Below are 57671 nucleotides of genomic sequence, written 5' to 3'. Positions count from 1 at the left end.
GTGGTGCCGCTCCTGCGCAGCTCCTTGATGCGGGCCGCGATCTGTTGCACGATCACCGGGGCCAGGCCCTCGCTCGGCTCATCCAGCAGCAACAGGCGCGGGTTGCCCATCAGCGCGCGGCCAATCACCAGCATCTGTTGTTCGCCACCCGACAGCTGGCGCCCGAGACGGGTCTTGAGCGGCGCCAGCAGCGGAAACGCTTCGTAGATGCGCGCCAGCGTCCAGTCGTTGCCCTGGCCACCTGACTTGGCTGCCAGCAGCAGGTTGTCTTCCACCGTGTGCTCGGGGAACACTTGCCGGTCTTCCGGCACGAAGGCGAGGCCGGCGCGCGCGATCTTGTACGATTTCTCGCCGCGGATTTCGCGTCCTTCCAGCTTCACCGAACCGGCGCCGCTGGGAATGACCCCGGCAATCGCCTTCATCGTGGTTGACTTGCCGGCGCCGTTGCGGCCCAGCAACGCCATGCATTGCCCGGGCTTGACCTCGAAGTCGACCCCGAACAGCACCTGGCTGGTGCCATAAAAAGCGGTCAGCCCGGCAACCGAAAGCACTTGTTCGCTCATGCCGTCACCTCGTCATCGGCGAAGCCATGTCCGAGATAAGCATCGATCACTTTCTGGTTCGTGCGGATCTGGTCCGGCGTTCCCTCGGCCAGCAGCGCGCCGTAATAGAGGACGCGAATCATCTGCGCCCGCGCAAAAACGATGTCCATGTCATGCTCGATGAAAATGATGGTGATTTTTTCGCGCTGCCACAGGAAGTGCACCCGCTCTATCATTTGCAGGCGTTCCTCCGGCCCCATGCCGGCAGTCGGCTCGTCCAGCAGTAGCAGGCGCGGCTCCAGCGCCAGCGCCAGGCCGATATCGAGCAGCTTCTGGTCGCCATGCGACAAGTGGCTGGACAAGGTGCCGGCACGGGAAGTCATGCCCAGCATCTCCATCAACTCTTCGGCCCGCTGGCGCGACGACGGCTGGGAGAATGGCCGTAGCAGGTCGGACATCTTGCTGCGATGGGCCAGCACCGCGCCTTCCAGCGCCTGGGCCACGGTGAAGGTCGGGAAAATGCTGGCGACCTGGAAGGCACGGCCGATTCCGCGCTTGACGATAGCGCGCGGCGACAGCCCGGCGATTTCCTCGCCGTTGAACATGATGCTGCCTGAGTCGGGCTTCAGCTTGCCGGTGATCAGGTTGAACAAGGTGGTCTTGCCGGCGCCGTTGGGGCCGATGATGGCCGACAGGCTGCCTGGCTCGAAATCGGCCGAGAAATCGTTGGTGGCCACCACGCCGCCGAAGGCCTTGGTGACGTTGATCATTTTCAGCATCGCGCGCTCCGCTGTTTCTGGTTGGCGTGGTTCATTGGTTCGTGTGCGGCAGTCCGCCGTACATGTCCCAGGTAGTTCCGGACAGCCAGCCGCAGTCGATCGGCACGTTGATGCCGGTGATTGCGCTGGCGCGGTCCGACAGCAGGAAGGCAACGCCGTTGGCAATCTCGGTCGGTTGCACCAGCCTTGGCAGCGGCGAGTTGGCCAGCGCGCCGTCGACCTGACGCTCGCCGCGGGCGATCGCGCCCTCCAGCGCTGGCGTCAGCGTGTAGCCGGGAGCAACCGCATTCACCCGCACCCAGTTGGCGCCCCACTCCGCCGCCAGGCATTGCGTCATGTTGATCACGGCCGCCTTGGCCGGCGAATATGAATGCAGCCGCATCGAGCGCGACCCGGCCACGGAAGAAATATTGACGATGCTGCCGGCCTTGCGCGCCAGCATGGCGCGGGCAAACTCGCGGCATGCGACATAGGTGCCGCGGAAATCGATCTGCTGCACGCGGTCGAATGCATCCATGCCCAGTTCATGCGGCGGCAGCGGCTGCTGGATGATGCCGGCGCTGTTGACCAGGCCATACACAGGCCCTACTTCGGACTCGATGCCGGCCGCTGCCTGCGCCACGCTGGCGTCGCTGGCGACGTCGATCTCCCAGGCCACCCCACCAATGCGCTGCGCAACTTGCTGCGCCTGCGCCAGGTTGATGTCGGCCACCACCACTTTCCAGCCATCCTGCGCCAGTACTTCGGCGCAGGCCGCCCCGATACCCGAAGCGCCGCCGGTAACCACCACGATACGTTGCTGTTGTGCCATGTTTGTCTCCTTTGTTTTAATGTGGCGCGCGCTGTCCGCGATCGCGCAGGCGCTCCAGCACCAGGTCGAGCAAGCCCTTGCGCAGTGCCATTACGTAGAACAGGATGATGATGCCCAGCACCAGGCCGTAGTACTTGGTATGGGCGGTGACGAAATGGTTGAGCAAGGACATGATGGTCGCGCCCACCATCGGACCGAGGAAAGTGTTCAGGCCGCCGAGCATGATCACGAACATCGCTTCGCCGGACATGGTCCAGTAACCGAAATTCGGGTAGGCGCCGGACACGTACAGTGCCATCAGCGATCCGGCCACGGCAGCCATGGAGGCCGCGATCACGAATGCCGCCAACCGATATCCACGCACGTCCATGCCGAGGAATTCAACCCGCGCGGCGTTGTCGCGGACCATGCGCAGCGCATAACCGAACGGCGACTTGGTGATATGCCAGAGGATCAGCAGCGACACCAGGGTGACGCCGACGATGAACCAGTAGCTGTGGTCGGGATTGGTCAGGTCGATGCCGAGGAAGACCGGCTTCTTGAAGCCGCCCATCAGCCCCTGGTCGCCGCCGGTGAGCTGCTGCCAGCTGATGATGGTGCTGTAGAACATCATCTGGATGGCCAGCGTCAGGAACGCAAAATAGATTTCGCGCGTCTTGGTGCACACCAGTCCCACCACCAGCGAAATCGCGGCTGTGCCGACGATGGCAATGCCCATCGCTGTCGGCACCGAGTACTGGCCGGTCTGCATCAGCAGGCCGAAGCCGTAGGCTCCCGAGGCGTAGAACATTGCATGACCGAAGGACACCAGCCCGGTGTAGCCGATCAGCAGGTTCAGCGAAGTCGAGAACAGGCCCAGGATTGCGATATGGATGATAAGGTCCAGCACCAGCCTCGATGGAATTACCAGCGGCAGCGCCGCCAGCACCACGAGTGCGATCGCGACAAGCGTCCAGACGGTACGGGTAGAAAAGTTTTTCATGCGTGCTCCGCCTTGCCGAACAGGCCATTGGGGCGCAGTATCAGCACCAGCGCCATGATCAGGAATACCAGTATCTCGGTGAAAAATGGCAGGCCGACGCTGCCGAACGAGCGGCACAGTCCGATCAGCACGGCTGCCACCAGCGCACCGCCGATCGAACCCATGCCGCCGATCACGGTGACGATGAAGGATTCGATCAGGATCGAGAATCCCATGCCTGGCACCAGCGAGCGTACCGGCGCCGCCAGCGCACCGGCCAGGCCGGCCAGCCCCGCGCCCAGCGCAAACACCGCGACGTACAGCAAGGTGGTGTTGATGCCGAGCGCCGCCGTCATTTCGGTATTGACTGCCGCGGCCCGCACCTTGCTGCCGAACGAGGTCTTCACGATCAACAGCCATACCACCAGCGCTATCACGAAGGAGATCGAGATCAGGAAAATATAGAACAGCGGAATGGGCGCGCCCAGCACCATCATCGGCGGCCGCGCGAACGCTGCAGGCATGCCCATGGACTGGAATTCGGAGCCGAACACCAGCAACATCAGGTCGTCCAGCACCAGGATCCAGCCGTAGCACATCAACAGCTGCATCAGGAAATTGGACTTGTACAGGCGGCTGAAAAATACCCGCTCCAGCAGCACGCCGAACAGGGCGACCCCGGCCGCGCCGCCGACCACCGCCAGCGCATAGCTGTCAGTAGCGCGATAGATGGCAAAGGAAATGTAGGCGCCGATCATGTAGAGCGCGCCGTGGGTGAAGTTGACCACCTTCAGGACGCCGAAAATCAGCGTCAGGCCGGATGCCACCAGAAACAGCAGCATGCCGATGATCATCGCGTTGAAACCTTGCGTCAGCAGGCACGAAGCCGAGCCCATGCATTGGGCGAGCGCATCCAGATCCACTCGAATTCTCCGTGAATTTCGTCAGGAAGGGCCGCAAGCCTGCGGCCCTGATGGGGAAAAAAAGCGCCGGCCGTCAGCGGCCGGCGCCAGCCAGGATCAGGCCCAGCCCATCTCTTTCTTCCACTTGTTTTCGAGATCGGTGATCTGGGACCAGTCGGCGGTCCAGGCCTTCTCGATGAAGGGCAGCTTCTTGCTGATGCGGCCCCATCCGGTCGCATAGTCGACCAGCGTATGGTCACCGGCACGCATGGTGACCGCACCTTTGGTGCCGAACGGCGACTTGACCTGCATGCCGCGCAGCGCATCGGCCATCTTCTTGCCGTCGGTGGAGTTGGTCTTTTTCATTGCCTCGTGCAGCATTTGCACGGCAACGGCATTCTGCCACGACCAGTTGGTCGGGAAATCGCGGAACTTCTCGGTATAGTCGGCGGACCACTTCGCGTTTTCTTTCGTGCCCGGGAAGGCAGACAGGTAGCGGGTGCCGGAGTGCACGCTCGGCGGCATGGTCTTGACTTGGTTGATGGTCGTGAAATCCGCCAGCGCGATCGAGAACAGGTCGATGTCCTTGAACAGGCCGTACAGGTTGCCCTGGTCGATGAAGGCCACCAGGTCGCCGCCCCACAGACAGGTAAACAGCGCCTGCGGCTTCTGGTTCAGGATCTTGGTGATGAATTCGGTGTAGTCCGGCTGGAACAGCTTGGGCCAGGCGTCGGCAACGATCTGTGTCTGCGGCGCAAAATGCTTGAGGTAGCGCACGAACTGCTGGGTGGTGTCGCGGCCATAGGCATAGTCCGGGCCGATGGTCATCCAGCGCGTGTACTTGCGCTCCTTGGCCACCAATGCCGCGTACTGGCCGGCGACGATGCCGTCGTGGGCACCTTGGCGGCAGGCACGGAAAGCGTTCGGGATCTTGAGCTTGGGGTCGGCAGTCAGCGACGATGTTTCGGAGTTGGTATGCAGGCACAGGATGCCGGCGTCGCGCACCACTTCATGCACCGCAAATGCACCGTTGGACGCTTCGGCATCCAGGATGAAATCGCACTTGTCGCTGTTGATCAGGTCGCGCGTCAGGCGCGACGACTCTTCCGGCCGGCCCTTGGAATCGCGCGCGACCAGTTCCAGCTGGCGACCATTGAAACCGCCGGCGGCATTGATCCGGTCGATTTCCATCTGCGCCGCGTTGCGCGACGAAATGCCGAGCTGGGCCACACGCCCGGTCATGATGGTCGGCATGCCGATGCGAATTTTCTGACTGGTCTGGGCGTTCGCGAGCGCCGGGAATCCCAGCACCGAACCTGCCGCCAGCGCAGCGCCGCCCTGCAATGCCCGACGGCGCGGCAGCGATGCCGGTGCGGAAAAATTGCTCTCTTTTGTCATTGTCTCCACCTCTTGTTTTGAGTGACCGAACGGAATTACAATCGACCGGCCTGATTGTGAACGGGGATTCGTGATTCATGAATCACGATGAGAATATAGGCAAGTCCCCAAGTCCTGTCAACAGCTTGCGTCCGGCTTCCAAAAGGTCTGGCGCCTTGATACCCGACAGTGCCCGACAGTGCCCGACAGTGCCCGACAGTGCCCGACAGTGCCCGACAGTGCCCGACAGTGCCCGACAGTGCCCGACAGTGCCCGACAGTGCCCGACAGCGAAGACGAGGATATTCATGCAAGCCAGCAGTTCCGCTCCGCCCCACGAACAATGCGTGCTGCGCTATGCACTGGAACGCCATGCGCGGGAGCGGCCGGACGCCGTGTACGCGGCGTTCGAGGATGAAGCCGACTGGACTTTCCGCAGCACGCTGGACAAGGTACGCAGCACCGCCAATGGCTTGGCCGCGCTCGGCGTAGGGCGCGGCGACACAGTGCTGCTGATGCTTGGCAACGGCGGTTTTGCCTTGCGGGTGATGTTCGCACTGCACTACCTCGGCGCCATCGCGGTGCCCGTCAATACCGCCTACCTGGGCAGCCTGTTGCGGCATGTGGTCGACAATGCCGGCGCCCGGCTGGCAGTGGTTGAGCCGGAACTGCTGCCGCGGCTGGAAGAAGCCGCCGGCCCGGCACTGGCGACTATCGTGGTGAACGGGACCGATGTGCAGGCACAAGCGGCGGCACATGCAGTGACACCAACAGCGGCACCGTCGGCGAGCCGGGCAATATATCCGGCCAGCGTGCTGACCACGCCGGCGCCGACGGCGCTGCCCGACCCGCTGCTGGCGCCTTGGGACACCCAGTTCATCATCTACACCTCGGGCACCACCGGCACCTCAAAGGGCGTGCTGGCGTCCTATCGCCACAGCTACACCGCGGTCGGTCCGGTCGGCTGGCCCTGCGTGCAGCAACAGGATCGCCAGCTGCTCCACCTGCCGATCTTCCATATCGGCGGCGCCTTCATCGCCTCGGCTGCACTATGCCGTGGCGGCTCGATCGGCGTCACCGCCAACTTTTCCACCGAGCGCTTCTGGGATTCGGTCCGGCGGCTGCAGGTGACATCCGTATTCCTGCTCGGCGTGATGGCCAGCTTCCTGCTCAAGCAAGCGCCACGGCCGGATGACCGCACTCATCCGCTGCGCATGGTGTTCATCGTGCCGCTGGGAGCGATCGGCCCCGAATTCGCTGAACGATTCGGGGTCGAAGTCCACACCTTGTTCAACATGACCGAGATCAGCACGCCGCTGATCTGCGGACCGAACCCGACCAAGCCGCATGTGTGCGGCCGTCCGCGTCCCGGTGTGCAATTGCGGCTGGTCGACGAGAACGATATCGAGGTGCCGCCCGGCGAAGTTGGCGAACTGGTGATCCGGACCGACCAGCCCTGGGCCATGAACCATGGCTATAACCGCGACGATGCCGCCACTGCCCGCGCCTGGCGCAACGGCTGGTTTCATACCGGGGACTGTTTCACGGTCGATGCAGACGGCGACTATCTGTTCAAGGACCGTATCAAGGATTGCATCCGTCGCCGCGGCGAGAACATTTCCTCGCACGAAGTCGAGGCCGAGGTGCTGGCCTTCCCCGCAATACGCGAAGTTGCCGCGATCCCGGCGCCGTCCGAATTCAGCGAAGACGAGGTGATGCTGGTGGTGGCAACTACCGATGGCAAGCAGGTCGACCCGGCCGCGCTGTTCGCCCACCTGCAAGCGCGACTGCCCCACTTCATGCTGCCACGCTACCTGCGGGTAGTGCCCGCCCTGCCCAAGACGCCGACCGCGAAAGTGCAGAAGCATGTGCTGCGTGAGCAGGGAGTCACCCCCGATACGCTGGACTTGCATCAACTCGGCCTGCGCGCCAGGCGTCCCGCCAGCTGACACCAATTGATACGAACCTGTTCCGACCTATACCAACCGACACCACCGACAAGAGAACGTATGCAAAAGAAAACCCCGGTACGCGTCTACACCGACTACAAGAGCCCGTATGCCTTCGTCGCCAAGGATCGCACCTATGCGCTGGCCGAGGAGTACCAGCTGGAGCTGGACTGGTATCCATACACGCTGCGGATACAGGACTATCTCGGCACATTGGATACCCGCAACGCCCATCAGTGGCGGCGGGTGCGCTACAGCTACATGGATGCGCGTCGCCTGGCCAACGCCCAGGGCCTGGTGCTGAAGGGCCCGGAGCGGGTCTATAACGGCTACTACGCCAATGCCGGCTTGCTGTTCGCCAAGCAGAACGGCCTGTTTCGCATCTACAACGACACCGTGTTCGAGCGCTTCTGGAAGCGCGAGCTGGACATCGATTCGCTGGCGGCGATGAAGGCGCTGATTGCCGACATAGGCGGCGATCCTGCGGCCTATGAAGCCTGGGCCGAAGGGCCGGGCCGCAGCGAGCATGAGCGCGTGATCGACGAAGCCGAGGCGATGGGCGTGTTCGGCGTGCCGATGTTCGTGCTCGACGGCGAATTGTTCTGGGGTGGCGACCGCATCGGCATGCTGATCGAAAGGCTCATCGAGCGCCGTGCGGCGCAGGAGAAGCAAGCATGAGCGCCGCAGTAGCAGGAGTAGCAGCAGCAGTCGACAAAGAAGCCGAAAATGCAGCCGACAAGCCAGTGCTGTACAGCATGGCCGTATGCCCGTTCGCCCAGCGCACCGAGATCGTGCTGCGGCACAAGGGCGTCGCCTACCAGGCCACGCAAATCGACATATCGCAGCCGCGGCCGCCCGAGCTGCTGACCCTGAACCCGCTGGGCAAGGTGCCGGTGCTGCTGCATCGCGGCCGCGCCCTGAACGAGTCAAGCATCATCAATGAATATCTGGAGGAAGAGTTTCCGCAGCCGCCGCTGTTCCCGGCCGATCATTGGGAAAAGGCGCAGACCCGGCTGCTGATCGATTTTTGCAACAATCGTTTCGTGCCGAACCAGTACCGCTTGCTGATGGAGCAGGATGCAGGACGCCGGCCGCGTGTGGAAAAAGCGGTGCTGGACGACTGGGCCTGGGTGGACAACTTCCTGCGCCGCATCGCCCCGGAGCGCGACTTCCTGTGGCCCGGATTTTCGATGGCCGAGGTCAGCTTCGCGCCCTTCTTCCAGCGCTTCGTGCTGGCCGAGTACTTCTGGGATTTCCGCCTGCCGGCCCGGCCGGAACTGGAACGGGTTCAACGCTGGCGCAGCGCCCTGCGAGACCATCCCGTGGTACGTGCCACCAGCCTGCCGGACGAGGACTACATCAAGCTGTATGCCGACTATGCGCTGGGCTATGGAAACGGCGCGGTGCCGGCCGGGCGCGAGCGCAGTTCGTTCGACCTTGGCATACCGCTGGCAGCGCGGCCGATGCCGGAAAAACGCAGCGCCGCCGGCGCAGCATCGACGCAGGCTTGAACATGGCACAAGACAATCTCAGTAGCAGCAGCAAGAAAGTCAGGAAGGAGGTCGAGATGTACTGGGACCTCGGCAGCACCAATGCCTATTTCGCGCTGAAGCTGATCCGGCCGGTGCTGGCACGGCACGATGCCGGACTGGTGCTGCATCCGTTCAACCTCGGCCACGTGTTCCGCTTGCACAATTATGTATTGATGGAGGAGCCGCCGGCCAAGATCGCCAACCGCAAGCGCGACCTCGCGCGCTGGGCTGAAAAATACCAGCTGCCGTTCCGCTTCCCGACCCGCTTTCCGATCAAGACCAGCCGGGCGCTGCGCGGTTCGCTGGTGATGCGCCGCCATGGCCTGGAGCTGGCCTATGTGGACGCCATCATGTCAGCTTACTGGGAACGTGACGACCACTCGGTCGCGGATTACGCGGGACTGCGGACGGTGGCGGCGGGGCTGGGCGTGGATCCGGATGCCTTTGAAGCTGAATGCGAAAGCGCCGAGATCAGGGAGCAGCTCGCCCGCAGCACGGACGGCGGACTGGCCAGGGGTGTGTTTGGCGTGCCGGCGATGTTTGTTGGCGACGAACTGTTCTGGGGCAAGGACCGGATGGAGTTCATCGAGGACGAGTTGGGCAGGCGCTAACAAGCAGGAGCTAAAAAGCAGGAACTGAAAAGCGACAAGCCAGGGTGCTAGCGCCGCGCCCTGGCCAGGAATATTGCAAAATCGTCCAGCACCGGGACGCCAGCCAGCGTCACCAGCAGGAACGCAAGCGGCACGGTCGCCAGGTAACCAATGGCCTGGAAACCCACTGCCCCGACATAGCCCCCCAGGAAAAAGGCAAATGCAAGGGCGCACAGGACGGCTAGCCGTTCCCGGCTCGCGAATACTGGCGAACGCCTTTCAGCCCGGTTCCAGTACACCAGCTTGCCCAGTTCGATCCCGATATCGGTCACGATGCCCGTGATGTGGGTAGTACGGATCTCGGCCTTTGAAATCTTGGTGATGACGGCATTCTGCAAACCCATCAGGAAGGTCAGCAACATGACGGTGACGGGCAGCACGACGACCACGTCGACTGCGGAAAGCCGTACCCCCAGGATGCCAAATGCGAGCAACAACACCGCCTCGAAAAGCAAGGGAAGCGCGAACTCGGAGCGCAGGCGATGCCGCCGCGCGTAGTTGACCAGGATCGAGGACGTCGCCGCGCCCAGCAAGAATGAAAGCAATGCGCCGCCGGCGCTCAGGACCAGTCCATATTCCCCAAGGGCGAGGTTGTCCGCCATGGACGAAACAATGCCCGACATATGTGAGGTGTACTGATGCACCGCAAGGAAGCCGCCGGCATTGATCGCTCCCGCAACAAACGCGAGAGCGATTCCCAGATGACGGTTGGCGCCGGGCGTGCGGTGGCGCCCGGTGAGCTTGCGCGCATAGTCGATAGGCATTGTGTCTCTGTGCTGACTGAAGATCCGGATACCTGAACCAGATGCTGCCGCTCCTGCAATTCGCAAGACCGGCATGCTGACCAAAAGCATCATCATAAATGCGGAACACCGCCGTCGGCGCTTTACCAGATCAAATGGTCGATTTTCGAACCAAAACCTCGCCCGCAGCAGCAGTCATGCATGTCGAGCAGACACAACTGTCGCGCGGGACGTACAAATTACCTGAAAAGAATTAACATAAAAATACAATGCCTTTACAAAAGAAATGCTGCCGGGCATCATCAATCGGGTCTTCCAAGGTCCCCTGACCCTCATTCCGAGCACCTATATGGCGGCCGTGCACCAACCTTCCGCTTCAGCCACCCCGATGCCGCCGCTTGCCCGCGCCTTGCTGCAGGCAGGCCGCATCAGCATGCAAGATGCCGACACGCTCTCCAGGAAGGCCGCCGCTGAGAAATCGCCCTTCATCGACGTCGCGCTGCAAGCCGGCGTGATCGAGGCGCGCACGCTGGCGGTGTTCTGTTCCGAGACCTTTGGCTATCCCTTGCTCGACTTCACGGCGTTCAACCTGCAATCCCTGCCGGACAAGGTGATCGACCCCAAGCTGATGCAGAGCCAGCGCGCGATCGCGCTGGCCAAACGCGGCAACAAGCTGTCGGTCGGCATCTCCGACCCGACCAACACCCACGCAATCGAGCAGATCAAGTTCCAGACCGAACTGAGCGTCGAGCCGGTCATCATCGAGCATACGGCTCTGATGCAACTGATCGAGCGACTGTCGCAAAGCGCCGAGCAGAACCTGAACGAACTGATTGGCGACGATTTCGAAAACATCGATCTCGGCAGCGACGAGCTCGCACAGGCAGCCGCGGATGGCGCGGCCAGCACCGACATCGACGATGCGCCGGTGGTCCGCTTCCTGCAAAAAATCCTGATCGATGCGATCAACATGGGCGCGTCCGACCTGCATTTCGAACCCTTCGAAAAGTTTTACCGGATCCGTTTCCGGGTCGACGGCATACTGAGGGAAATCGCCCAGCCGCCGCTGGCGATCAAGGAAAAGCTCGCCTCCCGCATCAAGGTGATTTCCAAGCTCGACATTTCCGAAAAGCGGGTGCCGCAGGACGGACGCATGAAGCTGGCAGTGTCCAAGACCAAGGCCATCGATTTCCGCGTCAGCACACTGCCTACGCTGTTCGGCGAAAAGATCGTGATGCGTATCCTGGACGCCACGCAGGCGCAGATGGGGATCGACGCGCTCGGCTACGATCCGGACCAGAAAGAATTGCTGATGGAGGCGATCCAGCGGCCCTACGGCATGGTGCTGGTGACCGGCCCGACCGGCTCCGGCAAGACCGTGTCGCTGTACACCTGCCTGAACATCCTGAACAAACCGGGCATCAACATCTCGACCGCGGAAGATCCGGCCGAGATCAACCTGCCCGGCGTCAACCAGGTCAACATCAACGACCGCGCCGGCCTGTCGTTCCCGGTCGCGCTGAAATCGTTCCTGCGCCAGGATCCGGACATCATCATGGTTGGCGAGATCCGCGACCTGGAAACAGCCGATATCGCCATCAAGGCTGCGCAGACCGGCCACATGGTGTTCTCGACCCTGCACACCAACGATGCACCGGCAACGATCACGCGGATGATGAACATGGGCGTGGCGCCATTCAACATCGCCTCGGCGGTCATCATGATCACCGCCCAGCGGTTGGCGCGCCGCCTGTGCCACTGCAAGCAGCCCACAACCATACCGGACGAAGCCCTGCTGGCCGCCGGCTTCCGCGACGATGAACTCGACGGCAGCTGGACGCCATACAAGGCGGTCGGTTGCGAACGCTGCAGCGGCAGCGGCTACAAGGGGCGGGTCGGCATCTACCAGATCATGCCGATCTCCGAAGCGATCGAGAGCATCATCCTGGCCCAGGGAACGGCGCTGGAAATAGAAGCTCAGGCAAGAAAAGACGGCGTCAAGACGCTGCGCGAGGCAGGCCTGGTGAAAGTCAGGCAAGGCATGACCAGCCTGGAAGAAGTCCTCGGTTGCACCAACGAATAGGGAGATGACGGATGGCTACTGCAGCCCGCGCCGGCCAGTCGGCTGAACAGATGTTTGCCTGGGAGGGCAAGGACAAGGCCGGCAAGGTGGTCCGCGGCGAGTTGCGCGCCAGCGGCTCGTCCGTGGTCAGCGCCACGCTGCGCCGCCAGGGCATCCTGGTTACCAAGGTCAAGAAGAAAAGCCTGCGCAGCGGGAAGAAGGTCAGCGACAAGGACATCACGCTGTTCACACGGCAACTCGCCACGATGATGAAGGCGGGCGTGCCGCTGCTGCAGTCGTTCGACATCGTTTCCAAGGGAAATTCAAACGCATCGGTCTCCAAGCTGATCCAGGACATCCGTGCCGACGTCGAGACCGGTACCAGCCTGAACCAGGCCTTCCGCAAATACCCGCTCTACTTCGACCCGTTGTTCTGCAACCTGGTTTCCGCCGGCGAACAAGCCGGCATCCTGGAAGACTTGCTCGACCGCCTTGCCGTGTACAAGGAAAAAACACAGGCGATCAAGGGCAAGATCAAGTCCGCCCTGTTCTACCCGGTTTCCATCATGGGCGTTGCCGTCATCGTCACCGCGGTCATCATGATCTGGGTGGTGCCGGCGTTCAAGAAAGTGTTCGAGAGCTTTGGCGCAGACCTGCCAGCGCCGACGCTGTTCGTCATGACCCTGTCGGATTTCACGGTCAAGTACTGGTACATCATCTTCGGCACCATGTTTGCGACGTTCTACCTGTTCTTCCAGGCCTGGCGGCGCTCGATCCCGGTGCAACGCGCGATGGACAGGATCCTGCTGAGACTGCCGATTTTTGGCGCAGTCATCCGCAAGGCAACGATCGCGCGCTGGACCCGCACGCTGGCAACCATGTTCGCCGCCGGCGTGCCACTGGTGGAGTCGCTCGATTCGGTCGGTGGCGCCTCCGGCAATGCCGTGTACGTCGACGCCACCAAGAAGATCCAGACCGATGTGGCAACCGGCACCAGCCTGACCGCGTCGATGCAAGCCACCGGCGTGTTCCCCAACATGGTCATCCAGATGGTATCGATCGGCGAGGAATCCGGCGCGCTCGACTCGATGCTCGGCAAGGTCGCGGACTTCTACGAGAATGAAGTGGACGATGCGGTCGAATCACTGTCGAGCCTGATGGAACCGATCATCATGGTGATCCTGGGCGTGCTGATCGGCGGCCTGGTGGTGGCGATGTACCTGCCTATCTTCAAGCTGGGATCGGTGGTGTAAGCGATCCCCGGCAGCACCGCTGCCGAGGCAAATGGGTAAATGGGGCCATGGAAATGGGGTCAGACTCGATTTCCGAAGGAAATCGAGTCTGACCCCATTTACCTGCCTCGACGCAACCGCAATGCGTTCGTGATGACCGAGACCGAACTCAGGCTCATGGCCAGCGCCGCAATCATCGGCGACAGCAGATGTCCCGTGAACGGGTACAAAAGGCCGGCGGCCAGCGGAATGCCCAAGGCATTGTAGAAAAATGCGAAAGCAAGGTTTTGCCGCATGTTGCGCACCGTCTCGTCAGACAGGATGCGGGCGCGCGCAATGCCGCGCAAATCCCCTTTTACCAGCGTGATGTGAGCACTGTTGATAGCCACGTCGGTGCCGGTTCCCATCGCAATACCGACGTCAGCTGCAGCCAGCGCCGGAGAATCGTTGATACCGTCACCGGCCATCGCAACCTTCTTGCCCTGGGCTTTGAGCTGGTTCACCAGCACCAGCTTGTCCTGCGGCTTGACCTCGCCATGGACCTCGGCGATGCCCAGCCTGGCAGCGACCGACTTCGCCGTCGTCACGCCATCGCCGGTCGCCATTACCACTGTCATGCCTGCATCGCGCAAGGTCTGAAGTGCTTCCGCCGTGGTGGATTTGACGGGATCCGAGACGGCGATCAGCCCGGCCAATTTCCCCTCCGCCGCCAGGTACATGACGCTTGCGCCTTCGCCACGCAACTGCTCTGCCTGCTGCGAAAGCGCCTTCCACTCCACCTTGTCGATGTCCATCAGCGCCGTATTGCCCAAAGCGATATGCTGCCCCCTGACGACACCACGCACCCCAATGCCACTGGAAGACTCGAAGGACTCGGGCTTGTCCAGGGCCAGGCCCTCCTTCACGGCCCGGGCGACGATGGCCTGGGCCAGCGGGTGCTCGCTTCCCTGGTCGATGCTGGCAGCAAGCTGAAGAACGTCCCGTTCAGTGCGCCCAGCCGCGGGCACCGCCCGGTCGAAGGCCGGCCGGCCTTCGGTCAGCGTCCCCGTCTTGTCAACAATCAGGGTGTCGATGGTACGCATCGCCTCGATTGCCGCAGCGTCACGAAACAGAATGCCTTGGGTCGCACCACGACCGGTAGCGGCCATGATGGACATCGGGGTCGCCAGCCCCAGTGCGCAAGGACAGGCAATGATCAGTACCGATACGGCGTTCACAAAGCCAAAGACCCAACTGCGCTCACCGCCGAAAAAGCCCCATCCCAACAAGGTCAGGATCGCGATGCCCACCACGATCACCACAAAGTAGCCGGCAACCACATCGGCCAGGCGCTGCATGGGCGCGCGTGAACGCTGCGCCTGCGCGACCATCTGCACGATCTGGGACAACACTGTCTGCGATCCAACCTTCTCCGACCGGATCACCAGGCTGCCGCTGGAATTCATGGTAGCCCCGATGACCTTGTCGCCGGCTCGCTTCGTCACGGGGACGGGCTCGCCGGTGAGCATTGATTCGTCGACTGCGCTCTCACCTTCCATCACCACGCCATCCACCGGCACCTTTTCGCCGGGGCGCACGCGCAACACATCGCCAACATGAACGTGGGTGAGCGGGACATCCTCCTCGCCACCATCGGAACGAATCCGGCGCGCCGTCTTCGGCGCCAGGCCCAGCAGGGATTTGATTGCAGCCGAGGTTTGCGAGCGCGCTTTCAGCTCAAGGATCTGCCCCAGCAGCGTGAGCGAAATAATGACCGCTGCCGCCTCGAAGTACACGCCGATCCGCCCGTGTTCGATGAAGCTTGGCGGGAACACCTGCGGCGCCACTGTGCCGACGACGCTGTAAGCGTACGCAGCAGAGGTTCCAATCCCGATCAGGGTCCACATGTTGGGACTGCGACTGGCCAGCGACTGCACGCAGCGCTTGAAGAAGGGCCAGCCGGCGTAGAGAACGACCGGCGATCCGAGCGCGAACTCGATCCAGCTCTGGTTGGGCAAGCCTGCCGGGAATATCCGTTGCCCGAACATCGCAATGGCCGTCACCACCACTGTAAATGGAAGCGTCCACCAGAAGCGATGCCGGAAGTCCACCAGTTCCGGATTCTCTTCCTCTTCGAGCGAAGGCATCACCGGCTCAAGCGTCATGCCGCAGATGGGGCAATTACCCGGCTGCGCTAGCCGGATCTCCGGGTGCATGGGACAAGTGTAGACGGAGCCCTGCTGGGGGGAAATCGAGTCTGACCCCATTTCCGCCATTTCCCTCGGGCGGCCCCCATTCCCCCTTACCGCCGCAGCTTCTCGCGCTGCTGCGCAGTGAGCACGCCGTCCATGCGCTTGCGCGCCTCGAGCGAGTTCTCGAACATCTGCTTGTGGAAAGCGGCGGCCGTGTCGTACGCCTTGCGCGCGGCCTGCTCATCGAATTTTCCGTCTTTATACAAATTTTGAGACTGCGGCTGTTCGTGCATCTTGTCCATCAGGGTCCACTGCTTCTGGCGCAGATCTTTCTGGATTTCCGTTATCTTGTTGCGCTGCTCGGTCGTGAGGTCGGGAATATTCCGGCCCATCCATCCCGGACCCATTCCGAAGCCGCCCATCATCCCCGATCCATAGCCGTCCATCATCCAGGGTCCGCCGCCGTAACCGCCCATCATTCCCGGGCCCATGCCGTAGCCACCCATCATCCCGGGTCCGTGACCACCCATCATTCCCGGTCCGTACCCGCCTCCCCCCGGGCCGCTTGCAGGCTGGGACCACGCCGCTGCGGTGAAAAAAAGGCTTGCAGCCAATGTGGCCAGCGCACGCTTGTTCATGTTCCCGCCTTCCCGATCTGGTTGGATTCGATTTTTCTTCCGCCCTGCTTCCAGGCAGCATTGTCATGCTAGGCATGCAAATGCGACGGCCGCTTGAGCCAGGTCAACGTTCACGGGGAATTGCCGGGCCCCATTGCCCTAAATGCTTACCGTTCCGATGGCTATTTGCCGCACTTGGCCGCCAACGCATATCTTTCTGTCGGTGGTGACATCAAGTGCCAGGCGGCAGGGACGCAATACCGCTTCCCCTTGGCTGACCTGGATGCGTGCCGGCAGGCTGTGGCCAGTATGAAGCAGCCAGCCTCCCAGGTTGGCGCAAGCCGAGCCGGTGCCCGGGTCTTCGCCCACGCCGCCGTTTTGCATTGCGAAGAAGTAGCGCGCAAGTACCGTGGTCGGCGTGTCGAACGCGAACAGGTACGCGGTTTTCCGGCCAATGATGCTGGCTGGCCACTGGTCCAGCAATGCAGCGTCGGGCGCGGCCCGGCGTACCGCGTCGACGGTCTTCACTGGAATCAGCAACTGGTCGACTCCGGTATTCACCCATAGCGGATCGCTGGCCAGGTCCTGCTGCTCCAGGCCAACCAGTCGAGCAATCAATCCAGGCGATGCGCCCGGCTGACCGATATCCGGCTGCGCCGATGCCGGAGCGACGAAGGTCCATTGATTGCCGATGGCGCTGACCGGGACGATCCCGGCCTTGAACTCGATACTCAGCGTATCGCCGGTTCCCCGCAATTCCCGCAGGACGTGTGCAGTCCCCAGCGTTGGATGGCCGGCGAACGGCAACTCGTTGCCGGGCGTGAATATCCGCACCCTTGCAGTCGCCGCTGCAGACGGCAGGATGAAGGTCGTTTCGGAAAGATTGAATTGCCGGGCCAACGACTGCATTTCGTCGTCGCCCAGCCCTGTCGCGTCCTCGAAAACGCAGAGCGCATTGCCGCCGAAGGTCGATTCGGCAAACACATTCATGATCCGGAATTTGTAATTTCTCGTCATGGAATTCCTCCGCGTTCCGATGCCTGGGTGCGCGTTATTGACTGCGCGTCTTTAACTGCCCGCTTTACCTGCGCGCCTCTAACGCCGCGCCTTGGCAGCGTTCCTGTAGGCCTGGATGCGAGCCACCAGGCCAGGCCGTGCCGCCGACAGTACCAGCTCCTGCAAATCCTGCGCGCCCGCATGCAGGTCGTTGCCGAGCGACGCGCGACGGATCGCGTCCTGTACCGAGGGTTCGAGCCGCTTGGCGCCGACCGTCAAGGCCGCCAATGCCTCCGGCAAGTCGGTAAGCGCGAGCGCCCTGGTCGCCAGGCCCGATTCCAGCGCTTGTGCGGCGCTGAGCTCGCGCCCTTCTCGTATCCAGGCACGGGTCCGGTCCACGCCCACCCTGCGCGCCAGCCGGGCCGTGCCCAGCACCAGGCCGAACGCAGCGCCGGGAAAGGCAAAGCTCGCACTGTCCAGTATCCATCGCTCCTCGCAGGCGGCGAACAAGTCGGCGCCCGCGCCGAACACCCTGCCATGCGCCAGCGCAAGGGTCAGGAAAGGCGCGTAATGCACGCTCTGCAGCAACAGCTCCACCCGCACGAAGCGGGACAGCAGTGAATCGTCGGTCTCGCTGTCCAGTCCGGACAGGTCGAAGCCGGTGCAGAAGTGATTGCCGCTGCCCTCGATCACCAGCATGCGCGTGCCGTCGGTGTAGCAGGCAGCGACCGCCTCCGCCAGGCTGGCGACCAGGCTGTTGGTCAGGCTGTTGCCGGTCTTGGCGCGCGTCAGCACGATCCGGGTAACTCCCGGCTCTGTCTGGTCCCGGTGGATTTCCAGTTCGGCATCGGGGACGGTGTTCTCGCTCATTTGCTGTTCCAGAGATTGGGAGCCAGGGTATTCGAATAGCCGGACACAAAGGGCCGGGTGCCGCCGCTTGCGTCAAACACGTGGCGCGCTATCCGGCCGATATTGCCGCCGTAGACGTGGATGCTGATCGCACTGGAATCGCGCGACGCATTTCGCACCCGGTGGATGTCGCCGATCGTCGGGGACACCAGTTCGACCTGCCCCGGCTGGAGCGTCGCCTCCTCGCCGTCCTCGACCAGTTCCGATCCCTGCACCCGATAGCGCTGTCCGCATTCCGCGCCGCGCAACATGCCGATCGCGCCCCACACGGTGTGATTGTGGATCGGCGTGCCCTGACCCGGCCCCCAGACGAAACTGACCACCGAGAAGCGGTCGAGCGGGTCGCCGTAGAGCAGATGCTGCTGGTAATGCTTCGGGTCGGAGCGCGTCATTTCGACCGGTAACCAATCATCGACCGCAACCAGTTCGCGCATGCGGCTGTCGACTTCTGCCAGTACCGCAGCTTCATCCAGCCCTTGCCGCTCAACCAGGCGCGTCATGGCAGCGACGAAATCCAGCAAACGGGAATTGGTACTCATGAGGCGCTCCCGGATTCGGCCTGGACACCATAGCGCTCGCGCATTTCGGCCGTATGCTCGCCCAGCGCCGGCGGCTGCCGGTAAATCGGGAAGCCCTGGCCATCGACGCGGATCGGTGAAGCGAAGGTACGGGTCTGCGTGCCGCCGGGCAGCGACAGTGGCTGCAACCAGTCCATGTGTTCGACCTGCGGGTCGGCCAGCGCCGACGAATAATCGTTGATGCGCGCATGCGGAACACCCGCCGCCTCGAAGGCCGTGATCCAGTGCGAAACCCCTTGCTGGCCGAACTTCACCTCCAGCAGGTCCTTCAGCACGCGCTGGTTTGCGGCGCGGTCCTTGGTCGTGCCGAAGCGCGCATCGGCGGCCAGTTCCGGCATGCCGACCACCTCGCATACCGACAGCCACAATTTCTGGTTGCCGGCTGCGATCGTGAAATATCCGTCGCTGGCGCGAAACGCCTGGTAGGGCGCGTTGCGCGGGTGGGCCGAACCGAGTTTCACCGGGTTGTTTCCGGTGCCGAAATACTCGCTGGTCTGCAGGGCGGCAATGCCCAGCGTGCAGCCGAACATCGGGATGTCGATGTGCCCGCCCTCGCCACCGGCGCGAACCCGGGTCAGCATGGCGGCGATCGAATAAGCCGCATACAGGCCCGAAGCAAAGTCGGAAACCGGCACGCCGCATTTGACCGGCGCCCCGTCCTGCTCTCCGGTGACGCTCATCACGCCGCTGGCCGCCTGTATGGTCAGGTCGAAGCCGCCTTCGCGCGAACGCGGACCGCTCTGGCCGTAGGCCGAGATGGAACAGTAGACCAGTTGCGGCCTGTCCTTTGCGAAGCGGTCAGCCCCGAGTCCGAGCCGGTCCATCACGCCCGGGCGGTTGTTCTCGACCACCACGTCGGCATCGGCAATCATGCGGCGCGCGACTTCCAGGTCGGCACTGTCCTTCAGGTTCAGCACCACGGATTTCTTGTTGCGATTCAAGGAGGCGAAATTTTCGCTGTAGCCGTTGCTGATCGGCGGCCACTGGCGCAGGGTGTCACCCTCGGGCGGCTCGATCTTGATCACCTCGGCGCCCATGTCGGCCAGCAGCATTCCGCAGAACGGGCCAGAGGCCACGGCACAAAATTCGATGACCTTGACGCCGGCCAGCGGCAGGCTCTGTTGGGGGAGTGTTTGCGTCATGATTTGCCTTTCACTATGTCATCCGTTCGAACCCGGTTTCTGACGGGCAACCGGCCGCGAAGTATAATCTTTTTCCATATACAGAATCCGATGTTCCATTATATGGAACGATGAAATCGACTTCGCATCATCAATGACAAACCCCGGCAACAGTGGTCTGGCGGCTTTTCGCCCTGCAAACCTTACATTATCCGCTCGCCGCCTCTGGCCGGGCATCGCACTATCACTGGTGGTCGCGCTGGCGGCATCCTTTGTCTCGGCCACCTATGGCGGCCCGCTGCTCTTGTACGCATTGTGCCTGGGCATGGCCTTTCACTTCCTGCATGAGCACGCGAGCTGCAATCCGGGCATCGATTTCTGCAGCAAGGCTGTACTGCGGTTTGGCGTTGCACTGCTCGGCGCGCGCATCACCTTCTCCGAGGTTGCATCGCTCGGCATTGCGCCGGTTGCGATTGCCGTCGGCGGCCTGCTGACCACGCTGCTGATGGGATGGGCGCTGTCGCGCTGGTTGCGCCGGCCTGCGGCGGAGGGCGTGCTGTCCGGGGGCGCCGTGGCAATTTGCGGCGCCTCGGCCGCGCTGGCGATTTCGGCGGTCCTGCCGCAAACCCGCGAGAATGAAAAATTCACGCTGATGACCGTGGTCGGCGTCACCGGCCTTTCCACTATCGCCATGCTGGCGTATCCGGTAATTGCAAGACTGCTCGGACTCGACGATACCGCGGCCGGCATTTTCATCGGCGCTACCATCCACGACGTGGCCCAGGTGGTCGGTGCCGGCTACCTGATTTCCCCCCATGCCGGCGACGTCGCGACCTTCGTCAAGCTGACCCGCGTCGCCTGCCTGGTGCCGGTCGTGATCGCGCTGACGATCATGTTCCAGACGCGCCCGAAGGAAGGCACCACCACCTGGCAGCGCATGCCGCGCCTGCCGTGGTTCCTGGTGGCCTTTGTCTGGCTGATGATTGCCAACAGCCTGGGTTACATTCCCGCAGAGGCGACCGGCGCCATCAGCAACGCCTCGCGGGCCTGCCTGGTATGCGCGATTGCCGCGCTCGGCATCAAGAGTTCGTTCCAGTCCTTTGCTGCGCTCGGCTGGCGTCCGGTGATCATGCTGGTCGCGGAAACCGTATGGATCGCGCTGTTCGTGCTGGCCGCGCTCACCCTGACTTCCTGACGCAGCAACCAGGCTGCCAGCCTGCTACGGCGCGCCGGACAGGCTGGCGGACACGGCCCGCGCGGCAGCCACCACCAGACCGGCAAATATCCGGCGCTGCGCCTGTTTGAAGCGGTCGGCCGGCCCCGACAAGCCGATCGCAGCAATGACATTCCCCGTTGCATCGCGCACAGGCGCGGCGACGCCATGCACCGAATCCCGCCATTCACCGCAATTGACTGCATATCCGCACTCCCGGACATGCAGCATCTCCTTCATGAATTTCGCAGGGTCAGTGATGGTGGCCGGTGTCACTCTCGCCAGATGGGTGGCACGCCGCTCCAGATCCTCATCCGGCTGGAACGCCAGCATGGCCTTGCCGGTCGCCACGCAGTGCGCCAGCGCGCGGCCACCGATTTCCGTATACGCCCGGATCGGATTGTCGCTGTCGAGCTTGTGCACGTACACCACTTCGTCGCCATCCAGCACCGACAGGTGCACCGTTTCACCGGCCTGTTCCAGCAAGCGTTGCATGGCAGGTTGCGCATGCTGCTTCAGGTCCAGCCGCGACAGGACCGCCGAGCCCAGTTCCCATAGCTTGATCGACGGGCTGTAGGTGCGCGCAGTCTCATCGCGTATGACATAGCGCATCGCGACCAGCGCCTGCAGCACGCGGTGCACATTGCTCTTGGCCAGCCCGGTCTGCCCGGCAATTTCGGTAATGCCCAGCGGGCGCGGATGATAGGCCAGCAGTTCGAGTACTTCGAGGCCTTTGAGCAGGGTGTTGTTCATCCGGGGGTGGGCCTTGTTGTTCTGGAATATGGAACAATTGTACCTTCGTCCTTGCGTATCCATGACCCGCACCGGGCTATTTGTCTGGCGAAGTCGCCAACGCTGCCTATACTGGAATAACGACTTGCTCCCCTGATGGAGGCATCATGCGACATCGTCTCTTCTATGTATTTCCGGACATCGCCAGCGCCCGCCGTGCGCTGGATGAACTGCTGCTCGGCCGGATAGAAATTCGCCACATCCGCTTCATGACTGGCGGCACGCCATTGCCCGACGACATGCCGGAGGCGAGCATCCTGCAAAAGACCGACATCGTCAGCGGCGCGGAACAAGGCATGGCTGTCGGCGCGGCATTGGGTCTGGTGCTTGGCGCTGTGATCGTCTGGTATTTCGATCTCGGCACTACCTCCGCACGCGCAACTGCCATGGTACTGGCGGGATTTGCGGGACTGTTGTTCGGCGGATGGGCAGCAAGCTTGGCTGCCGCTGCCTTGCCCAATTCACGTCTGAAGTCTTTCCACGCAGACCTGGAGCAAGGGAAAATCCTGATGATGGTCGACGTGCCTGCCCGTGAGATAACGCGAATCGAAGCGATGCTCGCCGAGCGGCATCCGGAAATGCGCTTCGGTGGGGAGGACTCGCATATTCCCGTGTTTCCGTAACCTTCGGGACAGCGGGCCGCCCCGCCTTTCGCGGCCATACGAAGCGGACATGAGCGTGCGCAAACCTGTCCACGCACAAGCTACTACTGTGCGTTGATGGATTGCGCATTCACTCGATGAAAATTGACCACCACACGCGCGGCGGCAACAGTTTTGCCGACCGCATCGATGCCGGCGAGCAGCTGGCCGACGAGTTGCTGGAGTATCGCGGCCGCAACCCGCTGATCCTCGCCATTCCCCGTGGCGCGCTGCCGATCGGCAAGGTCTTGGCCGATCGTCTCGACGGCGACCTCGATGTGGTGCTGGTGCACAAGCTCAGCCTGCCGTTCGACCCGGAATATGCAATCGGCGCGATCGACGAATCCGGGTGGTCGACCATCTCGTCCGGGTACGAAGACATGGACAAGAAAGGCGGGCCGCTCGAGAAAGTGAAAGCGACGCAGCTGGCGGCGCTGCACAAGCGACGCCAGCAATACACCCCGCTCGGCACGGCGCAGGATCCGCGCGGGCGAATTGCGATAGTGGTTGACGATGGACTGGCCACTGGCGCGACGATGATCGCAGCACTGCATGCGGTGCGCGCCCGGCATCCGGCAGAACTGATCTGCGCCGTACCGGTCGCCGCACCCGACAGCCTGGAGCGGGTGGGGCCGTTGGCCGACAAGGTGGTCTGCCTGCGCACGCCCTACGGCTTCAGCGCAGTCAGCCAGTTCTACCGGAACTTCCAGGCAGTGGAGGATGACGAGGCGGCGGCAATCCTGAAGGATGCGGTTGCGGCGCGTCAGTCACGGCCGCATCCGGAGGGCTGATCATTGCGCATGTCGTTGGGCTTGGTGGTTTGGTAGTTTGGTAGTTTGGTAGTTTGGTAGTTTGGTAGTTTGGTGGTCTTGGGGCTTTCTGGCTTGCGGGTCGTGTGGGTGGGTTTGATGGCTGTGGTTGTGAAGCCGGGAGACACCCCGGCGGGTGTGTCCCTTTCTTTTCAAAAAGAAAGGAACCAAAGAAAACACCGTCAAAACCCACTTGGCCAACGCTCGCCTCGATAGCCAACCAGACGTGGACGCCTGGGCCGAACCATTGCGGCGTTCGCGAGGAAGGTCCTGCCACACGTTCGCTTCTGACCGGGATCAGTCAACCCGCTTCAATGCCGCCGACCGCACACCACCGCTCGTTGACTCTCAATTATTTTCGAAGCCGCTAATTGGCACTTGAGGTCGGGTTGCCAGTGGGGCGCGGCATCCCTGGAATTTTCTGCTGCAATTTGCCTTTCCTTGCCCTTCTTTGAACAGCCCCGTCGCTTGTTTGAAGCTTCGAAAAACATTAAGAGTCAACGGTGCGCTGGGCATCGGTATAAGACACTTCATGGGGTTGGCTGATTAGGTAAGCGGCACACAGCCGAGGGATCATCTCTCGCGAGCGTCGCACTGGATTAGCCCAGACATCCACGTCTGGTTGGCTATCGAGGCGGGCGTTGGCCAAGTGGGTTTTGACGGTGTTTTCTTTGGTTCCTTTCTTTTTAAAAAGAAAGGAACACACCCGCCGGGGTGTCTCCCGGCTTCACAACCACAACCACCAAACCCAGCCACACCAACCGCAAGCCAAAAGCCACCAAACCACAAAACCACCAAACCACTCACCCACGGACATGGGCAATGATCAGATCCGGCCTCCGGCGCCGCCGCTACCCCCTGCCGATCGGCCGCTGCTCAAGCACCATCCGCCAGATCTTCCTCCAGGTCCGCCAGTCATGTCCCCCTGGAATGGCAAATACCCGATCGGGTGGCAAGCTCGCAGCCAGCAAGGAATTTTCCTTGGCAAACTTGTCGCCGGTGCCATATCCCAGATAGATCGAAGGCCTGGATTCGTTGTGCGCCAGATGCTGCTTGAGCCATTGCCAGAGCACACGGGGAAAGTCGTGGCTGGCCGCCGGGTCGGCATTCCAGCCCGTCATGCCTCCGGCCTCCTCTATCTCGCGCGCCAGCGACTTCTCCCCGAGGTAGGGGGCCATCAACACCAGGCCGCTGATGCGGGCATGGTGGTGCGCGGCGTAGCAGGCGGCGCCGAAGCCGCCGAGAGAAACACCGACCAGCCAGATGTCGTGATACCCCGCTTCGTGCGCCGCCGCCAGCACGTCTTCAGTGATGCGTTCAAACAGCGCCCGCGTGGCGTAATAGCCGAAATGCGCGTCGACCGCGATCGCATCCGCCGGTACGCCATGTTGATGCAAATCCCTGATGAATCCGCGCCTCTCGAAATCCTCGGCAAGATCGCCAATGCCGGGCAGGAACACTATCAACGCCTTGCTGCCGACGCGGCCGCGATACTCGACCTTCAGCAGCGGCCCGGCATCGCCGAGCAAGGGATCGCGTCCGGGACGCAGCAGCGACAGCCTTGCGCGCAGGCCCCGGTTCAGTCTTCGGAGACGATAGGAAAGCTCGGGAATCATGATTGCTGGATGTAATTTTTCTGCTGGCGCTACGCTCGATGCTGGTGCTTGCGCCAATCGGACGACAGCGTCATGGTTGCGCCTGCGAGGCTGCGAACGCCTTGAGATCAGTCAACGAGCCTGATCGTCAATGGAGTCTAGTGAAACAAGAACATCAGGCCGCGGTCACGCCGGAAAGATAAAAAGCAACAGTGCCGACATCTCCAGACACCAGGCAGGCGCAGTCCCCCGGTGCAACATCGCCCCCGGGAAAGACCGGACACGTCCTTTATGGATGCTACGCATGGGTCGCGTTCGTCGCGTTCGTTCTCATCTTCCTGGTTCTCGCCGCACCATTCCCGCGGCCCCGGATGGCGCGGCGGATTGCCAAGCGCATAAGCCGGCTGCTATTCCGGCTGTCCGGGATCCGCATCAGCGCACTCGGGCTGGACCGGCTGCCGCAATCGCCGCACATACTGGTGCTCAATCATTCGAGCTTCCTGGACGGCATCGTGCTCTCCGCATTGCTGCCCGCATCGCCCGGGTACACATTCACGGCGCGGCGGGAATTGCGCAGGCAGCGCCTTCTGTGCCCGCTGGTGAACAAGGTGAATACACTGATGCTGCTACCGCCGGGCTCGCCCCCCAGCGCCAATATCGAACTGATGAAGGGCGCGCTGCGCCGGGGCGAGAGCCTGATCCTGTTTCCCGAAGGCAGATACAAGCGCGAACCGGGCTTGCTGCGCTTCCACTCCGGCGCCTTCGTGCTCGCCGCGGCAACTGGCGTACCGGTGGTGTGCGCCGGCCTGCGCGGCACGCGAACTGCATTGCCGCTCGGCAGCTGGCTGCTGCGCCGGGCGCCGCTGACACTGGAGATCGGGCCGGCACTCCGGGCCTCGGAAAAAGATCCGGACCCCGCACTCACGCTGCGCCAGGCTGCGCGCGCGGCCATACTGTCGCTGTGCGGCGAGGGCGAGGGCGAGGTCGACCTTCGGCCCGACCCGGTGCAGCAAGGCGAAGTCCGTAACCATGACTCCGAGGGTGGCGCGCCGAATGCGCCGCCGCCAGCGCCAGGTAGTCCAGGGCACGCAAGCGCCAGCGCTTCTGATACCGATATCGCGCTTCATCCAGATGCGCGAGCGCCAGGCGGGCGCGGGTGCAGGCACGGCATGCCTGGTAAAAGTTGAGCAGTTGCTGCGATATCGCGTCATGCCGCGCTCGCAAGTAGCCATGCAGCAAGCGCCGTGCAGCCGAACGAGCGCCGAATCGCTCGCACTCGAGCGCCAGGAAGCCGGCCTCATCGGCGCCGTCCTGGGTTCTCAGTACCTGCGAAAAATCCAGGCAATCGATGATCTCGATCGGCTCCGTCAGATAGACATGCTCGGCCCGCAGGTCGCCGTGACCTTCGATCACATGCCCGTCCCGCACGCGCCCGGCAAGCTGCGGCGACAGCCGCCGTGCCTCCCCGTGCAGCAAGCAGAACAGATGCTCGACCGCTGCCCGCGGCAACCGGTAGTGCAAGTGCAGCAGCGCCTTGCGATCGGCCTTGATCGATCGCAGCAAGCGCGACCGGTACACCGCCGGCGCCAGCGCGATCGGCTGGCATCTCGCGTGAAAATCGGCGATCGTGCGACCCAAGCCATCCATTTCGCGCGGCGACACTCCGGTACTGCGCAACAGGGCTTCCAGGCTGCGTTCATCAGGCAGGCGCCGCATGTGCAACAGCCAGTCCGCAGGCTCGCCCTCCGGTGCCAGCTGCAGCTCGCCATGCGGTGAACGAAAAAGCGGCACCACACCCAGATACACCGACGGCGAAAGCCGCTGGTTCAGGCGCAGTTCCTCTTCGCACAGGCGCCGCCCTGGATCTTGCGCGATCTCGCTCGGCAATGCCAGCGGCGGAATCTTCTTCCGTTTCCATGCGCTGCGGGCAGTCAGGAACACCCAGGAAGCATGCGTCTCGACCATCCGGACGTCCAGGCTCCCGTCATGCAGGGCCAGCAACTGGCCCAAGCCAGCAACCTCCCCTTGTCGCTGGCGTTTTTCTCTCAATCGACCTCTGCAAGAGTGGCGCTCAGCGCGCCCAGCCCGGTCATTTCCCTGATGGCCGCCGGCCCTTGCACGGACGGATCCACCGCCCGCACCGCATCCACCAGCAACACCGTCGCGAATCCGTGCGACAAGGCATCCCTGACCGTATTCAGGACGCAATAGTCCGTCGCCAGTCCGCCCACAAACACCCGACTTATCCCTTCGGCCTGCAGCTTCGGCCCGAGGCCGGTGCCGGCAAACGCGGAGTAAGCATCAAGCCCGCTTTGCGCCGCCTTATGCTCCACCAGCGCCGTCGGCGGCAGCGCCAGGCCCGCAGCAAAACCGGCTCCGGCACTGCCGGCAATGCAATGCGGCGGCCACGGGCCGCCCTGGGCGACGAAGGAGCAATGATCGGGCGGGTGCCAGTCTGCCGATGCAATCACCGGGCGGCCCTTTTCCGTAAAGCGCCGGATGTATTGGTTGAGCACAGGAATGATCTCGTCCCCGCCGGCAACCGCAAGCGCGCCGCCGGGAAGGAAGTCGTTCTGCACATCGACCAGCAGCAAGGCATCGCCGGCGGCGATAGTGAAACGCAGCATGAACAGGTACCGCCAATGTGAACGTGACGCTGTGAAGCGTGAGCCGTTGAACGTGAAGGTGGCGCATCAACTTCCGCCATCCATCACATTCCATAGCATCGGAAAAGCCGGCGCGTGATCCATGTCAAATGCCCGTTCGGCTCTTGGCCGATGATTGTTGCAACAGGCACTTGGGGCAGCATGCAATGCATTTCATGTCCCGCAATCCTGCAAACAAGCCGGCTGGCGCCGCTCAGTTGGAAGCGGTGCAATACACCATCGACGGACTTGCACTCCGGACACGCCACCGCGCCAAACGCGATCCCCATGCAAAAACCGACCATCGCCACCGCATACGACCAGGCCACCGGCCCGGCCCTGTTCGCGCTTTCGCACGGCCGGGCCTACGGCGAACGGGTAGCTGACCGGCTTGGGATGGACCTGCTTCCTGTCGAGGAGCGGGAGTTCGAAGATGGCGAGCACAAATCCCGTCCCCTCGTCAGCGTGCGCGGCCGCGATGTCTACGTGCTGCAATCCCTGCATGCCGAGTTCGAACACAGTGTCAACGACAAACTGTGCCGGCTGCTGTTTTTCATTGGCGCACTCAAGGATGCCGCAGCGGCCAGGGTAACAGCGGTCATTCCTTATCTTGCCTACGCGCGCAAGGACCAGAAGAGCAAGTCACGCGACCCGGTCACGACCCGCTATGTGGCAGCCCTGCTGGAATCGGTCGGCACCGACGTCGTGCTGACCATCGACGTGCATAACCTGGCCGCCTACCAGAATGCGTTTCGCTGCCGCACGGAACATCTTTCCGCAGCACCGCTGCTGGTCGCCGCGCTGGCGCCGCTGTTGACGCAACGGGAGGTGATGGTGCTCGCGCCCGACACCGGCGCAGTAAAGCGCGTGGACCGCTTCCGCCAACTCCTTTCTGCCGCCATCGGCCGCGAAGCCGGCATCGGATTCATGGAGAAGTACCGGAGTGAAGGCCGGCTCGGCGGCGGCCAACTGGTCGGCGACGCCGAAGGGCGGGACGTGATCGTGCTGGACGACCTGATCAGCACCGGCAGCACCATCGCACGCGCAGCAAGCGCTGCCAGCAAACACGGCGCTGCCAGGGTAATTGCCGCCGCCACCCACGGCGTATTCCAGAGCGCGGCATCCCATGTGCTGGATCTGCCCGGACTGGAGCGCATCCTGGTCTGCGACACCGTGCCGCCGCTGAGGCTGGACCAGGGCGCGGTGCGGCACATGCTGATGGTGGTCGATTCGACGCAACTGGTCGCCGAAGCAATTGGCCGGATGCACGGTGGTGGCTCGCTGGTGGAATTGAACGAACTGGCGTGGCCCGTGCCGGACAACAGCGGCTCCGGGGATGACGACAGGTACAAGGACAGTCAGGACCAGGTGCCCTGAGCAGCAATCAAATGAGCAGTAATCATTTGGGCAGGAACACAGGACAACAATTACACAGGAGGAATTGTCATGCCAATCAGCGAATGCTGCAGCCGCAACGTGGTGTCCTGCAACAGCGATACGACCCTGGAGCAAGCGGCGGCCCTGATGCGCAAGCATCACATAGGGGATCTGGTGGTGCTGGACCGCAGCAGCAAGCCCGAGCAGCCCGTCGGCATGCTGACCGACCGCGACATCGTGATTGAAACGGTCGCCGTCGGCCTGGACGCTGCCACCTTTACCGCAGGGGATGTGATGAGCACGCCGCTGACCACGGTGACGGAGAACACCGGCTTCGTCGAGGCCCTTCGGGTCATGCGCTCGCGCGGGGTGCGACGCTTGCCCGTGGTGAATGCAGGCGGATCCTTGGTCGGCGTGGTCTCGGCGGACGACATACTGCTGATCCTGGCGACTGAAATTTCACTGCTGGCGCGTGCTGCCAGCGAGCAACGCGATCACGAAAAACAAACTCGGAAATAAGCGCGAGGAAGGCGCTTTCTTGACGCCGGTCAAGCGCATTGCCAAGCTGCCACCTGGCATGGAACGCTGTTGAATGCGAGGACTCAATGGAACAAAAGGATCAAGGGCAGGACCAACTGCAGGCTCGGCTGGCGCAGGCAGAAGCCTTGTTGAAAGCCAGCCGGATGCAGGGCCAGCATCCGGCGATCCTGCAGAAGCTGGAAAAAATACGCAACTACTTCGAAGATGAATTGTGCGCATGTGCCGGGCATGTGAAAAGCGCCGGAATCGTTCATGGTCATGAAAGGGATACGTCACCCCGCAGTTGACGAAACGTAATCGCAATCGCAAGAGAGGAAACAGCATGTCAAATTTAACTCGCTTCAATCCATTCAGCGACATCATGCGCGCCGCGCCATTTGGCCGGCTGGACGAGTTTTTCGAAGACCTTGACCGGTTTCCGATGCTCAAGTCGCTGGAGGCGGCGCCACGCATAAAAATGGACGTGGTCGAGGGCGAAAACGCTTACACCGTGCACGCCGAAATCCCGGGCGCGAAGAAGGAAGATATCAAGGTGTCGATCGAAGGGCACATGGTGACGATCTCGGCCGAGGTCAAGAAGGTGAAGGAACACAAGGAGGGCGACCGGGTAGTGCAGTCCGAACGTTATTACGGTCGTGAATCGCGGTCCTTCTCGCTGGGACAGGATATCGACGAGGACAAGGCAAACGCGCATTACGACAATGGCGTGCTGGAACTGACCCTGCCGGTGCGCGCCGGCTCGCGTGCGGGCAAGACGCTGGCCATCCAGTAAAGCGGCAATCCCGGGGCATCAGCTGCGCAGCACCGCCAGGCACTGATCGGCAGCAAGGGGCCGGGCAAAGTAGTAGCCCTGCCCCTGGTCGCAATGGTTTTCCATCAGGAAGGCCCGCTCGGCGCTCCCTTCAATTCCCTCGGCAATTATTTTCATCCCCAGCGAGTGCCCCATCGCAATGATCGCGCTGGTGATTGCGGCATTGTCCTTGTCGTCCGGAATGCCGTGGACAAAGCTGCGGTCGATCTTCAGGGTATCGACCGGAAGGTGCTTGAGGGAACTGAGCGACGAGTAGCCAGTGCCAAAGTCATCCACGGCAATCCTGATGCCGCGCTCGTGGAAGACTTCCAGCGCCTTAACGATCTCGGGCGCGACCTGCAAGGCAGTCTCGGTCACTTCGAGTTCAAGGCCGAAACCGTCCGCGCGGGGAAGCATATCGAACTCGCGGCACACCTTGTCGACGAAGCCGTCGTGCCGCAACTGGCGCACCGACAGGTTCAATGCCATGTTGATGCCACCCAGGCCCAGTGATTGCCATTGCCGCAGCACCCGGCAAGCTTCCTTCAGCACCCATTCTCCGATGCCATTGATAAGCCCGGTCTCTTCGGCCACTTGAATGAATTCGGACGGCAGCCACGCAGCATCTCCTTCGCGCTTCCAGCGAATCAGCGCTTCAACCCCGACGGCGCGTCCGCTCTCCAGGTGAAACTGGGGTTGATACACCAACTCGAAGTCGCCCTGCTCCAGCGCCCTCCTGAGACCGTTTTCCGTGCCGAAAAACTGGTTGGCCTTTTCCGTCATCCCCGCCGTATAGAAGCGCGACAGGTTGCGCCCGCCTTCCTTGGCATCGTACATCGCCATGTCGGCAGCCTTGATCAGCGCTTCCGGTTCCACTGCGTCGTCCGGACAGACGGCAACGCCGATGCTGGTGGAGATCGTCAACAGGTGGCCGGCAACGGTCACAGGCCGCGACACGCTCGCCACCAGCTTTTGCGCCAGCCGCGTCAGGTCCCATAAGTCCGGCACATCCACGACCAGGATGGCGAATTCGTCACCGCCCAGCCGTGCCACCGTATCCTCGCTGCGCACCGATTGCTGCAAGCGAGCTGCAATTGCGCGCAGCAGTTCGTCCCCCGCCGGGTGCCCGAGCGTGTCGTTGATGACCTTGAACCGGTCCAGGTCCAGCATCATCAGGCCGAGCTGGCTACCGTGCCTGAGCGAGTGTTCGACCGCCTGTTTCACCCGATCGGCGAACAAGCTGCGGTTCGGCAAGCCGGTGAGCGCGTCCCGATAGGCCAGGCGCACCAATTCGTCCTGTGTCTGCTTGAGGCTGCTGATGTCCGAAAACACGGCAATGTATTCGCTCACCTTCCCGGTCTGGTCGCGCACCACGCTGATGCTCTGCCACAACGGGATCATCTTGCCATCCATGGTCCGGTCCCATACCTCGCCCTGCCAGCTTCCTTTGCGCATCAGGCCGTCCCACATATCCTGGTAAAAACTGCGGCCGTGGCGGCCGGAACTGAACATGCGGGGCGTCTTGCCGATGACATCTTCCGGCTGGTAGCCGGTGATGTGGACGAAGGCCTTGTTAACCGCCGTGATATGTCCGGTGCTGTCGGCAATGATGATGCCGTCACTGGTATGCTCGAAGACCTCGGCAGAACGGCGCAATTGCTGCTGCGCGGCACGCAATTCGGTCATGTCGAACATCGATGAACGGCTCATCACGAAGCGGCCGTGGCCGTCAAATACCGCGCTTGCATTGACCAGGGCATACAGCACCGAACCATCTTTTCGGAGAAACTCCATCTCCAGGTCGCGCAAGCTGCCGGATTGCATGAAGGAGTCGTAGTTCCTGGCGAACACGTCCTTGCCGGAAAGGGAAAGAAATTCCGAGATATGCCGCCCCAGCAATTCCTTCTCTTCATACCCCAGCCAAGCCAGCTCGGTCCGGTTCACCCGCACGAAGCACCCCCCGGCATCGAGCGAGTGGTAACCGCAAGGCGCATTGTCGAACAGGTCCTGCACTTCGCGGGCATATTGCTCCAGCGCCCGCTGGGCGCGCTTGCGGCCGGTGATGTCGCGCACGATTGCCATCCAGCGGCCATCAGGCAGAATGCTGATCCTGACCTCGACCGGCAGGCTGGCGCGGGTACTGGTATGCAGGCCACCTTCCCAAGCAAACGGCGTTCCCGGCCGCGCGTTGGCAGGCATGCCACCTCCAGTGCGCTCATCACGCAGGAACTCGGTGTAGGAGCGGCCGAGCAGCGCCGAGCGCTCCTCGCCCAGCAAGGAGCAGGCCGCGGCGTTGACATCGGTGATATTGCCCTTGCCGTCGGTGATCACAATCGGATCGGCGGCGTTGGTGAAAAGTTGTTGCAGGCGGCTCTCGCTTTCAGTCAGCGCTTGCACCGTCACATGGTACCCGGTCAGATCCTGCACCATGCCCAGCACGACCGATGGCGATCCATCCTCCTGCCACGCATACACTTCACCGCGTCCTGCGAGCGTACGTGGACGGTCCCGGGGGCCGGTATGAAAACTGGCCTCATAAACGTCCGTTTCACCCCTTGCAACCCGGTCCAGCTGGATCCGGACCCTGGCGGCATCCTCGGGATGAATGGCTGAAACAAAACGCTCCATCGGCACCCGCCCAGCCTGCGGCTGCAGGTCGAACATCCGGTACACCTCTTCTCCGGCTTCCACCTCGCCGGTCGCCACATACCAGTTCCAGGCGCCCATCAGCGGCGTCAACTCGCTGCTGGCAAGCGAGGCCGCAATCCGGCCCAGCGTTTCCTGCAAGCGCCAGCGCTCGTCAAGAAGTTCGCTCTCGCGAATCTTCAACTGCGCCAGTTCTTTCTGCAGCCGGACAACGTCGCTGTCCCCGTTGGAAGAAGTTTTCGGTGCATTCGTTTTCTGCGGATGACTACGGGCTCTGGATCGGGGCATGAAGGATGGGCCCTCAGTGGCACATCCGCTATCGTGACGCGAACAGGCCGGATTCACTTGATCCATGTCAGGTGCTTCCCACCCGGCCCTGAAGCGACAGTATTTTTTTCCGGCGCGCACCGTCCTTGGGAGCGTCGCCACTCCCGGCCCCGAAGATTCAGCCGGCCTTGATCCAGTGCAAAAAGAAAAAGTCGTTCGAGGCTAATCTGGCGGCACCTGCACGGAGGCCGCCATGCAACCTGATCGTCAGGATGCCCTGCTCACCGACCTGTACGAACTGACCATGATGCAGGCCTGCTTCCGCAGCGGCATGGACGGCACGGCGGCCTTCGAATTCTTTGTCCGAAAGCTCCCGCCCAAGCGCAACTTCCTGGTCGCGGCCGGGCTGGAGCCGGTGCTGGACTATTTGCGCGACTTGCACTTTTCCGAAACTGACCTGGAATGGCTGTCGTCCACCGGTTTGTTCAGCCGCGAGTTCATTGCTTCGCTGCGCGAGCTGCGTTTCACCGGCGAGGTGTGGGCAGTGCCGGAAGGAACGCTCATCTTTCCCGACCAGCCGCTGCTGCGCATCGTCGCCCCGCTGCGCCAGGCGCAACTGGTGGAAAGCAGGGTGATCAACCTGCTGCACTACAGCACATTGTGCGCATCAAAGGCCGCGCGTTGCGTGCTCGCGGCAGGGTGCAAGCATCTGGTCGACTTCGGGCTGCGGCGCGCCCATGGCGCGGAAGCAGGCATGTTGTCGGCGCGCGCAAGTTACCTGGCCGGCTTTGCCGCCACTGCCACCACGCTTGCCGGGCGCCGCTACGGCATCCCGGTCTCGGGCACGATGGCACATTCATTCGTGCAAGCGCATGAGCACGAGGCCGAGGCCTTCCTGTCGATGGTGGAATCGAGCCCGGCCGGCACCACTCTCCTGATCGACACCTATGACACAGCCAATGGCGCGCGCCAGGTGGTGGAACTGGCCCGCTGGCTGCAAAGGAGCGGACGCGGCGGCATCAACGCGGTACGCATAGACAGCGGCGACCTGGCGGCACAGGCACGCATGGTGCGCGAGCTGCTGGACAGCGGCGGCTGCAGCAACGTGAAGATCGTGGTCAGCGGCAATCTTGATGAATACCAGCTGCAGAACCTGGTGGAAAGCGGGGCGCCGATCGACAGTTTCGGCGTCGGTACCCGCATGAACACCTCGGCCGATGCGCCCTACCTGGACTGCGCCTACAAGCTGGTCGAATATGCTGGCCAGGCCCGCCGCAAGACCTCGGCCGGCAAGGCACTGCTGCCGGGCCGGAAACAGGTATGGCGCCAGTTCGACCAGCACCATGCGATGCGCGAGGACATCCTGGCACTGCACGACGAACCCGGCGTCGGCACACCGCTGCTGGAAATGGTGATGCATGATGGCGCGGCGCTACTACCCAACCCGCCGCTCACGCAGATACAGGCCTATGTCCGCGGTCAGTTGCAGTCCTTGCCGGCCGCCTTGCGCAGCCTGGCCCCCAGCGCGCCTTATCCCGTCAGTGTGTCAGCAAAACTGGACGCGCTGACCGCCGAGGTCGACCGGCGGCTGCAGGCACGCGCCCAGGAAGACCAGGCGCGCTGGAGCCAGCCTGAGCCGTTCGGCCCTGTACGTGCGCCGGGCGAATGAACCTGCATCAGCGTATTGGCCTGCCTTAGCCTGCCTTTCGCTCCGGAACGCCATCGCGCTCGAACGCAGCCTGGTAGAGCGCGGCGACCATGTCGGCCTGCGCCACCAGGCCGACCAGGCGCTGGTTACGATCGAGGATCGGCACCTGGTGCACCCCGGCGTCGCACATCATCGGGATCAACTCGGCGATCGGCTGGTCGTCGAAGGCGACCGGGGGGTTGGCGACCATGATCTGCCCCACCACTTCGGCCTTGTTGGACTCCAGTCCTGGCGTCCGTTGCAGCGCGCCGCGCACCTTGTCCCAGAAGCCGCCATGCAACTCCTTGTCCGCTGCAGCAAGGATGTCGTGCTGGTTGACCAGGCCGACCAGGCGATTGAAGCGGTTCACCACCGGCAGCGCCTGCAATTCGTGGTCGCGCAGCAGCGCCCAGGCTTGGTGGATCTCGGTCCCGAACTCGACCGTCACGAGCTGGCGCGACATGATGTCGGCGCAGGAAATCGCTCCCACCTGGCGGTGATATGCCCGCATCTCCGCCTTTTGCAGGATATCTTCCAGATCGCCGCGGCTGATATCGAGCAGGTCATTGTGTTGCCGCAGTACCGCATCGAGGTCTTCCGGGGTCACGCCGACGGCAGGATGCGGCCGGTGCGGGGCAACATGCTTGTCGCCCTGGTCGCCCGCGATGTGCGGATACTGCCGTCCGCACAAGCGGTTGTAGCCAATGGCAACCGCAACCAGGATCAGGGAATTGAGCGCGACCGGGGTCAGGGCAAACCAGAAACCGGCGCCCGCCACCGCCGGCCCGCCGAGCGCCGCCAGCAGCGCGGCGGCACCTCCTGGCGGATGCAGGCAGCGCAGCCAGAACATGGTAATGACCGCAACGCCCACTGCCACCATGCCGGCGACCAGCGGGTCCGCGAAATACTGGCCGCATGCAATCCCGATCAATGCCGAGATGGTGTTCCCGCCGAACACCGGCCACGGCTGCGCCAGCGGACTGGCGGGCAGCGCGAACAGGATGAGGGCAGAAGCGCCCAGTGGAGCGACGATGAAGGGCAAGCCCGAAGTGTCACCGATCAGCAGGCGAGTGATGAGCGCCGTGACGCCGATCCCGATCAGCGCGCCGAGCGCGGAACGCGCTTTCTCCCGTGAGGAGATGTTCTGGGCGGCGACGGCGTACTGGCGAAAGCGGACGAACAGGCGTTGCATTCTGGGCTTGCTCTGCGATGGGGAATGGTTCGGGATTATTGCAGAGTTTGGCGGCCATGAGCCGCATCGTGAGGCACAGCGTGCACTGGTCACCCCGCCAGCAGCCTCGCATACCGCACCCGCTGCTGCACCTCCCCGCCCAGCCGTGCTGCCAGCACCATCGCCTTCTTCAGGTACAAGCCGATGTTGTGCTCGTCCGCAAATCCGATAGCGCCATGGAACTGCACGCATTCCTTGGTGACCCGCAAGCCCGCCGCTGAAGCCCTGGCTTTTGCGGTAACCGCTGCGCGCGCGCGGGACGCCGCCCCGGTGGCCTTGCATGCCTCATACACCATGGCGCGCGCCGCCTGTATGTCGACGTGACAGCTCGCAGCGCGATGCTGCAACGCCTGGAACGCACCGATCGGCGAGCCGAATTGCTGGCGCACCTTCAGGTAGTCGATGGTCTGCTGCAAGGCCTCGTCCATGACGCCGACCAGCGCCGCAGCATAGCTGATCAGCAAGCTGTCATGGGCAAGGGCGAATGCGGCGCGGGCGGCCGCTCCATCCGCAACCACGGGCGCAAGCTGCCAGGCTGCCGCGCCAATTTCCACTTCCGACAGCACGCTGCCGTCCACACAAGCAGCCGATGTCAGCTTGACGCCCGGCGCGTCGATCGCGACCGCCCGGATGCAGAAACGCCCGCTGCTATCGCTGGCAATCAACAGGGTCGTGCCCGGATAGCAGTCCGGCACGTGCTGCAGCAACAGCGGCGCCTTGCCAGCAAGCGCCGGAAAAACCGGCACCGCCAGCCGCTGCCCCTGCACCAGTCCTGCCAGGATTTCCTGACCCGCACTGCTATCGCATGCGGATAGCAAGGCAGCCCCCACCACATTGGTAAGCAAGGGTTCCGGCAGCAGCATGCGTGAGGTGCCTTCAGCCAGCGCCGCCATAGCGTCCAGCCCCAGGTTCAGGCCGCCATGCTCCTCCGCGACCGCGACCAGCGGCCAGCCGAGACCCACGATCTGTTGCCAGGTCCGTTGATCCAGCTGGGCGAACTTGTCCCGCATCGCCCGCGCGCGCATTGCACCGCCGGAGCCCTCTGCGAATTCGAGCGCGCTGTCCAGGATCATCCGCGCGCTTTCGCCTAATGCCGCATGGGTCATTCACGTCTCCTTGCCGGTGCGCCGGCCATGGGTGGCAGGCCGAGAACCTTGGCGGCGATCAGGTTGCGCTGCACTTCGTTGGTGCCGCCGTAAATACTGAGGCGGCGCGATTGCAGGAACATTTCCGAATAGTCCAGCAAGCCGTGCTCCGAGGGCGCCGCTGCGCGCAGCGGCGCCGCTTCGCCGGCCACCTGCTGCAACAGGTCGAGTATCGATTGCACAGTTTCGGTGGCCAGGATCTTCAGGTAGGAACTGTCAGCCGTGCCGCCCTTGTGCTCCGCTTCGGCCAGCGCGAGGAAGGAGGCGGTCAGCGTCTCGGCGTCCATCTCCGCCTGCGCCAGTGCTTCGTCGTTGCGCGGATCGGGTGGCAATGCCCGCACCATTCGCCGCAAGCGTTCCAGTGCCTTCAGCGCCAGCGCCGGTGAGCCGATGCGCAAGCGCTCTTCGCTGAGCAGCGCGGTCGCCACTGCCCAGCCGCGATCGATCTCGCCAATCACGTTGTGCATCGGCACCCGCACCGAATCCAGGAACACTTCGCAAAACTCGTCGTCGCCGGCAATCGTGCGGATCGGTCGGCGGCTGATGCCCGGCGTCTTCAGGTCGATCAGCACAAAAGTGATGCCATGCTGGCGGGCGGCACCATCCGAGGTGCGCACCAGCGCGAACATCCAGTCCGCGTGATGACCCCAGGTGGTCCAGATCTTGTGGCCGCTGATCACCAGGTCGTCGTCGTCGATGACAGCGCGGGTGCGCAAGCTGGCTAGGTCGGAGCCGGAGCCGGGCTCCGAATACCCCTGGCACCAGACGGCCTCGCCGGAGAGGATGGCGGGCAAGTGGCGTGCCTGCTGGGCCGGCGTGCCGCATTTGATCAGGATCGGGCCGATGTGATTAAGCCCCTGGCCCGGGATGTCCGGTGCGCCGGCGCGCGCCATTTCTTCCATCATGATCACCTCCTGCACCGGGGTCGCCGCCATGCCGCCGAAGGCGCGCGGCCAGTGCGGCGCGATCCAGCCGCGCTGGTACAACTGCCGGAACCATGGCATGCAATCCTGCGGCAGCGGGCGGAAGGTCGTATGCCGCAAATGCGGCGGCACATTGGCCTGCATCCAGCCAGCCACCTCCAACCGGAATTGTTGCTCGTCCTCGGTGAGTTCCCTGAGCATCGCGATCCTCGCTGGGCCGGCAACGAAGCCGGCCACTGTCCTGGTCTGTACTGATCAATGTGTAGGCCTGCGGGAAGTCGCCAGTCCAGCGGCCTGGCGCAACGGACTCAAGCCGCCTTTACGGCGCAATCACGCGGCGCCGTGCTCCACCGACTTTGCTGCGCTCTCCCGCAACTGCGCCTTCAATACCTTGCCCAGTGCATTGCGCGGCAAGTTGTCGACGAAAAACACATGCTTGGGCTTCTTGTAGCCGGCGATGCGCTCGCGGCAATGCTCGATCAGCGTGGCGGCGTCGAGCCTGCTGCCTGCGCGCAATTCGATGAAAGCGGCAACTGCCTCGCCAAAGATCGCATCCGGTACGCCCACCACCGCAGCGTCCAGCACGTCCGCATGCTCCAGCAACACCTGCTCCACTTCCTTGGTGTAGATGTTGAAGCCGCCGGACAGCACCATGTCCTTCTTGCGGTCGACGATATACATGTAGCCGTCCTCGTCCAGACGCGCCATGTCGCCGGTATGCACCCAGCCGTCGACGATCGCCTTTGCGGTCTCTTCCGGCCGCCGGTAATAGCCGCGCATGGTCAGGAAATTACCGGGCGCGCCAGTTCGCACCAGCAGTTCGCCCGCCTCGCCAACCGGCACGCGCTTGCCGCTGTCGTCCACCAGCTTGACTTCAACGCCCGGCGTCACGCGCCCGACCGATGCCGCATGGGTGAACTGTTCGTCGTGATTGAGGCAGGTCACAGCACCCACTTCGGTCATGGCGAAGAAAGAATGAAGGGCTACCTGCGGCAGCAGGTCGATCAACGCCTTCTTCACCTCGACCGGGAAGGCTTCGCCGGTGACGATGATGTGGCGCAGGCTGGAACAGCGTTCGGCGGTCTCCCTCAGATGGGGCAGCAGCATGCGCGCCACCGTCGGCACCATGCCCAGCGCGCTCACCTTCTCCTGCTCGATCAGCTTCACTGCCTGCACCGGATCGAAGCGCTCCATCACCACCAGCGTCGCCCCCACGCACAGTGCATTCATCATGCGCGCCATGCCGGTCCGATGGGCCAGCGGCGTGGTGACCAGGAACACGTCGTCTGCCCGCAAGCCCCAGTCCAGCGCATTCAGGTGGTGATGCATGATGATGAAGTTGGCCATCGTGATGACGGCGCCCTTCGGCCTGCCGGTGGTTCCGGAGGTATAGATCACCATGCAGTCTTCGCAATTGGCCAGCGGTATTTCGGGCAGTTCCTCGATTGCGTGCGCGGCCAGCGTACCGAACGGCACCTGGCCAGGCCGGGGGGTACCCGTGACGACCCAGTGCATGCCCTTGAACGCGTCGGCAACCGGGTCCAGCGCCGCCAGGCTGCTGCTGTCGACGCACAGCACGCCGGCTTCGCTGTCGGCAGTGAAATAGGTCAGCTCCTTGGCCGTGAGCCGGGTGTTGACCGGAACCAGTATGGCGCCCAGGTGAAAGGTGGCGAACATCAGCTGGACGAATGCGATGTCGTTCGGCAGATATCCGACCACCCGGTCCCCGGGACGCACGCCCAGCCCGCGCAAGCCGGCGGCGACCCGCAAGGAACTCTCGTGCAGTTCGGCATAGCTGATGCGCTTGCCGTGCACGACGACGGCAGTCTTGCCGGGCGTACGGCGGGCGTGCCCTGCGAGAATCAGTTCAAGTCGCATGCGCCCTCCTAGGCCAGCTTGAAGGCAGGATAGCGGTCCTCGCCCGACAGCGGATCCCAGGCCAGCGTGACCCGGGCACCGATCTTGAGCTGCTCCGGCGTGCAGTCGAGGATATTGGCGATCATGCGCACCCCTTCATCGAGTTCGACGGTTGCCACGCACAGCGGCAGGCGCCCATCGAGCCCGGGGCCGGGAATGCGGACCACGGTGGTCGCGTAGATCGTCCCCTTGCCCGAGACTTCGCGCCACTCCAGCGTGCGGCGGCCGGTATAGATGCTCACCGGACGCGGATAGTGCTGGAACTTCTTCGCCTCGGTGCAGTACTGCAGCACCAGCTTGCCTGCGCGCGCGCCCTCCCAGAACGGACGGGTATCGACGTAGACGTTCTGGCGCGGCACCGGACGGCCTGCCTTTTCCTGTTGCTCGCTCATGTTCAAGCCTCCAGAACCATTGCGGAGCTCACGCCCCAGTTTCTTGCGTAGGGAATCACGCCGATGCCGGTAACGACAGCATTGCGCGGATCTTCCACCTGCCGGGTGCCGCCCTCGCCGAACATCTGGCGTACCGCCTCGGCCAGGTTGAGGCCGCCGCTGGCCAGCCCGGGCTGGCCGGCCGATATCTGCCCTCCGCCGGTGTTGAGCGGCAGCTCGCCCTTGAAGGAGAGATCGGTCCGGAGCGTGAAGTCGGAGCCTTCGCCGCGCTTGCAGAATCCGAACGCCTCGAACTTCATCATCACGGCGATGGTGAAATCGTCATACGGCTGGAACATGCGCACGTCGCCCGGCTTCATCCCGGCCTTCTCCAGCACCGCCGGCCCGATTTTTGTGAAGCCGGATTCGGTGATGTCAGGGCAGGACTGGTTGCCGTTGAAATTGGTGACCTCGGCATACGCAACCGGATAGACCACCTTCTTGATGCCCAGCTTCTCGGCCATTTTTTCGGTGGTGACCAGGAAGGCATTCGCGCCGTCGCAGAACATCACGCTGTCGAGCATGCGCAAGGGATCGGAGACCACGCGCGAAGCCAGGTAGTCATCCATCGTCAACGGTTTCCTCAATTTCTGGTAGCCGTTTTCGTTGTGTAGCGCGTGCTCGCGCTGGGTGATGGCGATCTTGCCCAGCGCCTCCGGCTTCAGTCCGTACTGATGGATGTAGCGGCTCATCAGCAGGCCGAAGGTTGCCGGCGGTCCCTGCACCCCCTGCGGATCCTGGAACTCGCCGCGGTAGGCGCCGTAGTTGGAACGCCAGTCGGTGCTCGGCGCATCCGCCGAGATCACGACGGCAACTTCGCACATGCCATCGCGGATGGCCGACATGGCGCGCGCCACGCCGCCGGTGGCGGAACAGCCGCCGATGCCGCCGTAGTTCAGCCAGCTCGGCGTCAGGCCCAGCGCATCGGTCATGTACACCGCAAAGAACGGGTTGGACGCTTCCGACAGCGCGGTCGTGACCGACAAGCCGTCGATCACATCCTTCTGGATGCCGGTGCTTTCCAGCAGCATCGACAGCGCCTCGCCCGCCAGGTCATAGGCGCTGCGCCCGGTCTTGAAATCAATCTTCGTTTCCGAATAGCCGGCAATGACGATATCTCTTTTCTTCATGTTCATCCTCTGGTTGGGCCGGGGCTGGGGCTGGCCGGGACTTGCTCGCTATTCACCTTTGAACGACGGCGGACGCTTTTCCTTGAACGCAGTCAACCCCTCGTTGCGGTCCTCGCTGAAATACAGCATGAAGGAGACATCCGCCTCGGCCGTCATGCCGTCGGCCAGCGACATGTCCATGCCGTGGTCGATCACGCTCTTGGTCATCATGACCGGCAGCGGCGCATTGCCGGCGATGGAACGGGCGATTTCACGGGCCTTGGTGATCGCTTCGCCAGCGGGTACGACGTGGTTGACCAGCCGGTATTCCTTCGCCTCTTCCGGCGTGAAGCGGCGTCCGGTCCAGATCAGCTCCTTGGTCAGCGAGGGGCCGATGCGGCGCGTCAGGGTCTGGGTACCGCCGCCGCCAGGCATCATGCCGAGCCGGATTTCCGGCAGGCCGAACTTGGCATTGGCGCCGGCGATGATGATGTCGCCCACCAGTGCCAGCTCCAGTCCGCCACCCAGCGCAAAGCCTTCCACCGCCGTGATCACCGGCTTGGTGAAATTGCCGACCTCGCGAAACAGCACGTTGACCTTGCGGGTGCGCTTGCGCTTGCGATAGAAGTCGAAGTATTCATTCGGCTTGATCGTGAACTCGCTGGTGTCGATGCCGGTGCAGAACGCCTTGTCGTTACCCTTCAGGATCACCGCGCGCACGTCGCGGTCGCCTTCGACCTCCGACATGACGGCCATGATCTCTTCCGCCGTGGTATCGCGTAGCGAGTTGAGCTTCTCCGGACGGTTGATGGTGATCTCCACCCAGCCCTCTACCCGCTCGACGATGATGTCCTTGTATTCGTCCTTGAATTCCATGATGGTCCTTTCTCGTTGATGTCGAATTCGAGGCGTGAACTCGCCCCTGCAGCCCTCAGGCCGCATTGATTTACCGGTACTACGTTTGGTCAGTTTCCTGCGCTACTCGTCCGGTCCGCCGATGGCGGCCGCGATCTGGTCGTGGATCTGCGTCATGCGGGCCGGATCGGCGCGATCTGCCGCCGAGAGCCGAAGCTCAAGGCGCACGCTGGCCGGCGCCGCCAGCACGAAGATCCGGTCTGCCATTTCCAGTGCGTCGTCGATGCGGTGCGTGACGAATACACAGGTCTTGTGATATTCGCGCACGATCTGCGCGAAGTCGCGACGCAAAACCTGCGAGGTCACGTGATCGAGCTGGCTGAACGATTCATCGAGCAACAGCAACTCGGGATCGACCGCCAGCGCGCGCGCCAGCGACACCCGTTGCCGCATGCCGCCCGACAGTTCATGCACGTACTTGTCCTCGGCGCCGTGCAAGTTGACGCGACGCAGCCATTCACGCGCCTTGGGGCGGATCTGGTCCTTCGGAAAATCAAGGATCTGCATGCCCAGCTCGACGTTCTCGAGCGCAGTTCGCCACGGCAGCAAGCGATCGGTCTGGAAGCTGACCGACATCTTGCCGCGCAAGGCCTGGAAGTCGCGCGACGGATCCTTGCCGGCCACCCGGACACCGCCCTCGTCGCAGCCGATCGAGCCCATCAGCAGCCCCATTACGGTACTTTTCCCGGCGCCGGTGCGGCCGAGCAGCGCAACGATTTCTCCCTGGTGCACCGACATCGTCAGGCGATCGACAGCGATGTGGCTGCCAAAGCGCTTGGTGACATTATCCAGTTCAAGCAATGCTGTTTCGCCCATGTCAGCGCACCTTCACGTCAGTACGCCATTTCAGCAGGCGGCGCTCGGAAATGGCGGCCAGCCACTGGATGACGAGGTTCAACACGACCAGCAGGAACGTCCATGCCAGCACCTGGTCAATGCGGAACATTGACTGCGACAAGCTCATTCGCGAGCCGATGCCGACCGCCGACGCAACCAGCTCGGCGAAGATCACCATACGGATCGCGTAGCCGATGACGGACTTCGTGGTCAGGAAGATGTACGGCACGATGTGCGGCACGATCAGGTAACGCATCATCTGCAAGCGCGATGGCCGGAAGCTCTCCATCATGTCGACCCAGTCACGCGGAATGGCGCGCATGCCCTCGTACACGTTCAGCGCGTAGAACGGCAGCAGGATCACGGTCAGAATGAAGAAGATCCGGGTCTCCGGTTCCTTGAACCAGAACACCGCGACCAGCATCCAGGACAGCGCCGGAATGCCGGTGTCGATGATCACCAGTGCTCTCAGGTAGTGCCCGAAACGCTCGGAAACCCCCATGATCAGGCCGATGGCCACCCCGACCGCCATCGAAAACACGATGGCGACCAACAAGCGGCCCAAGGTGATCAGGATGTGCATCAGGTCCTTGGTGAGCAGTTCCTGCAAGGACGCGGCGACGATCACCGGTGACGGCATGACATAGTCGGGCACGAAGCGGCTGGCCACCTCCATCGCAATCACCAGCAGCAAGCCGACTACAATCGATGCCTTCAGGTCGCGCCCGCGGTTGGCTCGCGCCTCCACCTTGGCGGAGGCGGGGAGCGCCGCCGGCGCATCAACGGGCGCCACCCCGACCTGGGTTGGTTTCACGTTCATGAGGCGAAGAAACCGTCATCCACCGGGCGTGGCAAGGCCTTGTTGCGTGCCAGGAATTCCGACGCGGTTCGAACGCTCTTGCGTCCGATCTCCTCGCTCATGGAGATGTGCTTGAATTGCAGCCGGCCCGACGAGATTGCCGTGGCCAGCACATCGGAGGGAATGCCCGACTTGGTGCCGCCGATCTTGACGGCCTCATCGACGTTGGCGGTGATGCCGCGGATGATTTCCTTGAACATCTGGTCGACTCGCTTGACCACTGACGGATCCTTGGCGATCAAGTCCTTCTTCAGTGCGACGCCGAAGAATGGCAGGTCAAGATTGGTCTTCTTCTTGTACTCTTCGCCGGCGTTGTACAGCACCCGCATGTCGGGCACGCGTTTCAGGCCGGAACTGATGTTCGGCTCCCACGACAAGGCGGCATCTGCACGATTGGCCATGACCAGCGTGACCGAGGCGGCGGGGTTGTCGACGTTCTGCACCTTCATCGAGGATTCGATGTCAATGCCCTGCAGTTCCTTGATGATCGCGCGGGTCATGCGGTAGGTGCCGGTCGACTGCGGCGCGGCGAACACCTTGCCCTCGAGTTCCTTGATCGACCTGGCGCCATCCTTGGGGACCACGATGTTGATCATGTTGCCGGTGGTAATGCCGCACACCAGCTGCATCGGCACGCCGGTCAGGTAGCGGGCGGCAAAGGTATCCCAGCTGCCAATGCAGACATCGAAGTTGCCGGCGACGAAATCGTTGTAGTAGGTACTGACCGCGGTGTACGAAGTCGGCTTGCCGAGGTCGAGGCCGAACTGCTTGTCGATCCCCTTGGCCATCACATATTCGGAAATCAGTATGGTGAAGCCGGGAGTGAGATTGGCCCATTTCAGGCTGCTCGTCTGGGCCATCGCCAGGCTTGACATGCTCATCGTCGTGCCGGCCACACCAAGGGTCAAACCGTGCGCAGCCGCGGCTTTCAGGAGCCGCCTCCTTTGAACGTCGTGCATTGACTGTCTCCTATGCCCGGATAGGCAATGTTTTTATCCGTCCTCGACGCGCTGCCCGTGCTTCGCGCCTGGCCGCTTGTTGACGTAGTTCTTTTGACTACCGGCACGATCCTATCGAAAGGATCTCCGTTCGGATAGAATCGAAACTGGAAGTTTGCGTTCCATATTTGGAACGAAGCCTGGTTTTCCGCACCGCGTCATGACGCCATCGCCAGCTTTTCCGGTGGATGGGACAGGAGGAGGAAGCTTGAACGAAAGGCTCGACCTGAACAGCCTGGTGCTGTTCTACGAGGTGGTGAACGCAAAATCGATCACGCGCGCGTCGGAGCAACTGCGCGTGCCGAAATCCACCATCAGCCGAAAACTGACCTTGCTCGAGGAAAAGATCGGCGGCGTGTTGCTGCGCAAGGGACACCGGCGGCTGACAACCACCGAGCTCGGCGCCACCCTTTTCGAGCATTGCCGACGGCTGGTGACGGAAGTCGAGAGCGCCGGCATTGACGCGGCCGAGATGCAGGAAGAGTTGCGCGGCACGCTGCGCATCAGCATTCCGATCGACTTCGGCATCTCGTGGCTGTCGCGCGCAATCGCCGATTTTTCCCTGCGCTATCCGGAGATCCATCTCGAAGTCGATGTCAACCACCGCTTCGTAACGCCGCGCGACGACCCCTATGACGTGACGATCCACTTGGGCCGATTGCGAGAATCGGGCCTGATCTACCGGCCACTGGCGACGATCACGCGCGGGGTGTACGCCAACCCGGCCTATCTGGCTGCGCGCGGCGCGCCGGAAAGCATTGAGGACTTCCAGAAGCACGACTGCATCATCACCGACCAGCAGCGCCAGGATGGCGTCTGGAGCATGATCAACCGCGGCAACAGCGACCGGCACCGGCTGGTCGCCGTGGAAGGCCGGATCGTGGTCAACAATATCGGCGTCGCGCGCGAACTTGCCGTCAGCGGCATCGGCCTTGCGGTGCTGCCGAACGTGATGTGCAAGAACGACGTCAAGACCAACCGCCTGGTGCGGGTACTGACCAACTGGGAAAGCGCGCCGGTGCAGGCCAGCGCATTGATGTTGAGCCGCAAGGGAATCTCGAACAAGGTGCGGGCGTTTCTTGATTTCCTGACCGATCGCCTGTCGGCGGATTCCGCGTAAGCGCGCCGCGCGGCTGAGCCAACTTCACCCGTGATGGGCAAGGATTGTTAGCCCATCAACACCACCGCCGAAAAGAGCGGGCGAATAACGACCGACAAGAACGACAAGTCGGCGCGGGCGCGCAACAACATTCCTCACATCTGTTTTCGTGTTTGACTTGCATCAAGGTCTGGCGCTTCAATCAGGCCCTGCTAAAACAGTCGACCACCACCCGTGCATAACTCTCTGATTTTTATCCTGTGCTGTCCACGGTCGCGCACATGCAGCGCGACCATCGCAGCCGGATGCAAGCGCTGATGTTCCCGGGCTTCCTTCGGCGAGTCCGCGCGCGCGAAACGGCTGCAAGCAACATCGCCGGCCATCCCTTTGCCATCGATTTTTCTGCAATGAGCCGGGTGCTGGGATTCATCTGCACGGCGCACCAGAAGCCGTTCGATCCCGATCTGCTGCGCCAGCAGTTTCCACCACCCACCACGAATGAGACCCTGATGCGCGCTGCCCGCGCGCTCGGCTTTCGCATCTGCCAGCAGGAGTTGACCGTGCACCAGCTAGGCGGGATTTCCACCACCCTCCTGGCGCTGGTATCGTCCGGCGCACGATCCGTGCCGGCATGCGGCGGCCAGCACGCGATCGACGCCAGCCCCGAACCAGCCAGCCTTGCACTCGTTGCTGGCGTATCGGATGAAGGCCTGCAGTTATTCTCCGACAGCTCGACAAGCCCACAGGACCTGACCACCGGCGAATTCGCCGAGCGCTACCTGGGCATCGCCTTCTTGCTCGAAAAGCAGCCCGAGCCAGTGCTCGACCCGGACCAGCACGAGCGCCAGGATAAATTCGGATTCCGCTGGTTCCTGCCGGCGCTGCTGAAGCACCGCAGCGTGTGGCGCGATGTGCTGCTGGCATCGCTCTTCATCCAGTTGCTGGCGCTTGGCACCCCGCTATTCACCCAGGCCGTGATCGACAAGGTCGTCGTGCACCGGACCGAAAGCACGCTGGCCGCCATTGCGGTCGGCATGACAGCATTCACATTGTTCTCCGCGCTGCTTGGCTGGATCCGCCAGTACCTCGTGCTGCATACCGGCAACCGGGTCGATGCAGTACTGGGCGACGCCGTGTTCGAGCATCTGCTCCGGCTGCCAGTTGCCTGGTTCGAATGCCGCCAGACCGGGGTGATCTCCGCCAGGCTGCACGGGGTGGAAGTGATTCGCGAATTCATTGCGACCGCGGCAGTAACGCTGGTTCTTGACCTGCCCTTCCTGCTGATTTTTGTCGGAATCATGTTCTGGTACAGCGTCAAGCTGACCCTGGTGGTGCTTGCAGTGATTGTGCTGATCGTTGCGCTCAGCGTCGTGGTCGCACCGCTGTTCCAGGTCCGGCTCAACCGCCAGTTCATGCTCGGCGCGCGCAACCAGGCGTTCATGACGGAATACATTGCAGGCATCGAGACGGTCAAGAGCCTGCAGATGGAGCCCGTGCTGCGCGCGCGCTTCTCGGACTACCTTGCCGAGTACATGCACGCCAGCTTCAGCATGCGCCAGCTTGGCAACACCTACAACACACTCGCCGGCACCCTCGAACAGGCACTGGGCCTGCTGATCCTGCTGATGGGCGCCTGGCTGGTCATGAGCACCACCGAGTTCACGATCGGCATGCTGGTTGCGTTCCAGGTGTTCGCAGGCAAATTGAGCCAGCCCGTGATGCGCCTGGTCGGCCTGTGGCAGCAGTTCCAGCAGGCAGCGCTTTCGGTGCGGCGGCTGGGCGACGTGATGGAAGCGCGCAGCGAACCCTACGCAATCTCGACAACGCGCAGCGCTGCTGGCGCCGGCCTGGTCCGGGTGGAGGGCCTGGCGTTCCGCCATGACGAAAGGCATCCCTGGCTGTACCGGGATTTCCAGCTCACGCTGCCGCCCGGCGCCGTGCTGGCTGTCATGGGGGCATCCGGCTCGGGCAAGAGCACACTGGCCAAATTGCTGCAGGGCTTTTACCGGCCCAGCGATGGCCGGATCCTGATCGACGGCATCGATATCGGAAACCTGACCACCAACGAGCTGCGTCAGCACTTCGGCGTGGTGCCGCAGGAAACCGTACTGTTTTCCGGATCGATCGCAGACAACCTGCTGGCGGCGCAGCCACATGCCCCATTCGACGAGATCATCGCCACCTGCAAGCTGGCCGGCATTCACGACACCATAGCCACGCTGCCGGACGGCTACCAGACGCGCATCGGCGAGCGCGGCATCGGATTGTCGGGCGGACAGCGGCAACGTCTTGCCATTGCACGGGCCCTGCTCAAGAGGCCAAAAGTACTCATCTTCGACGAAGCCAGCAGCGCGCTTGACGAGGATACCGCAGCGCTCCTGGCGGACACCATCAACGGACTGCGGGGAAAGGTGTCGATGCTGTTCATCGCACACGCCCTGCCACCCAGGCTGATCGTGGATCAGGTGGTCTGTCTTTCCGGGCCTGGCCCTGGTGATGGCACTGGCCTTGGCACTGGCCTTGGCCTTGGCCTTGGCGCCGGCACCACCGACTGAGCCAAATCAGCGCGCAATCCGGGATCGGCGTTCGAATACCGCCAGCCGCATCCCGGAAATATCACGACAATCGGAAGAATTTCCCGTTCATCGCACCATCCCTTCCCGCATTCGGCCCGATTCCCAACATTGCTCGTACTCACCCGTCGCGTTCCTTACATTCCTGCGAGCCCTCTCCATCCCCGCAAGGGCCGAGGGCTTTTTCGCATCAAGCCTGAATCGTGATAGACGGAGAACTTCATGGATGGCGATTTGTCCTTGTCCCAGCTGGAAAGAATCAAGCGCGCCTACCGCTTGATGAGCGTCGCTCGCTCGTACCTCGACGGGATTGCCGACATTGTTGACGACAACGAGCGAAAGAAACAGTTCGTGGCGCGACTCCAGCGGGGAAACCTGAGCGATGCGGCATTGGCCGTGCACTTGAAGGCCTACCGCGAATCCCACAATGGCGCCGAGTTGCCACAGGAAGATCCACGACGTCACGGCAGTTCGGCACTGCCCGGCCAGGTCGCACGCGAAATCGCCAATGGACATTCGCTCCTGCTGCACATGCCGACCGACCCCCGGACCGGCTTCTGCGCAAGCATCCTGAATTCAAAGGACTCGGGCGAGATCATCGTTGTCATTCGCGATCCCGAACTCACACCGACCATGTCGGATAGCGGCCACGATCAGGATCCCGACGGCGCCGACCTGGCGCACCTGGTGCGCAATGGCGCCGCCTATGGCCAGATCGAAAGCGCACAAGATATGCTGGACCATGCTTTCGAGACGGGCATCATCCCGCCCGGGAGCAGGCTGGCCCTGGTTGCCGGCTCGATGGCAGGCAACGTGGCGCTGACGCTGAAGAAGATGAATCCCGAGCGGTTCTCGGAAGCGCCCGAAGCACATATCCTGGTCAACCCGACCGGCCTGGGGATGCCGCACTGGCATGAAAGTTTCTATTTGGCTGGCACCAACCTCGGTGAGACGGAGACCTATCGCGAGATCCTGCAGGTCTACCGCGACCTGAAAGCCGCGCCCGCGCTGGCCACGCCAAAGCTGGCAATTTTCCCGGATGACGGCGAACTGATACAGCACTTCAATGCAGCGCGGGACGCGCCGCCGATCGGCCCGGCCGACAGCGTCTATGGCAGTTGCCGCGACCGCTTCGCAGCTGCTTTCATCAGGAGCTGGTATGGCATCGACTTGCCGCCACGGCCGGCCGGATCGAACAGTCCCCGCACCTATCACGATCCGTCGGTGTTGTCAGTCATCCAGATGGCAGGCGACGAGCCTGATGGCTTCTGGCTGGCGGCGCTCGGATATCAGCCAAGCCAGCGCGTCTGCATCCCGATCGAATGGCAACCCGGCTTCAGGATTGGCGGACTGAAGATCGATTACGGCAACAAGCATTGCTACTCGCTCGGCGCAAAAAGCGTCGAAATACTGATCGCCTACAAGAAGGCCGATCCTGCCCTTACGATAGAAACCATTGGACGGATCATGCAGGTCGCGGGCTCGAGCCACGCCGACCGGATCGGCGAAGCCGGAGCGCCAGGCGCTGGAGGGGACGTCCTGTCCGACATGATCGACTATCTGCGCGATGCCGTCGCCGGGGACACCCTGTCGGCGCCGACTCCATGCACCGAAAGCCTCAACGACTTCGCCCGGTACGATAACAAGGGCCAGTTCCACCGTGACGCCATGTCGCTGCAACGAAAGCTTTCACGCTTTACCAACGGCCACGTGATCCCGCTGATCGACATGAACGAAGAAACCATCCTGCGCGAAGCCGCCCGCAACGATCCGACCGGCGAAGCGCTGCGCTTTGCGCTGATGCGCAACAGCCCCGTGGCCTTCATTGCTGACGAGTACCGCCCGCCACAGTGGGCAGGCACGACCGCCCTGATCGGGGCCGACGCCAGCCCCAGTTTTCCGGACGCACGCCTGCGCCAGTTGATCCAGGCCACCACCGATCGCCTGCTGAACGGCGCCGACAAGCGAACACCGGCCAGCGAGCAGTACCGGGCAGCACGGCAGCACGCCGCTTCCAGCCCGACTGCCGCCACATCCAGCCCGTCCGGCACGGGAGCACCGCGCAAGATCAGCACCCGGACCTCGCGCAACGCCGAGGGCGCTCCCATCCTGATCCGCACCGTCACGCACGCCAACGGCGACCAGACCATCACCATTCTGGACGTCGACAACCGGCCCTTGCAACGCACGGAAGTCCGCGGAAGTACCAGCGGCGACCGCACCACGACAGTGTTCGACCAGGCTGGTCTCCTTGTTTACCAGTCGGTGCTGGAGACATCCCCGGTCGACAACTGCCGGGTCGAGACGACGCAACATGCTGATGGGCGCACGGTCCAGACCGTGGCCAATGCACAGGGGTCGCCGGTGGCACGGATCGAGACAGCCCCGGTCGCATCCGGCATTACCAGGACGACACGGTACTACAAGAGCCAGACCACGGTGCGCCTGATCATGGACAAGGACGGCAAGCTGATCGAACGGACCGTGACCATCGATTCGCCGGACGAGCCAGCCGCGGTGAACGTATTCGACAGCAAGGCCGTACTGCTCGGACAGGGCGAGAAAGTCGTCCATGAGGACGGTTCGACGAGCGAGACCATACAGTACCGGGATGGCCGGATCATGCGGGTGAACACCGACCAGGATGGGCAGATCACAAGTCGCGCCAACATCGAGCCAGGTGCGGACGGCGCCTGGGTCGAATGGGTGAGCACCTCGGACGGAAGCCTGTTGCGGCTGACTTACGATGCCAGCCGCAAGCTGCAAGGGCGGCAGGAAATCGAGCCCGATAGTCCGGATTTCAAGCGCCACCATCGCGATCCCTTCGGGCCATATTGAACATGAGCAATTTTCTTCAGAATGGATTCCGGCAATCGACGCATGCCGCCGATCTCCGAACCATCCATCGACACTGCATCTACCTATCCCAACATTCCTTCGAATTGCGGACTGCTTCCCCTAAATTTTTGTTGGCACCTTCGTTTCCACCCCGTTCGCGCCGCTTGGGCGCCAAGGGCCTTGCTGAACACAACCGATGGAGCGACAAGATGAATAATGAACCGGACGGCATGAGCAGGATCCCCAGTGCTGGCGCCCTGATGCATGACCACAATGAAGCCAATGGCGCGACGGGGCGCCCGCTCGTGAACATTCGCTGCGCGACCGCCGCCGATGTACAGGCGCTCACCCGGCTTGGCCGCCGGATCCACGCCGAAACCCGCTTCCGCGCCTATGACTACGACATGGAACGGGTCGCCGCCAGCCTCAACACGATCGTGGACAGCAGCCACGGCGACAGCGCAATGCATTGCGCATTCCTTGCCGAAGACGAGCAGCGGGAAGTATCCGGCATCCTGATCGGCGCACTGGAGCGTCCACTCTTTTCCGAGCAGACCGTGGCCAAGGTCATCGTCTACTACGTGTTCCCCGAAAGGCGGATGAGGGGCACAGGGCGCAAGCTGCTTGCCGCCTTCCGAAAGTGGGGAGAGTGCCGATCCGCGTTTGAAATTTGCGTCGGCATCAACAGCGCTGCTTATGTAATGAACACGCACCGGTTCCTGACCCGGATCGGATTCGAACCCACGGGCGGAAACTACAGCGTGCCGGCCAAGAGCGTACGACCGCCATGGAGACAGCCCTGGGATGATTGACCGACGTGCTCCACGCCGGCCTGCAATCCGTATCCGGCATCGGGGCGACTTCTCCCCACACAATCAGATCAACCGACGGAGCGACAACATGCCAGTGAAACCGGAACCTCAACCCACCCGCCCCGCCGACCCCGCTCGGCCATGGCGCGCAACATCATGCTAGTCCGCTGCGCAAGCGCCGACGACGTGGCGACGATCAGCGAACTCGGCCGCCGCATTCACGCAGAGACACGGTTTTCCGCCTTTGACTACAACGAGCAGCGGGTGGTCAAAAGCATGGAGACCATCATCAACATCGGGCAAAGTGCGGGAACGCATTGCGTACTGATCGCCGAAGATCGCCTGGGGTCGGTCGCAGGCATATTGCTGGGGGTGATTGAGCGGCACATCTTTTCCGACCTGCCGGTTGCCAGCATCATGATGTACTACGTGTTCCCCGAAAAGCGGATGAGCGGCGCCGGATTCAAGCTGCTCAGCACCTTCCGCAGGTGGGGCGAAAACCGGTCAGCATTCGAAATGCTGCGTCGGCATCAACAGCGGCTTGCAGGTTGAGCGCACGCACCGCTTCCTGACCCGGATCGGCTTCAATGCCGTGGGAGGAAATTACAGCCTCTACACCAAGCCCAAGCCCCAGCCCCAGCAGCGGCAACCGAGAAATCGCTGGGAAACGGAGTACGGCGACTGATCGCCTGATGACGTGAGCCCGCCGGACGAAAGTCCGGCGGGCTTTATCGTTAGGGGGTCAGGTCTTGAGCGTTCCCGCCCAACTGTTCGGCGGTGTACAAGCAAGACCTGCCCCCTGCATTTTGTAGTAAATGAATCCGGCAATCGAGTCACACGCTCACTGATCGGACGTCCCGACTTTTCGCAAAAAACATTCCTTCCAGCAGCCGCCGGTCTCGCCTAAATTCCCATTGCCTTTTTCACTCCTTTATCCCGGAGGTCCAAGCTTCCGGATGACGCTGACACAGACCGCATGAACATATGTTCCCTACCCCGAATTCTGGCATCGCTTGCTGCAGCGGCGGCGCTCGCGGCAACCGCCCTCCTCCCCGCACACGCCCAGAGCAGCAAAGCCCGTGAAAAGGAATGGAGAAGTTGCGAAGGCGGTTACTACACAGGGCCGCGGGAAGGCCGTCGCAACTACACCTTGGATAAATACCTTTGGGTAGTGACGCCAGCCTTTGCCAAACGATACTGCATGTCAGAGAAGATGGTCAGCGACGAACTCAAGGGTGCGGAGGCCATTGCCTTTCGCATGGTCGATGGTGCCGACAACGACGCTTGCAGCGTGGACGACGCGGGCAAACCGCACTGCATGGAAAACAGCACTGCCCGATTCGAAATATATCTATCTCAGAGCCTGAACTTGCCTGCGGCAAATCCTCAGGTGACTTTTTTTGAACGAGCTCGGACCACCAGTACGTGGCATATCGCGGACAACAGGCCCCTGGCACAGGCCAAGCATGTCTTGTATCCGAAAGGGAAATATCAGATTCCACCCGGCGAGCTACCCAGGTTCGGAAACCCCTATTCCTACCCGGACCCTGGTCATCGCTTTGGCTTGATCTACGCGCATGAAGGCAAGGGTCGCTGGCCGGTCGCCCCGATGTGGGAGGTCGGCTTCAGGGCGAATTGGGTGGAGGGAATCGACATTCTGATTCTCGAGCAGCAATTAGGCACTTACCTCGGATTCGAAATGGATCAATACAAAGCCGCCACGATTCCACAGGGGAGTCTGCAAGGACAGTACCTGATCGTGATGGATAAGAAGAAGGACTCCCGAGATGACAACAAGAAGGATCTTCGGACCGACTATGCGCACGTCATTCACCTACCTCAACGATTCGGTCAACAGGTTCGGCAGGCCGCGATGAAGGCAGGCGGTAGCAGTTGGACCGAATTCATCAATTCTGTGCAGCAGCGATAGAACTTGCGGAACACATAGAAACGACTAAGGGAGCAGCAAGATGGCCAAAGACCTAGTACTCGATGCACAGCTCAGCAGGGACAGCTACAACTACAGCAACGTCGACGCAGGTGGTGTTGCTGGATGGAGCCGAGTCAAGGTAGCCCGCTATACACTGCCTTCCAATTCCAACTTTTCTGCCCAGCTCTACCAAGGGCCAGACGGGTCGTACAAGATTTCCTATCGCGGAACAGTCGACTTCTTCAAACCGGGCGATGTCGAAATGAACGAGGCCATCGTCACAGGTGCCTGGAGCGCCGAGATGACCGAGTCGGTAAGGTTCACCTACTATGCAATCAAACAAATTCAGGAAAAAACGGGGCTTCCGTTTTCCCTCGCCAGCAAGCTTCTCGACCTGACCGGCCACAGCCAAGGCGGATTCGAAGCAGAACTGAACGCCCAATTCTTCGGCCTGAGCGGCACCAGCCTCGACGGCCCCGGCGCCAGCCGCGTGATCAATTCCCAGGGCTGGCAGCAGGCAAAGGATTGGGTCGCGGCACAAGAGCCCAAAGCCCAACTCGATACCGGCGTCGGCGACTTCGTCGCCCGTCGCTACACCGCCTTGGTGGGCGGAACCAACGCCCATATCGCTGGCGTTCGCGAAGACAATGCCGCGGCATCATTGGCATTGCAGTACCTGGCATCGTTCTCCGGCGTCGGTGCTGCCGCCAGCGCCGTCATGCAAGTCACCGTATTGCACGCGATCAACACGATCATTGGACTGGAAGCCCTGCGCAAGAATTCCCCGTTGCTGCAAAAGGTCGTCCAGGCGAACGACCTGGGTGATACGAACGCGCTGGCCTGGAATATTTCAGAAGAGTGGGCAATGGTTCAGGTGTCGGATACCGGCGCATCGATCACCGCAGACCAGGTTGAAGCAATGGTCAGCGAATTCCTGGCAGGACGGGTCGGGCAGGAAGTCTCTGTCCAGCAGGCTGACCGGACCGTGCGCGTGGTGGCCGCCAATGGCGACGAACTGCTCCTGTTTGCAGATGGCAGCGGCCGCCAGGTTCTTGGCCAGGGAATGAGCCTGGTCCAGACGGAATACGCAAAAGGCGGCGCCGTGCTCGCTGTCAGCAGCATCCAGATGGATGACGACGGCAATACCCTCATCAACCGGACCAGCAAGGGCGTCGATGCAATTTACACGGTGGATGCCTTGGGCCAGGTCATCACGGCCAGTTTCCGGCACTACGACGCCGTCAACAATCTGGAATCACAGACCGTGACCAGCCGTCATCCTGACGGCAGCGTGACCTCTCTTGTGTACGACCGGCAGCACGTTTTGCAGTCCACCATCGACAGCCGATTTTTCGACGACGGCAGCCGCGTCGACACGGCGACCACCTCTGCCGGTGTCGAAACAAGCTATTACGACACCGAAGGCCAGCTCACCGGACGCAGCCAGTCCTCGGGCCCAATCGGCTCCACCACCCTGCTTCAGGCCGTCGGCCAGCACGGCGGCACCCTGATCGACGCCCTCTCCCTGGTCCGCGCCATCCAGTCCGGCGCGCCCCTCGCCGTCACCGCATCCGGCCTGCGCCTGGCCAATGACCTGGCCACGCTCAACGGCTCCCCCAACACCAGGCTCTCGGGCGCGGCAAACGTCGCCAGCGGCATGCTCAGCCTGCTGAGCCTGAACGACGCCCTCAAGCGCGGCGATGCGGTGGCCGCGCTTGCCGCCAGCGCGCATGCCGTCAATTTCGGCGTGACCGCCTACGCCAACTTCGCCGGCTTCTCCGATAAGGACACAGCAAGCGCAGTCGCGCAGGCCTTCGGACCGGACAGCCCCGCCACCGCCCTCGGCGACAGCCTGCCCTACGTGAACCTGGTCAACGCCATCGCCCACGGCGATGAAACCGGGATTGCGGTCGCGGTCATTTCGATGATTCCCGGCATGCAGTGGGTCGGCACTGCCTACGCCGTGTTCAACATGGTCAACGCATTGTTCGGCGGCGAAGATACGTCCGACCCATGGGGCAAGGGCCGCTATGTCCGCAGCGGCGGCGGCGGTAACGTCGGTTACGAAGCGGCCGGCGAGACCGGCGGGCAGCAGGCGGTCGCGGCCGTGATGAACCGGGCGCTGGCCACCATGCATGCGATGATCGAGCGCGAACGCCTTCAAAATCCGGGCAGCATGCTCGGCCTGATTCCCGAACGCATGCCCGACCTGGCCTATGACAGGACCGGATTTCGCTACACCGACATCGATCCGCTCACAGGGGGCGAACGGCATCCCGCGCTGCGCTTCGATACCGACGGCCGGCCCTACAACGCCGAAGCCGGCAGCCCGGAGTCGTTCCAGTCGCTGGTCGAAGGCATGGTGCGCTCGGCACTGTCGCGCGGCGCGCTGGCGCCGTTGTGGGAAGTGCAGACCGCAAGACTGCAAAGCGATGCCGGCGATCCCAGGGCCGGCCTGGGCGAAGAAGAGCGCGCCGCGCGCGACGGCAGGCTGGCGGCGCAGTGGGCAACCGCACTGGCCGGCGCCACCCAGGTGTTCCGGCCGGTGGTGCTCGACCTTGACGGCAATGGCATCGCCGTCACCGATCGCGCCCATGGCGTCGCCTTCGATGTGGACGACTCCGGCTACCTGAAGCAGACCGCCTGGATCGGAGCCGACGACGCCTTCCTGGTGCTGGACCGCGACTACAACGGCAGCGCCGATACCGGGCGCGAGCTGTTCTCGAATGCGATCGTCGCGCTGGCCCGGCGCGGACTGGCCGGCATGGCCTGGGTCGATTCGAACTACGACGGCAGGCTCAGCGCAATCGATCCGGTCTGGAGCGAACTGAAAGTGTGGCGCGACCGCGACCAGGATGGCGCGCAGGATGCCGACGAGGTCCAGGGACTGGATGCCCTTGGCGTGACCGAACTGAACTACGCCATGGGCACCTACACCGACGACGGACAGCGCAAGCAACTGGCCAGCCCCGATCTGGAGGCAGACCGCGAGGGAACGCGCGTCACCGTCGTCAACGAAGGCATCCTGATCCAGGCCAGCGAGAACGGGCATCTGTCGCTGCTGGTCACCCGCATCGACGACAAGACCGCAGTCGAGCCGAACCGCGATGGCGTCACCGGC

48 protein-coding genes and 2 pseudogenes (1 of these 50 running past the window's edge) are annotated in these 57671 nt (G+C 62.7%); 22 read left to right on the top strand and 28 right to left on the bottom strand.

Annotated elements, in window-relative coordinates:
* The 6 genes from FVE66_RS00255 to FVE66_RS00230 all read right to left on the bottom strand — a co-directional run.
* A protein-coding gene (locus tag FVE66_RS00255) for an ABC transporter ATP-binding protein (protein ID WP_151445394.1) crosses the window boundary here: on the bottom strand, window positions 1-563 show its 5' portion. Its footprint begins 148 nt before the window's first position; 563 of the gene's 711 nt are visible here — the first part of the coding sequence; it begins with the start codon at window positions 561-563; its stop codon lies off the left edge, out of view.
* On the bottom strand, window positions 560-1321 hold the full coding sequence (locus FVE66_RS00250; protein ID WP_151445393.1) for an ABC transporter ATP-binding protein: 762 nt from the start codon (window positions 1319-1321) through the stop codon (window positions 560-562). The genes FVE66_RS00255 and FVE66_RS00250 overlap by 4 nt, the downstream gene beginning before the upstream one ends.
* Before the next feature lie 31 nt (window positions 1322-1352).
* Window positions 1353-2132 (bottom strand): SDR family NAD(P)-dependent oxidoreductase, encoded by a 780-nt coding sequence (locus FVE66_RS00245; protein WP_151445392.1) that lies wholly within the window; start codon window positions 2130-2132, stop codon window positions 1353-1355.
* A gap of 16 nt (window positions 2133-2148) precedes the next feature.
* Complete coding sequence (locus FVE66_RS00240) at window positions 2149-3114, bottom strand: branched-chain amino acid ABC transporter permease (RefSeq protein ID WP_151445391.1); 966 nt, start codon at window positions 3112-3114, stop codon at window positions 2149-2151.
* Window positions 3111-4016 (bottom strand): branched-chain amino acid ABC transporter permease, encoded by a 906-nt coding sequence (locus tag FVE66_RS00235; RefSeq protein ID WP_151445390.1) that lies wholly within the window; start codon window positions 4014-4016, stop codon window positions 3111-3113. Before FVE66_RS00235 ends, FVE66_RS00240 begins: the two co-directional genes overlap by 4 nt.
* A 96-nt stretch (window positions 4017-4112) precedes the next feature.
* Entirely contained in the window at window positions 4113-5393 is a 1281-nt protein-coding gene (locus FVE66_RS00230) for an ABC transporter substrate-binding protein (protein WP_151445389.1), read from the bottom strand.
* A 286-nt stretch (window positions 5394-5679) separates the two neighbouring features.
* Between FVE66_RS00230 and FVE66_RS00225 the strand changes: the two genes are divergently transcribed.
* Genes FVE66_RS00225 through FVE66_RS00210 form a run of 4 tightly spaced genes read left to right on the top strand, consistent with a single transcriptional unit; the run spans window position 5680 to window position 9463 of the window.
* Window positions 5680-7320 (top strand): AMP-binding protein, encoded by a 1641-nt coding sequence (locus FVE66_RS00225; protein WP_151445388.1) that lies wholly within the window; start codon window positions 5680-5682, stop codon window positions 7318-7320.
* A 60-nt stretch (window positions 7321-7380) separates the two neighbouring features.
* A complete protein-coding gene (locus FVE66_RS00220) occupies window positions 7381-7998 on the top strand; it encodes a 2-hydroxychromene-2-carboxylate isomerase (protein WP_151445387.1) in 618 nt (205 codons plus the stop codon).
* Window positions 7995-8831 (top strand): glutathione S-transferase family protein, encoded by an 837-nt coding sequence (locus FVE66_RS00215; protein WP_151445386.1) that lies wholly within the window; start codon window positions 7995-7997, stop codon window positions 8829-8831. The genes FVE66_RS00220 and FVE66_RS00215 overlap by 4 nt, the downstream gene beginning before the upstream one ends.
* 2 nt (window positions 8832-8833) lie before the next feature.
* The gene (locus tag FVE66_RS00210) at window positions 8834-9463 is read left to right on the top strand and encodes a 2-hydroxychromene-2-carboxylate isomerase (protein ID WP_151445385.1); all 630 of its coding nucleotides are present in this window, start codon (window positions 8834-8836) and stop codon (window positions 9461-9463) included.
* Between the two features lie 47 nt (window positions 9464-9510).
* Here FVE66_RS00210 and FVE66_RS00205 read toward each other — a convergent pair whose 3' ends face one another.
* Window positions 9511-10266, bottom strand: coding sequence for a YoaK family protein (locus tag FVE66_RS00205; RefSeq protein ID WP_151445384.1), 756 nt, complete (start codon window positions 10264-10266; stop codon window positions 9511-9513).
* A 328-nt stretch (window positions 10267-10594) separates the two neighbouring features.
* Between FVE66_RS00205 and pilB the strand changes: the two genes are divergently transcribed.
* Window positions 10595-12328 carry a type IV-A pilus assembly ATPase PilB gene (gene pilB, locus FVE66_RS00200; RefSeq protein ID WP_151445383.1) on the top strand — a complete coding sequence of 578 codons (1734 nt, stop codon included), beginning with the start codon at window positions 10595-10597 and terminating at the stop codon, window positions 12326-12328.
* Between the two features lie 11 nt (window positions 12329-12339).
* Window positions 12340-13560 (top strand): type II secretion system F family protein, encoded by a 1221-nt coding sequence (locus tag FVE66_RS00195; protein WP_151445382.1) that lies wholly within the window; start codon window positions 12340-12342, stop codon window positions 13558-13560.
* Between the two features lie 98 nt (window positions 13561-13658).
* On the opposite strand, the gene FVE66_RS00190 is transcribed toward FVE66_RS00195, so the two are convergent.
* The 6 genes from FVE66_RS00190 to FVE66_RS00165 all read right to left on the bottom strand — a co-directional run bounded on the left by FVE66_RS00190 (window position 13659) and on the right by FVE66_RS00165 (window position 19952).
* On the bottom strand, window positions 13659-15794 hold the full coding sequence (locus FVE66_RS00190) for a copper-transporting P-type ATPase (RefSeq protein ID WP_151445381.1): 2136 nt from the start codon (window positions 15792-15794) through the stop codon (window positions 13659-13661).
* Between the two features lie 26 nt (window positions 15795-15820).
* Window positions 15821-16348, bottom strand: a complete 528-nt coding sequence (locus tag FVE66_RS00185) for a Spy/CpxP family protein refolding chaperone (protein ID WP_161993148.1) — start codon at window positions 16346-16348, stop codon at window positions 15821-15823.
* A 138-nt stretch (window positions 16349-16486) separates the two neighbouring features.
* Window positions 16487-17344, bottom strand: a complete 858-nt coding sequence (locus FVE66_RS00180) for a PhzF family phenazine biosynthesis protein (RefSeq protein ID WP_151445380.1) — start codon at window positions 17342-17344, stop codon at window positions 16487-16489.
* A 78-nt stretch (window positions 17345-17422) separates the two neighbouring features.
* Window positions 17423-18193 carry an enoyl-CoA hydratase/isomerase family protein gene (locus FVE66_RS00175; RefSeq protein WP_151445379.1) on the bottom strand — a complete coding sequence of 257 codons (771 nt, stop codon included), beginning with the start codon at window positions 18191-18193 and terminating at the stop codon, window positions 17423-17425.
* Window positions 18190-18771: a cysteine dioxygenase family protein gene (locus FVE66_RS00170; protein WP_151445378.1), complete on the bottom strand. Its 582-nt coding sequence runs from the start codon at window positions 18769-18771 to the stop codon at window positions 18190-18192. Before FVE66_RS00170 ends, FVE66_RS00175 begins: the two co-directional genes overlap by 4 nt.
* Window positions 18768-19952, bottom strand: coding sequence for a CaiB/BaiF CoA transferase family protein (locus FVE66_RS00165; RefSeq protein WP_151445377.1), 1185 nt, complete (start codon window positions 19950-19952; stop codon window positions 18768-18770). Before FVE66_RS00165 ends, FVE66_RS00170 begins: the two co-directional genes overlap by 4 nt.
* Window positions 19953-20085: 133 nt before the next feature.
* On the opposite strand from FVE66_RS00165, the gene FVE66_RS00160 reads away from it, so the two are divergent.
* Window positions 20086-21126, top strand: coding sequence for a YeiH family protein (locus FVE66_RS00160; RefSeq protein WP_151445376.1), 1041 nt, complete (start codon window positions 20086-20088; stop codon window positions 21124-21126).
* A 24-nt stretch (window positions 21127-21150) separates the two neighbouring features.
* Here the strand turns inward: FVE66_RS00160 and FVE66_RS00155 are convergent, their stop codons facing one another.
* Window positions 21151-21897, bottom strand: a complete 747-nt coding sequence (locus FVE66_RS00155; protein WP_151445375.1) for an IclR family transcriptional regulator — start codon at window positions 21895-21897, stop codon at window positions 21151-21153.
* A gap of 146 nt (window positions 21898-22043) precedes the next feature.
* On the opposite strand from FVE66_RS00155, the gene FVE66_RS00150 reads away from it, so the two are divergent.
* Together FVE66_RS00150 and FVE66_RS00145 are read left to right on the top strand one after the other, a co-directional pair.
* Window positions 22044-22559 carry a DUF1269 domain-containing protein gene (locus FVE66_RS00150; RefSeq protein ID WP_151445374.1) on the top strand — a complete coding sequence of 172 codons (516 nt, stop codon included), beginning with the start codon at window positions 22044-22046 and terminating at the stop codon, window positions 22557-22559.
* Window positions 22560-22675: 116 nt separating this feature from the next.
* A complete protein-coding gene (locus FVE66_RS00145) occupies window positions 22676-23368 on the top strand; it encodes a phosphoribosyltransferase (RefSeq protein ID WP_151445373.1) in 693 nt (230 codons plus the stop codon).
* Window positions 23369-24237: 869 nt separating this feature from the next.
* Here the strand turns inward: FVE66_RS00145 and FVE66_RS00140 are convergent.
* Window positions 24238-25002, bottom strand: a complete 765-nt coding sequence (locus FVE66_RS00140) for an alpha/beta fold hydrolase (protein WP_151445372.1) — start codon at window positions 25000-25002, stop codon at window positions 24238-24240.
* Between the two features lie 350 nt (window positions 25003-25352).
* Between FVE66_RS00140 and FVE66_RS20635 the strand changes: the two are divergent.
* A pseudogene (locus tag FVE66_RS20635) lies at window positions 25353-25721 on the top strand (lysophospholipid acyltransferase family protein); the annotation flags it as partial.
* 181 nt (window positions 25722-25902) lie between these two features.
* Here the strand turns inward: FVE66_RS20635 and FVE66_RS20405 are convergent.
* Both FVE66_RS20405 and FVE66_RS00125 read right to left on the bottom strand, forming a co-directional pair.
* Window positions 25903-27030: a hypothetical protein gene (locus tag FVE66_RS20405; protein ID WP_241672945.1), complete on the bottom strand. Its 1128-nt coding sequence runs from the start codon at window positions 27028-27030 to the stop codon at window positions 25903-25905.
* Window positions 27027-27608 (bottom strand): isochorismatase family protein, encoded by a 582-nt coding sequence (locus FVE66_RS00125; protein ID WP_151445369.1) that lies wholly within the window; start codon window positions 27606-27608, stop codon window positions 27027-27029. The genes FVE66_RS20405 and FVE66_RS00125 overlap by 4 nt, the downstream gene beginning before the upstream one ends.
* A 306-nt stretch (window positions 27609-27914) precedes the next feature.
* Between FVE66_RS00125 and FVE66_RS00120 the strand changes: the two genes are divergently transcribed.
* The 4 genes from FVE66_RS00120 to FVE66_RS00105 all read left to right on the top strand — a co-directional run bounded on the left by FVE66_RS00120 (window position 27915) and on the right by FVE66_RS00105 (window position 30315).
* Window positions 27915-29003 (top strand): ribose-phosphate diphosphokinase, encoded by a 1089-nt coding sequence (locus FVE66_RS00120; RefSeq protein ID WP_151445368.1) that lies wholly within the window; start codon window positions 27915-27917, stop codon window positions 29001-29003.
* Between the two features lie 69 nt (window positions 29004-29072).
* Window positions 29073-29522 (top strand): CBS domain-containing protein, encoded by a 450-nt coding sequence (locus FVE66_RS00115; protein ID WP_151445367.1) that lies wholly within the window; start codon window positions 29073-29075, stop codon window positions 29520-29522.
* An 86-nt stretch (window positions 29523-29608) separates the two neighbouring features.
* Complete coding sequence (locus FVE66_RS00110) at window positions 29609-29830, top strand: hypothetical protein (RefSeq protein ID WP_151445366.1); 222 nt, start codon at window positions 29609-29611, stop codon at window positions 29828-29830.
* 35 nt (window positions 29831-29865) lie between these two features.
* Window positions 29866-30315, top strand: coding sequence for an Hsp20/alpha crystallin family protein (locus FVE66_RS00105; protein WP_151445365.1), 450 nt, complete (start codon window positions 29866-29868; stop codon window positions 30313-30315).
* A gap of 18 nt (window positions 30316-30333) precedes the next feature.
* On the opposite strand, the gene FVE66_RS00100 is transcribed toward FVE66_RS00105, so the two are convergent.
* Window positions 30334-33267, bottom strand: a complete 2934-nt coding sequence (locus FVE66_RS00100) for a sensor domain-containing protein (protein ID WP_161993146.1) — start codon at window positions 33265-33267, stop codon at window positions 30334-30336.
* A 232-nt stretch (window positions 33268-33499) separates the two neighbouring features.
* Between FVE66_RS00100 and FVE66_RS00095 the strand changes: the two genes are divergently transcribed.
* A complete protein-coding gene (locus tag FVE66_RS00095) occupies window positions 33500-34915 on the top strand; it encodes a nicotinate phosphoribosyltransferase (RefSeq protein ID WP_151445363.1) in 1416 nt (471 codons plus the stop codon).
* Window positions 34916-34940: 25 nt separating this feature from the next.
* Here FVE66_RS00095 and FVE66_RS00090 read toward each other — a convergent pair whose 3' ends face one another.
* The 10 genes from FVE66_RS00090 to FVE66_RS00045 all read right to left on the bottom strand — a co-directional run bounded on the left by FVE66_RS00090 (window position 34941) and on the right by FVE66_RS00045 (window position 45181).
* Window positions 34941-36125 (bottom strand): HPP family protein, encoded by a 1185-nt coding sequence (locus FVE66_RS00090; protein WP_151445362.1) that lies wholly within the window; start codon window positions 36123-36125, stop codon window positions 34941-34943.
* An 89-nt stretch (window positions 36126-36214) separates the two neighbouring features.
* Window positions 36215-37270 carry an acyl-CoA dehydrogenase family protein gene (locus tag FVE66_RS00085; RefSeq protein WP_151445361.1) on the bottom strand — a complete coding sequence of 352 codons (1056 nt, stop codon included), beginning with the start codon at window positions 37268-37270 and terminating at the stop codon, window positions 36215-36217.
* Complete coding sequence (locus FVE66_RS00080) at window positions 37267-38433, bottom strand: acyl-CoA dehydrogenase family protein (RefSeq protein WP_151445360.1); 1167 nt, start codon at window positions 38431-38433, stop codon at window positions 37267-37269. Before FVE66_RS00080 ends, FVE66_RS00085 begins: the two co-directional genes overlap by 4 nt.
* Window positions 38434-38562: 129 nt before the next feature.
* The gene (locus FVE66_RS00075; protein WP_151445359.1) at window positions 38563-40110 is read right to left on the bottom strand and encodes a class I adenylate-forming enzyme family protein; all 1548 of its coding nucleotides are present in this window, start codon (window positions 40108-40110) and stop codon (window positions 38563-38565) included.
* An 8-nt stretch (window positions 40111-40118) separates the two neighbouring features.
* Window positions 40119-40541: a Zn-ribbon domain-containing OB-fold protein gene (locus FVE66_RS00070; RefSeq protein ID WP_151445358.1), complete on the bottom strand. Its 423-nt coding sequence runs from the start codon at window positions 40539-40541 to the stop codon at window positions 40119-40121.
* Window positions 40542-40543: 2 nt separating this feature from the next.
* Complete coding sequence (locus FVE66_RS00065; protein WP_206668694.1) at window positions 40544-41710, bottom strand: thiolase family protein; 1167 nt, start codon at window positions 41708-41710, stop codon at window positions 40544-40546.
* Window positions 41711-41758: 48 nt separating this feature from the next.
* Window positions 41759-42565, bottom strand: a complete 807-nt coding sequence (locus tag FVE66_RS00060) for an enoyl-CoA hydratase/isomerase family protein (protein WP_151445356.1) — start codon at window positions 42563-42565, stop codon at window positions 41759-41761.
* 102 nt (window positions 42566-42667) lie between these two features.
* Complete coding sequence (locus FVE66_RS00055; protein WP_151445355.1) at window positions 42668-43420, bottom strand: ABC transporter ATP-binding protein; 753 nt, start codon at window positions 43418-43420, stop codon at window positions 42668-42670.
* A 1-nt stretch (window position 43421) separates the two neighbouring features.
* Entirely contained in the window at window positions 43422-44261 is an 840-nt protein-coding gene (locus tag FVE66_RS00050) for an ABC transporter permease (RefSeq protein ID WP_206668693.1), read from the bottom strand.
* A complete protein-coding gene (locus tag FVE66_RS00045) occupies window positions 44258-45181 on the bottom strand; it encodes an ABC transporter substrate-binding protein (protein ID WP_206668692.1) in 924 nt (307 codons plus the stop codon). Before FVE66_RS00045 ends, FVE66_RS00050 begins: the two co-directional genes overlap by 4 nt.
* A 325-nt stretch (window positions 45182-45506) precedes the next feature.
* Between FVE66_RS00045 and FVE66_RS00040 the strand changes: the two genes are divergently transcribed.
* The 7 genes and pseudogenes from FVE66_RS00040 to FVE66_RS00010 all read left to right on the top strand — a co-directional run.
* A complete protein-coding gene (locus FVE66_RS00040; RefSeq protein ID WP_151445353.1) occupies window positions 45507-46418 on the top strand; it encodes a LysR family transcriptional regulator in 912 nt (303 codons plus the stop codon).
* Window positions 46419-46678: 260 nt separating this feature from the next.
* Window positions 46679-48952, top strand: a complete 2274-nt coding sequence (locus FVE66_RS00035) for a peptidase domain-containing ABC transporter (protein WP_241672944.1) — start codon at window positions 46679-46681, stop codon at window positions 48950-48952.
* A gap of 240 nt (window positions 48953-49192) precedes the next feature.
* Window positions 49193-51808 carry a hypothetical protein gene (locus tag FVE66_RS00030; RefSeq protein WP_151445352.1) on the top strand — a complete coding sequence of 872 codons (2616 nt, stop codon included), beginning with the start codon at window positions 49193-49195 and terminating at the stop codon, window positions 51806-51808.
* A gap of 209 nt (window positions 51809-52017) precedes the next feature.
* Window positions 52018-52620: a GNAT family N-acetyltransferase gene (locus FVE66_RS00025; RefSeq protein ID WP_151445351.1), complete on the top strand. Its 603-nt coding sequence runs from the start codon at window positions 52018-52020 to the stop codon at window positions 52618-52620.
* Window positions 52621-52776: 156 nt separating this feature from the next.
* Window positions 52777-53172 carry a GNAT family N-acetyltransferase gene (locus tag FVE66_RS00020; RefSeq protein ID WP_161993145.1) on the top strand — a complete coding sequence of 132 codons (396 nt, stop codon included), beginning with the start codon at window positions 52777-52779 and terminating at the stop codon, window positions 53170-53172.
* Between the two features lie 424 nt (window positions 53173-53596).
* Window positions 53597-54550: a hypothetical protein gene (locus FVE66_RS00015; RefSeq protein ID WP_151445349.1), complete on the top strand. Its 954-nt coding sequence runs from the start codon at window positions 53597-53599 to the stop codon at window positions 54548-54550.
* Between the two features lie 40 nt (window positions 54551-54590).
* Window positions 54591-57671, top strand: a pseudogene (locus tag FVE66_RS00010) (DUF2974 domain-containing protein); the annotation flags it as partial.

It is taken from the genome of Lacisediminimonas profundi, assembly GCF_008831265.1.
Lineage (GTDB): Bacteria > Pseudomonadota > Gammaproteobacteria > Burkholderiales > Burkholderiaceae_D > Lacisediminimonas > Lacisediminimonas profundi.
This window is presented reverse-complemented; position numbering and strand designations above follow the sequence as displayed.

Coding starts and splice junctions, on each gene's coding strand:
- FVE66_RS00250 (WP_151445393.1), bottom strand. CDS start 1,321: ATGCTGAAAATGATCAACGTCACCAAGGCCTTCGGCGGCGTGGTGGCC.
- FVE66_RS00245 (WP_151445392.1), bottom strand. CDS start 2,132: ATGGCACAACAGCAACGTATCGTGGTGGTTACCGGCGGCGCTTCGGGT.
- FVE66_RS00240 (WP_151445391.1), bottom strand. CDS start 3,114: ATGAAAAACTTTTCTACCCGTACCGTCTGGACGCTTGTCGCGATCGCA.
- FVE66_RS00230 (WP_151445389.1), bottom strand. CDS start 5,393: ATGACAAAAGAGAGCAATTTTTCCGCACCGGCATCGCTGCCGCGCCGT.
- FVE66_RS00225 (WP_151445388.1), top strand. CDS start 5,680: ATGCAAGCCAGCAGTTCCGCTCCGCCCCACGAACAATGCGTGCTGCGC.
- FVE66_RS00220 (WP_151445387.1), top strand. CDS start 7,381: ATGCAAAAGAAAACCCCGGTACGCGTCTACACCGACTACAAGAGCCCG.
- FVE66_RS00215 (WP_151445386.1), top strand. CDS start 7,995: ATGAGCGCCGCAGTAGCAGGAGTAGCAGCAGCAGTCGACAAAGAAGCC.
- FVE66_RS00210 (WP_151445385.1), top strand. CDS start 8,834: ATGGCACAAGACAATCTCAGTAGCAGCAGCAAGAAAGTCAGGAAGGAG.
- FVE66_RS00205 (WP_151445384.1), bottom strand. CDS start 10,266: ATGCCTATCGACTATGCGCGCAAGCTCACCGGGCGCCACCGCACGCCC.
- pilB (WP_151445383.1), top strand. CDS start 10,595: ATGGCGGCCGTGCACCAACCTTCCGCTTCAGCCACCCCGATGCCGCCG.
- FVE66_RS00195 (WP_151445382.1), top strand. CDS start 12,340: ATGGCTACTGCAGCCCGCGCCGGCCAGTCGGCTGAACAGATGTTTGCC.
- FVE66_RS00190 (WP_151445381.1), bottom strand. CDS start 15,794: ATGGCGGAAATGGGGTCAGACTCGATTTCCCCCCAGCAGGGCTCCGTC.
- FVE66_RS00185 (WP_161993148.1), bottom strand. CDS start 16,348: ATGAACAAGCGTGCGCTGGCCACATTGGCTGCAAGCCTTTTTTTCACC.
- FVE66_RS00180 (WP_151445380.1), bottom strand. CDS start 17,344: ATGACGAGAAATTACAAATTCCGGATCATGAATGTGTTTGCCGAATCG.
- FVE66_RS00175 (WP_151445379.1), bottom strand. CDS start 18,193: ATGAGCGAGAACACCGTCCCCGATGCCGAACTGGAAATCCACCGGGAC.
- FVE66_RS00170 (WP_151445378.1), bottom strand. CDS start 18,771: ATGAGTACCAATTCCCGTTTGCTGGATTTCGTCGCTGCCATGACGCGC.
- FVE66_RS00165 (WP_151445377.1), bottom strand. CDS start 19,952: ATGACGCAAACACTCCCCCAACAGAGCCTGCCGCTGGCCGGCGTCAAG.
- FVE66_RS00160 (WP_151445376.1), top strand. CDS start 20,086: ATGACAAACCCCGGCAACAGTGGTCTGGCGGCTTTTCGCCCTGCAAAC.
- FVE66_RS00155 (WP_151445375.1), bottom strand. CDS start 21,897: ATGAACAACACCCTGCTCAAAGGCCTCGAAGTACTCGAACTGCTGGCC.
- FVE66_RS00150 (WP_151445374.1), top strand. CDS start 22,044: ATGCGACATCGTCTCTTCTATGTATTTCCGGACATCGCCAGCGCCCGC.
- FVE66_RS00145 (WP_151445373.1), top strand. CDS start 22,676: ATGAAAATTGACCACCACACGCGCGGCGGCAACAGTTTTGCCGACCGC.
- FVE66_RS00140 (WP_151445372.1), bottom strand. CDS start 25,002: ATGATTCCCGAGCTTTCCTATCGTCTCCGAAGACTGAACCGGGGCCTG.
- FVE66_RS00125 (WP_151445369.1), bottom strand. CDS start 27,608: ATGCTGCGTTTCACTATCGCCGCCGGCGATGCCTTGCTGCTGGTCGAT.
- FVE66_RS00120 (WP_151445368.1), top strand. CDS start 27,915: ATGCAAAAACCGACCATCGCCACCGCATACGACCAGGCCACCGGCCCG.
- FVE66_RS00115 (WP_151445367.1), top strand. CDS start 29,073: ATGCCAATCAGCGAATGCTGCAGCCGCAACGTGGTGTCCTGCAACAGC.
- FVE66_RS00110 (WP_151445366.1), top strand. CDS start 29,609: ATGGAACAAAAGGATCAAGGGCAGGACCAACTGCAGGCTCGGCTGGCG.
- FVE66_RS00105 (WP_151445365.1), top strand. CDS start 29,866: ATGTCAAATTTAACTCGCTTCAATCCATTCAGCGACATCATGCGCGCC.
- FVE66_RS00100 (WP_161993146.1), bottom strand. CDS start 33,267: ATGCCCCGATCCAGAGCCCGTAGTCATCCGCAGAAAACGAATGCACCG.
- FVE66_RS00095 (WP_151445363.1), top strand. CDS start 33,500: ATGCAACCTGATCGTCAGGATGCCCTGCTCACCGACCTGTACGAACTG.
- FVE66_RS00090 (WP_151445362.1), bottom strand. CDS start 36,125: ATGCAACGCCTGTTCGTCCGCTTTCGCCAGTACGCCGTCGCCGCCCAG.
- FVE66_RS00085 (WP_151445361.1), bottom strand. CDS start 37,270: ATGACCCATGCGGCATTAGGCGAAAGCGCGCGGATGATCCTGGACAGC.
- FVE66_RS00080 (WP_151445360.1), bottom strand. CDS start 38,433: ATGCTCAGGGAACTCACCGAGGACGAGCAACAATTCCGGTTGGAGGTG.
- FVE66_RS00075 (WP_151445359.1), bottom strand. CDS start 40,110: ATGCGACTTGAACTGATTCTCGCAGGGCACGCCCGCCGTACGCCCGGC.
- FVE66_RS00070 (WP_151445358.1), bottom strand. CDS start 40,541: ATGAGCGAGCAACAGGAAAAGGCAGGCCGTCCGGTGCCGCGCCAGAAC.
- FVE66_RS00065 (WP_206668694.1), bottom strand. CDS start 41,710: ATGAAGAAAAGAGATATCGTCATTGCCGGCTATTCGGAAACGAAGATT.
- FVE66_RS00060 (WP_151445356.1), bottom strand. CDS start 42,565: ATGGAATTCAAGGACGAATACAAGGACATCATCGTCGAGCGGGTAGAG.
- FVE66_RS00055 (WP_151445355.1), bottom strand. CDS start 43,420: ATGGGCGAAACAGCATTGCTTGAACTGGATAATGTCACCAAGCGCTTT.
- FVE66_RS00050 (WP_206668693.1), bottom strand. CDS start 44,261: ATGAACGTGAAACCAACCCAGGTCGGGGTGGCGCCCGTTGATGCGCCG.
- FVE66_RS00045 (WP_206668692.1), bottom strand. CDS start 45,181: ATGAGCATGTCAAGCCTGGCGATGGCCCAGACGAGCAGCCTGAAATGG.
- FVE66_RS00035 (WP_241672944.1), top strand. CDS start 46,679: ATGCAGCGCGACCATCGCAGCCGGATGCAAGCGCTGATGTTCCCGGGC.
- FVE66_RS00030 (WP_151445352.1), top strand. CDS start 49,193: ATGGATGGCGATTTGTCCTTGTCCCAGCTGGAAAGAATCAAGCGCGCC.
- FVE66_RS00025 (WP_151445351.1), top strand. CDS start 52,018: ATGAATAATGAACCGGACGGCATGAGCAGGATCCCCAGTGCTGGCGCC.
- FVE66_RS00020 (WP_161993145.1), top strand. CDS start 52,777: ATGCTAGTCCGCTGCGCAAGCGCCGACGACGTGGCGACGATCAGCGAA.
- FVE66_RS00015 (WP_151445349.1), top strand. CDS start 53,597: ATGAACATATGTTCCCTACCCCGAATTCTGGCATCGCTTGCTGCAGCG.